This is a genomic window from Dolichospermum heterosporum TAC447, from assembly GCF_024584745.1.
GTDB lineage: Bacteria > Cyanobacteriota > Cyanobacteriia > Cyanobacteriales > Nostocaceae > Dolichospermum > Dolichospermum heterosporum.
The window spans coordinates 3,376,098-3,433,768 of sequence record NZ_CP099464.1 but is presented as its reverse complement, the minus strand read 5'-3'; the positions used below and the strand labels follow the sequence as shown (position 1 = coordinate 3,433,768).

Annotated in this window: 36 protein-coding genes, 3 rRNA genes and 2 pseudogenes (1 of these 41 only partly in view); 16 read left to right on the top strand and 25 right to left on the bottom strand. The window is 40.6% G+C overall.

Annotated features, from left to right (window positions below; all coding sequences use genetic code 11):
* The first annotated feature begins 38 nt into the window (after positions 1-38).
* The gene (locus NG743_RS15395) at positions 39-665 is read left to right on the top strand and encodes a 7-carboxy-7-deazaguanine synthase QueE (RefSeq protein WP_027403595.1); all 627 of its coding nucleotides are present in this window, start codon (positions 39-41) and stop codon (positions 663-665) included.
* Complete coding sequence (gene queD / locus NG743_RS15390) at positions 662-1,093, top strand: 6-carboxytetrahydropterin synthase QueD (RefSeq protein ID WP_257120378.1); 432 nt, start codon at positions 662-664, stop codon at positions 1,091-1,093. Before NG743_RS15395 ends, queD begins: the two co-directional genes overlap by 4 nt.
* Positions 1,094-1,157: 64 nt before the next feature.
* On the opposite strand, the gene NG743_RS15385 is transcribed toward queD, so the two are convergent.
* Positions 1,158-2,441 carry an ankyrin repeat domain-containing protein gene (locus tag NG743_RS15385; RefSeq protein WP_257120377.1) on the bottom strand — a complete coding sequence of 428 codons (1,284 nt, stop codon included), beginning with the start codon at positions 2,439-2,441 and terminating at the stop codon, positions 1,158-1,160.
* 135 nt (positions 2,442-2,576) lie between these two features.
* Between NG743_RS15385 and NG743_RS15380 the strand changes: the two genes are divergently transcribed.
* Positions 2,577-3,047 (top strand): DUF4079 domain-containing protein, encoded by a 471-nt coding sequence (locus NG743_RS15380; protein ID WP_027403592.1) that lies wholly within the window; start codon positions 2,577-2,579, stop codon positions 3,045-3,047.
* Positions 3,048-3,421: 374 nt separating this feature from the next.
* On the opposite strand, the gene NG743_RS15375 is transcribed toward NG743_RS15380, so the two are convergent.
* The 5 genes from NG743_RS15375 to NG743_RS15355 all read right to left on the bottom strand — a co-directional run bounded on the left by NG743_RS15375 (position 3,422) and on the right by NG743_RS15355 (position 22,315).
* Positions 3,422-4,279, bottom strand: a complete 858-nt coding sequence (locus NG743_RS15375; protein WP_035082620.1) for a Uma2 family endonuclease — start codon at positions 4,277-4,279, stop codon at positions 3,422-3,424.
* Between the two features lie 59 nt (positions 4,280-4,338).
* The gene (locus NG743_RS15370; protein ID WP_257120376.1) at positions 4,339-4,731 is read right to left on the bottom strand and encodes a hypothetical protein; all 393 of its coding nucleotides are present in this window, start codon (positions 4,729-4,731) and stop codon (positions 4,339-4,341) included.
* A 78-nt stretch (positions 4,732-4,809) separates the two neighbouring features.
* Complete coding sequence (locus NG743_RS15365) at positions 4,810-21,153, bottom strand: DUF4347 domain-containing protein (protein WP_257120375.1); 16,344 nt, start codon at positions 21,151-21,153, stop codon at positions 4,810-4,812.
* 243 nt (positions 21,154-21,396) lie between these two features.
* A complete protein-coding gene (locus NG743_RS15360; RefSeq protein WP_027403589.1) occupies positions 21,397-21,603 on the bottom strand; it encodes a hypothetical protein in 207 nt (68 codons plus the stop codon).
* Between the two features lie 97 nt (positions 21,604-21,700).
* Positions 21,701-22,315: a DUF1997 domain-containing protein gene (locus tag NG743_RS15355; RefSeq protein ID WP_027403588.1), complete on the bottom strand. Its 615-nt coding sequence runs from the start codon at positions 22,313-22,315 to the stop codon at positions 21,701-21,703.
* Positions 22,316-22,775: 460 nt separating this feature from the next.
* Here NG743_RS15355 and NG743_RS15350 point away from each other — a divergent pair, with 460 nt between their 5' ends.
* A complete protein-coding gene (locus NG743_RS15350) occupies positions 22,776-23,450 on the top strand; it encodes a glycoside hydrolase family 24 protein (protein WP_371316543.1) in 675 nt (224 codons plus the stop codon).
* Between the two features lie 193 nt (positions 23,451-23,643).
* Here NG743_RS15350 and NG743_RS15345 read toward each other — a convergent pair whose 3' ends face one another.
* Entirely contained in the window at positions 23,644-24,369 is a 726-nt protein-coding gene (locus NG743_RS15345) for a hypothetical protein (RefSeq protein ID WP_027403586.1), read from the bottom strand.
* A 92-nt stretch (positions 24,370-24,461) separates the two neighbouring features.
* Positions 24,462-24,995: a DUF4330 domain-containing protein gene (locus NG743_RS15340; protein WP_027403585.1), complete on the bottom strand. Its 534-nt coding sequence runs from the start codon at positions 24,993-24,995 to the stop codon at positions 24,462-24,464.
* Positions 24,996-25,257: 262 nt separating this feature from the next.
* Between NG743_RS15340 and NG743_RS15335 the strand changes: the two genes are divergently transcribed.
* The gene (locus NG743_RS15335; RefSeq protein ID WP_027403584.1) at positions 25,258-26,121 is read left to right on the top strand and encodes a M48 family metallopeptidase; all 864 of its coding nucleotides are present in this window, start codon (positions 25,258-25,260) and stop codon (positions 26,119-26,121) included.
* Here the strand turns inward: NG743_RS15335 and NG743_RS15330 are convergent, their stop codons facing one another.
* From NG743_RS15330 to NG743_RS15320, 3 genes are all read right to left on the bottom strand, one after another.
* Positions 26,122-26,883 (bottom strand): metallophosphoesterase family protein, encoded by a 762-nt coding sequence (locus NG743_RS15330; RefSeq protein ID WP_027403583.1) that lies wholly within the window; start codon positions 26,881-26,883, stop codon positions 26,122-26,124.
* A 241-nt stretch (positions 26,884-27,124) separates the two neighbouring features.
* The gene (locus NG743_RS15325; RefSeq protein WP_257120374.1) at positions 27,125-27,922 is read right to left on the bottom strand and encodes a Tab2/Atab2 family RNA-binding protein; all 798 of its coding nucleotides are present in this window, start codon (positions 27,920-27,922) and stop codon (positions 27,125-27,127) included.
* A 47-nt stretch (positions 27,923-27,969) separates the two neighbouring features.
* On the bottom strand, positions 27,970-29,250 hold the full coding sequence (locus tag NG743_RS15320) for a tRNA nucleotidyltransferase/poly(A) polymerase-related protein (protein WP_027403581.1): 1,281 nt from the start codon (positions 29,248-29,250) through the stop codon (positions 27,970-27,972).
* Between the two features lie 361 nt (positions 29,251-29,611).
* Here NG743_RS15320 and NG743_RS15315 point away from each other — a divergent pair, with 361 nt between their 5' ends.
* The 5 genes from NG743_RS15315 to rrf all read left to right on the top strand — a co-directional run bounded on the left by NG743_RS15315 (position 29,612) and on the right by rrf (position 36,041).
* Positions 29,612-29,860: a Ycf34 family protein gene (locus tag NG743_RS15315; protein ID WP_027403580.1), complete on the top strand. Its 249-nt coding sequence runs from the start codon at positions 29,612-29,614 to the stop codon at positions 29,858-29,860.
* 409 nt (positions 29,861-30,269) lie between these two features.
* Entirely contained in the window at positions 30,270-30,929 is a 660-nt protein-coding gene (gene tsaB, locus NG743_RS15310; protein ID WP_027403579.1) for a tRNA (adenosine(37)-N6)-threonylcarbamoyltransferase complex dimerization subunit type 1 TsaB, read from the top strand.
* A gap of 284 nt (positions 30,930-31,213) precedes the next feature.
* Positions 31,214-32,700 (top strand): 16S ribosomal RNA (locus NG743_RS15305).
* A 273-nt stretch (positions 32,701-32,973) separates the two neighbouring features.
* Positions 32,974-35,798: ribosomal RNA gene (locus NG743_RS15300) — 23S ribosomal RNA — on the top strand.
* Between the two features lie 125 nt (positions 35,799-35,923).
* Positions 35,924-36,041 (top strand): 5S ribosomal RNA (gene rrf / locus NG743_RS15295).
* The 16S, 23S and 5S rRNA genes sit together here, the layout of an rRNA operon.
* A gap of 76 nt (positions 36,042-36,117) precedes the next feature.
* Here the strand turns inward: rrf and NG743_RS15290 are convergent.
* The 8 genes and pseudogenes from NG743_RS15290 to NG743_RS15250 form a co-directional block, all read right to left on the bottom strand.
* Positions 36,118-36,625: pseudogene (locus NG743_RS15290) on the bottom strand (RNA-guided endonuclease InsQ/TnpB family protein); the annotation flags it as partial.
* Between the two features lie 7 nt (positions 36,626-36,632).
* Positions 36,633-36,938 (bottom strand): annotated as a pseudogene (locus NG743_RS15285) (zinc ribbon domain-containing protein); the annotation flags it as partial.
* Positions 36,939-37,563: 625 nt separating this feature from the next.
* Positions 37,564-38,601, bottom strand: coding sequence for a c-type cytochrome biogenesis protein CcsB (gene ccsB, locus NG743_RS15275; protein ID WP_027403575.1), 1,038 nt, complete (start codon positions 38,599-38,601; stop codon positions 37,564-37,566).
* A gap of 990 nt (positions 38,602-39,591) precedes the next feature.
* Entirely contained in the window at positions 39,592-41,271 is a 1,680-nt protein-coding gene (locus NG743_RS15270) for an iron uptake porin (RefSeq protein ID WP_193962903.1), read from the bottom strand.
* 216 nt (positions 41,272-41,487) lie between these two features.
* On the bottom strand, positions 41,488-42,156 hold the full coding sequence (gene phoU / locus NG743_RS15265) for a phosphate signaling complex protein PhoU (protein WP_027403573.1): 669 nt from the start codon (positions 42,154-42,156) through the stop codon (positions 41,488-41,490).
* 30 nt (positions 42,157-42,186) lie between these two features.
* Positions 42,187-43,503, bottom strand: coding sequence for a sensor histidine kinase (locus NG743_RS15260; protein WP_027403572.1), 1,317 nt, complete (start codon positions 43,501-43,503; stop codon positions 42,187-42,189).
* A gap of 50 nt (positions 43,504-43,553) precedes the next feature.
* On the bottom strand, positions 43,554-44,306 hold the full coding sequence (locus NG743_RS15255; RefSeq protein ID WP_027403571.1) for a winged helix-turn-helix domain-containing protein: 753 nt from the start codon (positions 44,304-44,306) through the stop codon (positions 43,554-43,556).
* Positions 44,307-44,683: 377 nt separating this feature from the next.
* A complete protein-coding gene (locus tag NG743_RS15250) occupies positions 44,684-45,253 on the bottom strand; it encodes a pentapeptide repeat-containing protein (RefSeq protein WP_027403570.1) in 570 nt (189 codons plus the stop codon).
* 256 nt (positions 45,254-45,509) lie between these two features.
* Here NG743_RS15250 and NG743_RS15245 point away from each other — a divergent pair, with 256 nt between their 5' ends.
* Positions 45,510-46,088, top strand: a complete 579-nt coding sequence (locus NG743_RS15245) for a hypothetical protein (RefSeq protein ID WP_257120370.1) — start codon at positions 45,510-45,512, stop codon at positions 46,086-46,088.
* 8 nt (positions 46,089-46,096) lie between these two features.
* Here NG743_RS15245 and NG743_RS15240 read toward each other — a convergent pair whose 3' ends face one another.
* Positions 46,097-48,154, bottom strand: coding sequence for a DNA phosphorothioation-associated putative methyltransferase (locus NG743_RS15240; protein WP_371316423.1), 2,058 nt, complete (start codon positions 48,152-48,154; stop codon positions 46,097-46,099).
* A 513-nt stretch (positions 48,155-48,667) separates the two neighbouring features.
* Between NG743_RS15240 and NG743_RS15235 the strand changes: the two genes are divergently transcribed.
* On the top strand, positions 48,668-48,886 hold the full coding sequence (locus NG743_RS15235) for a hypothetical protein (protein WP_027403567.1): 219 nt from the start codon (positions 48,668-48,670) through the stop codon (positions 48,884-48,886).
* 17 nt (positions 48,887-48,903) lie between these two features.
* On the opposite strand, the gene ribD is transcribed toward NG743_RS15235, so the two are convergent.
* Both ribD and mreD read right to left on the bottom strand, forming a co-directional pair.
* Positions 48,904-50,082 carry a bifunctional diaminohydroxyphosphoribosylaminopyrimidine deaminase/5-amino-6-(5-phosphoribosylamino)uracil reductase RibD gene (gene ribD, locus NG743_RS15230; RefSeq protein ID WP_257120369.1) on the bottom strand — a complete coding sequence of 393 codons (1,179 nt, stop codon included), beginning with the start codon at positions 50,080-50,082 and terminating at the stop codon, positions 48,904-48,906.
* Positions 50,083-50,087: 5 nt separating this feature from the next.
* Positions 50,088-50,705: a rod shape-determining protein MreD gene (gene mreD / locus NG743_RS15225; RefSeq protein ID WP_257120368.1), complete on the bottom strand. Its 618-nt coding sequence runs from the start codon at positions 50,703-50,705 to the stop codon at positions 50,088-50,090.
* Positions 50,706-51,039: 334 nt separating this feature from the next.
* On the opposite strand from mreD, the gene NG743_RS15220 reads away from it, so the two are divergent.
* Positions 51,040-51,765: a hypothetical protein gene (locus NG743_RS15220; RefSeq protein WP_257120367.1), complete on the top strand. Its 726-nt coding sequence runs from the start codon at positions 51,040-51,042 to the stop codon at positions 51,763-51,765.
* A gap of 443 nt (positions 51,766-52,208) precedes the next feature.
* On the opposite strand, the gene NG743_RS15215 is transcribed toward NG743_RS15220, so the two are convergent.
* Both NG743_RS15215 and NG743_RS15210 read right to left on the bottom strand, forming a co-directional pair.
* Positions 52,209-53,348 (bottom strand): quinone-dependent dihydroorotate dehydrogenase, encoded by a 1,140-nt coding sequence (locus tag NG743_RS15215; RefSeq protein ID WP_257120366.1) that lies wholly within the window; start codon positions 53,346-53,348, stop codon positions 52,209-52,211.
* A 344-nt stretch (positions 53,349-53,692) separates the two neighbouring features.
* Positions 53,693-55,129, bottom strand: a complete 1,437-nt coding sequence (locus NG743_RS15210; RefSeq protein ID WP_257120365.1) for an RNA-guided endonuclease InsQ/TnpB family protein — start codon at positions 55,127-55,129, stop codon at positions 53,693-53,695.
* 130 nt (positions 55,130-55,259) lie between these two features.
* On the opposite strand from NG743_RS15210, the gene tnpA reads away from it, so the two are divergent.
* Positions 55,260-55,664: an IS200/IS605 family transposase gene (tnpA, locus tag NG743_RS15205; protein ID WP_257120364.1), complete on the top strand. Its 405-nt coding sequence runs from the start codon at positions 55,260-55,262 to the stop codon at positions 55,662-55,664.
* On the opposite strand, the gene NG743_RS15200 is transcribed toward tnpA, so the two are convergent.
* Positions 55,642-56,409 (bottom strand): class I SAM-dependent methyltransferase, encoded by a 768-nt coding sequence (locus tag NG743_RS15200; protein ID WP_257120363.1) that lies wholly within the window; start codon positions 56,407-56,409, stop codon positions 55,642-55,644. The genes tnpA and NG743_RS15200 overlap by 23 nt on opposite strands.
* A gap of 434 nt (positions 56,410-56,843) precedes the next feature.
* Here NG743_RS15200 and NG743_RS15195 point away from each other — a divergent pair, with 434 nt between their 5' ends.
* Together NG743_RS15195 and NG743_RS15190 are read left to right on the top strand one after the other, a co-directional pair.
* Positions 56,844-57,005: a DUF2256 domain-containing protein gene (locus tag NG743_RS15195; RefSeq protein ID WP_071992819.1), complete on the top strand. Its 162-nt coding sequence runs from the start codon at positions 56,844-56,846 to the stop codon at positions 57,003-57,005.
* A gap of 52 nt (positions 57,006-57,057) precedes the next feature.
* A protein-coding gene (locus tag NG743_RS15190; protein ID WP_257120362.1) for an isoaspartyl peptidase/L-asparaginase crosses the window boundary here: on the top strand, positions 57,058-57,671 show its 5' portion. 334 nt of this gene lie beyond the right edge of the window; only the first 614 of its 948 coding nucleotides appear in the window; the start codon lies at positions 57,058-57,060; its stop codon lies off the right edge, out of view.

Here is a 57,671-nt window from a genome sequence, read left to right as displayed (position 1 = left end):
TGGCAAGCTGGTAGTCAAAGAGGTTATGGATTTAAAAAATGTCGTCTTTAGAAATCAAGCTACCAATTCATGAAACTTTTCAAAGTACAGTTCAGGGAGAAGGGTACTGGACTGGTTGCTTAGTAGACTTTATTCGCTTATCTGGTTGTCCAGTTGCTTGTCCTTGGTGTGATACAGGTTATGCTGACCCAAGAGCAAATTTACCCCGAATAGAACGTCCTATTGCTGAACTTCTAGGGGAAATAAAATCTCCCAGAGTGGTAATAACTGGTGGAGAACCATTTATTCATAAGTATTTACCGGAATTAGTACAAGCTTTGTTAGTTGCAGATAAGTTGGTTAGCATTGAAACATCAGGCTCTTTTTGGCAAGAAGTTTCCCCCGCAGCTTGGATTACTCTATCTCCCAAGGAACATCTTAATGCTAAATATCCCGTGCAAGGTCAGTTTTGGAGTCGAGCTAATGAAGTTAAGATAATCATAGAAACTGGTAGAGAACTTGATTTTTACGAAAAATATCTATCTACTCACCCTAATTTGCTTGTCTACTTACAACCTGAGTGGAACAGTTCCTCGAAATCACTACCGCTGATTTTCCAGATATTACAACAAAAACCTGACTATAGACTATCTTTACAAACACACAAGTATATCGGAGTACAATGACTAATCAGCAGTGGCTACTAGCTAAGGAATTCCGCTTTGAAGCAGCACATAAATTGCCTTATCATGATGGTAAATGTTCCCGGCTGCATGGACATAGTTGGCGTGGAGTTGTTTATGTAGCTGGTGATAGATTAGTAACAGAAGGTGCTAAACAGGGTATGGTCATGGACTATTCAGAAATCAAGAAATACCTCGAACCCTTGCTTGAGAATTATTTAGATCACTATTATTTAAATGAATCTATGGGTTTAGAATCACCAACTAGTGAGGCGATCGCTGCTTGGATTTATGAAAAATTAGAACAAGCAGGATTAGCAGGTTTAATAGCAGTCAGAATTGATGAAACTTGCACTTCTATTTGCTTGTATTCTAAAAATCGCATATCTGGCTGGTTGAATTCTGGTGAAAGCATAAATTTACTTCCCTGAATTTAATTTTGAAAACTCTTACCTTTGGGTGAAAATAATTCATATTTACATAATTCAACGTCTATCACTCCTGCGCTCCAGCTTGTCTTAACATATTACAAATACCACGATAATTATTGAATTCGGCAATCATTAAGGCTGTATAACCCCCTTGATTTTTTAAATTTACATCTGCCCCAGCTTGTAGTAGTATTGCTACTGCTTGACTATAACCTTCTGCTACAGCTAACATTAAAGCAGTTGCGCCAGCGGGGTTTTGCAGATTCACATTTGCTCCTGTTTCTAATAGTAATTGGAATATTTCGGGATAGTTGGCAGCTATGGCTTTGACTAAAGCGGTTTTACCATCATCTGCTAATTTATTAATATCTGCTCCATAATCAAGTAATAGTTTGACAGTTGGGAAATGTCTTTGGGATACTGCTAAGGTGAGCGCAACTTCGCCAAAGTTTTTCTTTTCCATATCTGCTCCTGCATTTAGTAAAACTGCTACTATGTCGCTATATCCCTGGAATGCGGCTATTAATAAGGGTGTATCTCCCAAATGGTTTCTAATTTGCACATCTGCCCCTCGTTGGATTAATATTTTGACTACATCTATATATTCTTCGACAACGGCAAGATGTAAGGCTGTTTCACCTTCTTTATCTTGATGATTAATTTCCGCACCTGCATCTAATAAAGCGGTGATAATAGCAGTGTTGCCCGTTGCTGTGGCTGCTAATAATGCTGTTCCATGATCAACGTTTTTGATGTTGACATCAGCACCAGATGATAACAATGCTTGGACTATTTCTAAATAGCCTAAATCTGCGGCAATTATTAATCCTGTATCACCCTCTGGATCTTGACTATTGACAATATGGTTATTTTGTGATAATGCTTTAACTACTGTTGGATGTTTGTGTTTTATGGCTAGTTTGAACGCGGTATCATCATCTTTGTCGGTAATGCTTATGTCAGCACCGGCGGCTAATAAAATTTGTACAATCTCAAGATGACCTTTCAGTGCTGCTATCATTAATGCGGTACTACCATCATCGTTGGTAGCATTGACATTTGCTCCTTGAGAGACTAACAACTTAACAACATCTATTTGATTAGCACTAGCAGCCAGCATTAGTGCTGTTAAATTATAGGTTTTTCTGGTTAAGTTAATGTTAGCACCAGCATCTAAGAGCGATCGCACAATTTCTGTATAACCTAAATTCGCCGCAAACATCAATGCTGTAGTTCCATTTATATCGCTAATATCCACATTAGCACCGTCGGACAGCAGCGTAAATACTCCCTGTATATCCCCAGTTTTCACAGCCTTTAACAACGAATTATCTTGATTTTCTATCATTGGTTAGATCCTGTTTCGGTAGATGTGACTGATTCCAACTCCAGATTACACTTTGGCAAGATTGAAAAATTTCTACGTAAGAAAAATAAATGTATGCTAAGTTTTATGAAGATTTAATAATCGGAAGTAAAAAATATGGCTTTTGAACTAACTCCAACAATCAGATTCTGGTTGAACTTTGCTCACCCAGTTACTATGTGGGTACTATTAGCACTTTCCTTGTATGCTGCATATTTAGGATTACAAGTACAGCGTACCAGAAATGCTCAGGGAGAAGAAAAGAAAGAACTAATTAAAGGGCGTTATACCATCAAACATCACCAAATTGGTTCTATTATGTTAGCTCTGATGGTGGCAGGTTCAATCGGTGGCATGGCTGTTACCTACATTAATAATGGTAAGTTATTTGTCGGACCGCATCTATTAGCCGGATTAGGGATGACAGGTTTAATAGCTTTTTCCGCATCTCTATCTCCCTTCATGCAAAAAGGCGCAAATTGGGCGCGGATAACTCATATATTGTTAAATTTTGCTATTCTGGGGCTTTTTGCATGGCAAGCCTTCTCTGGTGTCGAAATTATTCAAAGAATTCTCACTAAAGCGTAAATTGTCAGTTGTCAATTCTCAATTTGTAGGGTGCGTCAGACTCGATAACTTGGTAAAAAACAGATTTCCTCTATCTGACGCACCATACCACCCCTGATGCCTCCGGCTCCCGCAGGGATACGGCACACTATGTAAACGCTATCAGGAGGTAGGGGGGCTTGCGCCCATTCAGGAGTATAGCTAACGCCACGCTGCGCTATCAGGAGGATTTAGAAGTAATATTAAGTCTGGAAAATTGAGCGATTTTTGATGCTATGATCATATTTTTCTTGCACCTCATTTACCTTTTATACAGATAAAACTCTTCATGGGTCTGGGTTGTAGGTTTATATGGCTAATGCCACGCTACGCTATCAGCAAACCCTAAATAGGTTTTACAGAATTTCATCAGGATTAACACCGATAGATTTTAGATAAGCCGCTAATTTTTCTTTTTGTTGGCGTTCCTCATCTGCTCTTTGTTGCTGCTCATCTGCTCTTCGCTGTTCCTCGTCTGCTCTTTGTTGTTGTTCATCTGCTCTTCGCTGTTGCTCATCCGCTCGTTCATTGCCAGTCAACAACATCTCACCATCTCCAGTCCACCAACGTAACCAGGGTATTTCCGTATCTTGTTGAATCCCCAACTCCACTCCCATTGGTGGAATCGGATAATGCCCTCGTTCATTAGCTGGTATTTTCTCATACTTACCATCTACAAGATGATAGACCTCAACCGATGATTTTTCTACCTCGTAAATAGCATAAAAAGGAATGCGAATTGCTTGTTCATATACCCAAAATTTACCAGCTTTCTTTGGTTCTCCAGTTTGTTCATCAATATCATATAATGAGGTAGTATCTCTTTCTTCTGAACCATCACCAGAGACAAATTCAATAGCAATTAATGGAGCAACAATTTCTTTCCACATTACATAAGAACGACGATATACTCCTGCTAATAAAGGGGCAACATGGGGAACATAAAACCAATCCGGTGCTTCTGCTCCTCTCACTGGTGGTTCTGTAATTCGCCAATAAATACCACTATCTTGTCCAATACAATATCGTCCGTCAGGGTGTAGTTTTTGTAAAATTGGTTCTATAGAAGTTGTGAGAATTATACTTTGGGGTAGTTCCTGAAAATTTTTCACAAAAGTTCCATCTGAATCTGGCAGTTGTGTATGGTCGGGGAGTGTGATTTGATCGTGTTCAGATGTAGTTGGTGGTGCAATGATTGGTTTTGTTAATACCATAGCAACTTCATCACCTTAATTTATTTTTTATAGTTTAACACAGTCCTAACCGCAGATTTCTACGATGTGACAAAAAGCAATAAGTAGGTGAACACAATAAAACCAAACTGTGTAAATTTAATATCCTCGTCCATTGGAGAACCTGCTGTGTGTGTTTCTATTACCGTCAGGAATGCTTCATTGATTCCAGGTATCGTTAACAGTGCTTTTTTTCTTCCTCCTCCTGGACGGCGAATTCTTGGACTGCTGGTTTTACTCTGCTGTTCCAGATCCTCCATCCCTCTATTGATTGTTCTGTAGTTACATCCCAACAATTTACTTATGTATCCAATCCTCCCGTACCCAAGCTTTTTTGCTTCAATCGCTGCATACCGCCTACGGTCTTTCTCCGATAGAGATTCATAGTAATCTTGCATCTGCTTTTCTAGTATTGGAGAGTAGATTTCTATCACGATATTGTTCCCTAATACTTACTTCTTTAGTCTACTATACCCCTGTCACAACTTTTGCATTTTATTTAATCCACATTCCTAAACAACACCCAAGTTTACTTTAACAATAATGTCGTTGTAATCTTTATCTCCACCCCCTACTAAATCTTCAAAACCAAAGACGTTATTTCCTAATAGGCGAATGTGATCCACCTTATCAGCGTTAGCTCCTAAATAGGCAAAGTAAGCTTGGTCAACTTGTCCATTCAAAACTTGATCCACAGTGCGACCATTGGTAAGAATAAACGGTGCAAAAATGCTTCCTCCCTTCAATGTTTTATCTGTAAAAGTTGCAGTTCCTTGGTTATTAACTCCAAGGTCAATTCCGGCAACACGAACCTTTACAGCCGCTTGAGCATAACCTGAGTCACCAGGACGGAAATCAACAATACCATTGCCATCAATATCAATCCCACCATTTTCATCTGCTACTTGATAAAAGCCAACTAAATTGTTAAAAGCTGCTTCTCTATTACCAGTAAAATTAGCTTTTACATCTTGAGTTATCCCTCTTAAATCAAGGACTTCTCCTTGTTGCTGTCCTTGCAGATTTGTACCCAAGGGTAATAAGTCATTGGTTGATTTAATGTTGACTACCAAATCTTTGAAGTCAGTATTATTATTAGATCCATCTTTCCAAGCTAAGGAGAAACCACCAACACCCAAATCTGTAATTTTTTGGCTTGAGAGGTCAGAGAAAAGTATGTCTGTAGTTGGGGTGATTCCATTGTGGACGCTATCAATTGTGCCGTTTTTAACTAATAAGAATCTCAGGTTATCACCAGAGTTAAATTCCAATAAATGCGTCAAATTATCGGTATTAAACCCATTGGGGAGATTAGTAATAGCAGAGAAAATTACCTTAGAGCGATCTAAAGCCGCTTGGGCATAACCTGCCGTTCCTGGAGCGATCCCGTGGATGTTACCTTGAGCATCATCAACTGTGAATACTCCCAGTTCATTGACAAGATTAGAACTTCTTTCTGTTAGTGTTACTTTAATTTTTGATTTGCCACCGCTATTCGAGATTTTAAAGATATCATCCGCAATTTTTCCCAGATTGAAAGTAGGTGTGCTGTTATTCTGTTCGACAGCTAAGGCAAAGGTATCAGTGGCACTTACACCATGATTATCTTTAGCCTGTACCTCAACTATGAGAGTGCCAAAGTCTGCGTTAGTTGGTGTACCGATGAAGGTGCGCGTAGCTGCATTAAATTTCAGCCATTTAGGTAGATTACTGCCATCTTTTAATGTAGCTGAGTAAGTAAGATTATCGCCTGGATCTATATCAATGAAGGTATTTGCATCAAAAGTAAAGCTGAATGGTGTATCTTGTTTGGCTTTTTGATCAGCGATAGCTCCGCTCGCCGAAGGCATCGCATTTTCTAAGGTGGGTGCATCGTTGATGGAATTGACAGTAATTTCAAACTGACTTTCGCTCGTATCTTGGCCATCATTTACTGTCAATGTAATTGTGGCAGTTCCTGATAGATTCTCGGTAGGTGTAGCGACTAAAAGGCGATTGCTATCTGTACCACTCAATACTAAATTAGTATCAGGTAACAAAGTTTGATTTGAAGACGTTGCTGTAATTGTCAGCGCGGTGACAGAAGTTTCTACATCCCCGATCGTAAAGGCGATCGCTTTTGCCGTATCTTCATCTGTTGTCTGTGCCGAAATAGCACTAATTGTCGGCGGATTTTGGACTGTAAGCGCCACCGTAAATGGAGCAACCTTAACCCCTTCGGAATCAACAACTTCTAGGGATAAACTATCAGCAGCAACGCGTTCGCCATTTTGGACATAGATCACCTTTTCATTGTCTATATCACTTTGGGTGAATGTATCGCCAACTTTGAGATCCACGCCATTTAATTTGACTAAGCCAGCCTGGGGTAGCGCCTTGAGGGTAAACTCAAGATTCCCGTCGGGGCTTTCCGAGTCGGTAGCACGCAGGATATCGCGGCTAATGATTTTGGTAGTTCCAGCTTCTAGGGTGAATCCTGTATTTCTGCTGACTTCTGGCGCATCATTTACTCCTGTAACCTCAAAAGTAACGTTGTGAATTTCATCAGAGAAAAATTTGCCATCGGTGACGCGGAAGCCAAAAAGATCAAAAGGCGTACCAAATAAATTTCCACCTGGTGTATAAGTGAGCAAACCTGCGGCGATGTCTGCCACTGAAACTTCTGTATTTCCCGTAATTTCTTGATCGCCAAGTTTCAGCACACCTAATAGTGGTGTGGTTTCAATAACTATTGATTTTAGAGTGTCATCGGGATCACCTTTGGTAAAGGGGAAGTCAGCAACAGCAAAAGTATAGGAAGTATCTTCGGCAATGGTGCGGCTAAAGTCCTCAGTCTGAGGAGCAAAAACATTAATCCCTATACCTGTTGTGTTATTTAATTGAGTTTGCAAGTTCCTGGTACTAAAGTCATTGTTAAACTGGGTATAGGAAATATCAAGCTCGTTTCGGCTGATTTTTGCCAGTAGTTTTTCTAGATTTTCGCTAACGACTTGTATTTTGCTATTGATGCGGAAAATCTTGTCATAGATATTGTAAGTTTTGGTTACATCACCATAACCACCATCTCCAACGCCATCCCCATCATAATCAATTTGTTCATAAGCTGCTTTTGTTAGAGCAACACTGGCATTTTTGATCGCTGTATCCGCAGCAAATTTTTGAATATCAGTAAATTGAACAGGCAAAAATTGGCGATAGGAAGCCTTTGTTAGACTAAAGCCATTGGAGTTAACCTGATCAGCGAATAGGTCTAAAATTTCGTTAATAGGTCTGCCTGTTAACACTGCTAATTGTTCACTGACAAGTTGGATATTTGCTCCCAGTAAGTATTGGTACGAAGCTTGATCGATGTTTGGTTCATATCCAAGTGGTGTTTCGGGGATTTTTATTGACCATGTAACCTTTACTACTGCCTTTGAGAAGTCGCCTGTCTCGATTTGGGTAGGTGTAAACTGTGGTTCAACACTAAGATCAGTCCAGCCTTTCTCAGCAGCGATATCGGCAATATTAAAATCACTTAAAACCACCTCATCAGTCAGATACTCCCCAGATGCGATGATCTTCTCTGGTTGAACAAAGGGAGGATTACTTAGTTCTATAATTACATATTCCAGGTTATAACTAGACCATCCTTTTTGAGCGGCGATCGCATCAAGATTGTCACTTATTAGAACCTGATCCGTTACGTCAATGGGATTTTGAACACCTTCAATCGAACCATCCTCATTTTCAATAATTTGGGTTATGTAAGCAATAACTTTCAACTCAGGATAAAAGTAATTCTTAGAAGAGAAGGTTAATTTTTCGGACACTAAACTCTTAGCTTCTTCAACAGTTAAATCTACTGTACTGCGGCGGACTACCCGCTCGACTAAGCTCGTAAAAGGAGTAATTACTTCTGAACCCACAGGGGCAGTTAAAATGCCATTAAAGGGCAATTCTGAACCTGAATCAATGCCGCCAATCATCGCTAATCTTCCTTCATTCAGGCTGATTATGCCATCTTGGTTGGTGTCAAATTGCGCGAACATAGCATCAGGAATCACTAACTTATATTGTCCATTTCGATTCGTTAGTGTGGTCGGTTCGCCATTATCAATAATTCCATTCAGGTTGGCATCAAGGAAGACTGTACCGCCTTGGATAAAACCATCTATTGCTTTGCCATTTAACTCAGTATTGAAACTATTTCCAGATGCGCCAACCTTAAATTCTGCTATTTTAAATTTAGCAAAATTTGTCTCCCATACGGTTGATGATAAAGCTCCTATGCCAACCTCAACTTTTGCCCCTAAGAAAGCTTCAATTAAACCATTAAGATTAAATAATTCTAAAGGTGTATCGAGACGAGAAATAATTTCTGAACCGCGAATCTTGCCATCACTAGTCCCATTAAGTTCGCCTTCATCCACCAGATCAAGGGTAATTTTGCCACCAATTCCGCCTTCCACAGCCGCTTTAATAATCAACGCTGTGGCTGCTAATCCAGCCGTGATCTTGCCATTTACTAACAATTCAGGCTTGTCTTTCCCATCCGCACCTAAATCATCTACATAAAAACCATCCAGAACTTGATAAATTTCATCTAGGGCAAAGTCTTCATCTTGCCAAGCTTCCAATCCATGAGTATCATAGCCAACGGAAAGATCGGTTTTAGCAGAAAAATCTCCCGACAGCAGCACCGATAAAGGTAGTGGCGGAGCAATAGGAGTTTCTGATTTCATGGTGTAGGAAAACTCGAAATCAGGGATATCGTATTTGACTAAATCCACATCTTTTTCACCTAAAAGCAACCGCAGAATTGTCACAGGATTACTCAGAATCGGAAACTGTAAACCTTCTAGTTTTTGCAGCTTGGAAAGAATACTAGATTGGGTAGTGTTACCTGCTTGAGTTGTGGGATTAGTAGTAGGTTGTTTTGTAGCAACAGTAGTTCCAGTTCCAGTAGTAGTTCCAGTGCCAGTAGCAGGGACATTGATGGCTGCTGTCGCGTCTTTTTGTTGGCTACTCGCTCCCTTCAAATCGCTGAGAGAGTGGCTACCCATATCGAGGATAATAGATTCATCGGCTGGTAACTTATTTAATGAATCAACAATTTCGATAATTTGGGTGAGGGTATCCGCAAATTTAATTGCTTTATCAATTTTCTCTTTAGTTTTAGGATCAGAACTGAGCGGTGCTAAAGTTTTAGCAATATCAAGTAGGGAAACTCCGGGTTTACCATCAGCATTGAAAGTATTGTCTAGTTTGATGTAAGAGAGTAATTTTGTATCTGCATTCAATAGTTGAACTATGGGTTTAATCGGATCAAGAATCTTATCTGTTGCCGACATGATGGGTTTGATAAAATCGGTGAGGAAACTCCCAAAATCTAGTTTGACATTGTTGAAATCAATTGATAGTCCCTGTTTCTGTGCTTGTTCCTGATTACCATAATTGAATATAGGCAGATTGAGTGCTAGATCAAAAGCAAGAGATGGAAATGCCGGATTACCCTCAATACTGGTTTTAGTATTCAGTCCTAAATTGGCATTGCCGGCAAATTCGTATTTAACTAGATCATTAAATGTGAGATTAGGATCGTTTTTGAAGTTTTTTAGTTCTGTCATCGTCAGGCGATCGCCATCATCAAATAGTTTGACAATTGCCCCGGTTGCTGTTTGCCCTGTGGCAGGTTTAAGTGCATCTAATGAGAATTGATTACTAACATCTGCAAAAGGTTCAATGGCCACATCCTCTTTATTCAGCGTCAGTTCTCCATTAAAATCTAAATCAACAACGCGTTTACCATCTTGCACCCATAATTTTGGCTCAAATTGATAAATATTCGGGTTTCCTAGATTGCCAATATCGAGCTTTTTATCTCCATCTACATCTAAGAAAGTAATGCTTGTATCGCTGTCGGAAATGCGGAAAATATCTTTTAGAGTCATCCCAACTAAAGGATCACTTGCCTCAATTTCCGCTTGCTTGGCGATATCAGAGGGTAAACTCACCTTTGTGGCGATTAAGGTGTCATCTACAGCTTTATAAACTCCGTCCTTATTTTGATCAACATAACGACTTGTCCCAGTACCCAGAATTTTTAAGGTAATCAGAGCATTTTTGCCATCATCAGGTTTGAGGGGATCAACAATGGTGACAGTTTCATCACTATCAGGAATCTCTAAGGTGTCAAAACTAGAAATAGATTGAGGTTCATATTTATCTAGAGTTCCATTCCGATTCAAATCCAGAAAATAGGTTTGCTGACCATTATTTTGAGTTGTGAGGATTTTCACATCCCAAGTATCTGATCCATAATTACCATCTTGATCAAGATCAAGATATGAGCCATCTTCACTCTTGGCTTGATCATCCATTGCCAAGGGGTTAAACTCAGAATAGATAAACTTTTCACTGCTATTGTATTGTTTGTCATTATTGGTGTCTATGAATGCGATCGCCACATCATTAATAAACTTGCCTTCTCCTGGATCATTGATATCTGCATTCAGTTTCAGGTCATTGTTTTTATCCCATGCCTTATTGATTTTTTCCCCTACATCGAGGATGTTGTTATTATTAAAGTCAATGTAATATTCAGGAACTGCCACAGTTCCAGCCGCCGCCGTTGGTGTCTTCTTTTTCAGAACAAACTCGGTATTAAAAAGAGTTGCATTTGTAGTGAGTGGTTCGGTAGCTTTGCCTGTAGTATCCTTGTCTAACTTACCATTACGGTTAATATCAAAGTAATAGGTTTGTACCGCACTTGTTGCATCGGTGGCTGTGCGATATATTCCCTCTTGTTGCTGGTATTGGGCTTGATCAAATTTGCTATTTTTATTAATATCAAGAGGATCGTTAGCTACTGGTTTAAGTTCAGTGTAAGTTCCTGTGGCACTGATTTGGGTAAAAGGTTCTGTAGCATCAAGGATGCCATTGTCATTGACATCAAAGAATCTAATTCCTTGATGATTATCTAAATCTTTGAGTTTGGCATCTACAGTGAAAGAAAGTTTAGAAAGATTAGTTGGATCATTATTAAAGTCTAAACGGACAAATGAGAGGTTTCCTTGTCCACTAAAATTTTTAGATAAACCCACATCAATCCCGGCATTAAAGCCTGTTTTCTTAGTATCAATAAAGAAGCCAAAGTCTTTACTTAAACCAAAACCAAGAGATAAATTATAGTCAAAAGTCGAGACTAATTCCCCTTTGGTGGTGAGGTTAATACCTAAAGCGGGAAGTCCTAAATTATTGCCATCTAGAGAGAGTTTGAAGAGATCGTAGGTTTTCTTTAAGTCCAGATTTACTGTTACTTCCTCCTCATTTACCTCTACATCTACATCAAAAGATTTTGCGCCCAGAGTGCCAAGAATGCTTTCGATAATCTCTTTAAGTCGGATTGCTGAGAGGTTTTCTTCTTTGGCGATCGCACTGGTAAGTTGTCCTGAAAATTCACCTACTAAATCGGGAGCAATATCATCTAATCCGCCCAAAATTGGGACTGTGAGACTACCGAAACTATCTTCTAGCAAACCTAAGCCTTCTTTCAAGGTAGCAGAGGTTTCTTTCGGAGAGAGAACCCGATCAACAACAAAAACAGTTTGTTGGGGAACAAAGAAGTTATTATAACCGCTATCACTGCTAGTAACTTGATAATCAATATTACTGATGTGATAGAGATTTGGTTCTGAGAAAGTATCATCACTACCTTTAACAGCAATAGGTTGAAGCTTATACCAATCTTCAGGTTTAAATGTTATTTCTGTAGTTTGTTTGTCAATGTCAATCTGGCTATGGGTAATCCCCAAGTTGAGGGCGGGATTGGTGACAACATTTCCTGTAACATTAGCCTTAATTTGATAGTCATCACTGCTGTTTTTATCAAGGTTAGCTAGAGTGACATTTTGTGCAATATTCCAATTTGCATTCGTAAAAGTCAGGGTTTTTGTGGGGGTGACTTTTCCTGTGGTTTCAAAACTATCTGCTAAAACAACAGTGACGTTACCTAATGGTTTGTTATTGAGTTTAACCGCAAAATTATTATTGCCTTGATCTGTAGGAGTTGCTGTCAAAAGCTGAATATCTAAAACCTCACTGGCGGTAATTGCATATTTATCGCCACTATTATCAGTGATGTCAAATTCGACAGTTTGGGTAGGATCAAATTTTAATTGGGCATTAATTTGATAGTTGCCAATACCAACATTATTGCGATCCAAATAGGATACTACCACGCTCTGTTGTGGTTGATTCCAGTTATCTGGGGTAAAAGTTAGGGTAACAGGTGCAGTAACTTGGCTGGTGGTTTCCAAACCATCAGTTATAGTCACAGTGACAATTTCAAAAGGTTGTTTTTTCAGTTGTACTTCAAGGGTAAGGGCATCACCTTTATTCGTGGGGACTAAACCATTGAGTTTGACATCAAGAATATCACTGCTGAAACTATTGAGTGTGTAAATATCCTTTTTAACCTTAACTGTAGTCGGGTTAATAGGATTAACAAATTCAACTTCTGCACCAGGAGTTAAACGGATTTTGACATCTTGAGTAGGTTCACTTAATAAGGAAACTTCAAATTGGGCGGCTTCACTTTCTCCCGCAACGGTGGTATATCCTACTTCTACGACTCGCACACCAGGAACATCATCATCAGCGATCGCTAAGTTGGCAATTTTGTGATTATCATCTAGTTTATAGCCATCCCCAGCCAACAATTCCACCGTCACAGTTTCTTCGGCGACTTTAGCCAAAGAATTAACCTGTACAGAATTGACATCAAAGGTGTTGACATTAACAGAAATAGTAGCTTGAGGTTTATCCGCAAAGAGAGCTAAATCAGCTAATTGTAATTCTGCTGCGCCATTATTACCTGTAATATTTAGACGATAGTAACTGTAGTCAGTGGAATTGTTGACTGTAAAAGTGCGTGTTTCAAGTCGCTGACTAAAGATTTCATTACTGCGTTGATCAATCGGTGTAAAATTTATCCCATCTTTAGAGCCTTGTAATTGCCAATTTTTGGGATCGCGTCCACTTGCATCATTAGCAGAAGTTAGGGAATATTCGCGTAAAACAGAAGACTGATTATTTGGTAACTGATATTGAATCCAGCCCGTAGAGGCATACAATAACCACTTGCTATACGCATTACTATCAAAAACATTATCCTTGCTTTCCCCTGCGGGTGAGTTAGTATTTGAGACGGTAATATTTGCTAATATCGGTGATGATGTCAGATTGATCTTCTCAGTAGGAGCAAAGAGAGCTAAATCAGCTAATTGTAGTTCTGCTGCGCCATTATTACCTGTAATATTTAGACGATAGTAACTGTAGTCAGTGGAATTGTTGACTGTAAAAGTGCGTGTTTCAAGTCGCTGACTAAAGATTTCATTACTGCGTTGATCAATCGTTGTAAAATTTATCCCATCTTTAGAGCCTTGTAATTGCCAATTTTTGGGATCGCGCCCACTGGCATCATTGGCAGAAGTTAGAGAATATTCGCGTACAACAGAAGACTGATTATTTGGTAACTGATATTGAATCCAGCCCGTAGAGGCATACAATAACCACTTGCTATTCGCAATACTATCAAAAACATTATCCTTGCTTTCCCCTGCGGGTGAGCTAGTATTTGAGACAGTAATATTTCCTAATACTGGTGATGATGTCAAATTGATCTTCTGACTAGGAACAAGGGTAACGGAACTAACAACTTCCCCAATCACACCTTTAGCAAACTTTAATTTTGTCCCTTGATTGAGAGTTGCCGAAGCTGCTAAATTTGTCTCCACCGTCAAAGTCATCTGGGTATGGTTATTACTGGCTGCACCTACAGTTCTACCCGTAACTTTGAGATTAAGTCCTTCCGCTAACTTGTCATCTATCGGCACAATTAGCAGATTATTTTGAATATTTCCAGGGGCAATCAGTACAGTTCCAGTCGGAGAAATCAGTTGATAATCATTACCATTACTAGCAGTTCCTCCCACCAAACGATAGTTAACAGCAATCCCATTTTGACTGAGGGAATTGCGCGGCGCAGGATTACTTAAAGAAACACTAAAATAACTAGGTTGCCCGAATAATTCAGAAGCTGAGGGACCGGCAATAATTTTAGCAGTTGGTAAATCGTTATCTACGATATAAACATCTTTAGTTAGACCCGTAAAATTATTATATTTCGAGTCTTCATTGGTTAATGTGAGCGTGTAATTGGGATTAGTTATCCCACCATATCCATAAACTTGGATGTAATACTTTCCAGGTGCTAGACCATTAAAATCTAGTTTCTCACTATTATTTGTATAGGAAGATGATTTACTAATATGGTTGGTGAGATCAGAAGCTTTGAATAGCTTCATATCCAGATCGCCCAAGGCATTCTTAAAGTTTATCTGTACATAATCAGAAGCAGTTCCTGTATCGGGAAGAGTGAATTGATACCAGTCTTGATCTGCCGATGTGCCAATGGACAAATCGCGTAAGGTTAGGGTTTCCTTGAGAGTTCCTAAATCAGTCGCTTGACTAGCAATACCATTTGTAGCATCGTTGAGTTCTCCATACAGAACCTTGCCACTTTCTGTAGTTACTTTAATCTGACTGGTGTGGAAATATTCAACTACCGCATCATCTATCGCCAAAACTTGCACCGATTGTTCAAGATTCCAAGTTTTGGCATTAAAGACGAGGGTAATAGGCTTACTAGCACTTTTTTGATTAATTTGAATTTGATCATCACTGGGGGTTAATGTTACCCGTACTTCTCCTGTGGGTTGACTCTTGAGACGGACACCATAAATATTGCTACGTCCTTCAGTAGTTTGCCCTGGTTCATTAATTACCAATCCAAAATCATCATTATCTGTATTCGTTAAAAACAGCGATTCAACGTTTAAGCCATCATATTTGCCATCTTGACTGTTAACGGTCGTGATGATTTTATAATCAATATTGTCATCATCAATAGCATCATCTTGCCCCGCCACTACAAACGATTGCGGTTGATTCCAATTATCAGGAGTAAATTCTAAATTGAGAACACCAACTGATGATAAATCATTAATCCGATTCTTTAATTGTCCTTCACTGCTATCAGTTGTACCAAGGGAAACTTTAACTGTTTTTGTGGGTTTACTATTCAGCTTGATCGAATAGTTGAGATATGTACCAGTTTCAGAAGTAATTGAACTACTAGGCTTAGTAATTGTGACTCCGACAGTATCACTATCGTCTTGTAATGTAACAATCGCAGTGGATTTGGTGGTATCAATGCGATAACCATCTCCCCCCCGCAAGTTAACTTGAATTGTTTCATCATCTTCGTCTATATTGTCTGGCAGAGTTTGGAGGGTAACAGTTGCTTTGGTCTCTCCAGCAGCAATTTTGACGGCTTGCACCTGTTGATAATATTTGAGAGTGCCATCATTACCACCAAGAACTAGATCCTGATCAACATCTCCATCTAAATTCACTAAAACTGGGGCAGGAATACTACCACTCGCAAAAGTAATATCTTTGAAGGGGTTAGTATTACCTAAAAGTGTTTGATATGTGCGATTACCATCGTTACGAGAGGTTTGGATCTTGCCATCAAAACTGGCATTGTTAGTAAAAGATCCAGAAACCAGATCAAGATCCCCATCCAAGTCAATATCAGAAACCGTCGTCATTCCACTCGTTGACAACTGTAAAGAATAACTATTGAAAGTAAAATTAGGAAAGGTTTTTGAACCGTTATTGGTGAATAGTTCAGTCCAATTTTGGGCGGCTTGTGAGCCAAAATTATAGGTAATACCAAGAATTGCAGCTTGAGTTCCATCGCCATAAATATCCCCAAAAGTGGGATAAACGGAGTAATAACTATATTTGCTAAATTGATCAAGCGGATTATTGACACCTGTTTGTTGTTGAAACAGGGGAATGGTGGATGTACCGAAGTTTTTGTAGTAGAGGAGTTTACCATCACCCGTACCCACAAAAACATCTAAGTCGCCATCGCCATCAATATCCACAAAGGCTGGCGCAGCATTAGTAACAGTATTAACACTATTTAAGGGATTATTAACTCCCGTTTGTTTGACGTAGAGGGGACTACTTGTACTTCCTTGATTTTTGTAGAATTTGATCAGCCCATTGCCAGTACCAACGAATAAATCTAAATCTCCATCTTTATCAATGTCTGCAAAAGTAGGGCGGCTATTATTGCCGACATTAATACCATTAAAGGGATTATTAGCTCCCGTTTTCTCAAAGAAAATATTTTGTAAGGTGTTAACATCCTGACCATAAATTGCAGTGCCTCCAGCTAAATCAAAGCTGACTAAAGCCCCGTTAGTTCCGGCGGGTTTATCGAGGTTAATTTCAATTTGTGGCGCAATTGTGTTACCTATTAACTTATCTACTTCAATCGCGGTGGCATTGAGAACTTTAATCGTAGCTAAGGGGAGATTTGTATTAACTTGAGCAGGATCTCCACCTAATGCGGTGTTAATTTCTTGAGCAGTTTTGAGAATTTGTTTTTCATTATCAAGATTGGTAATTTGAATGGGAATTCTTTTGTTTTGATATTGTGGATCACTGCTGCTAGTCGTCCCCATTACAGAATAAGTAATATCGCCATCTGTTTCTAGATCATCTACGCCTTTTATCGTGACACTTTGATACTGATTCCAATTGTCAGCAGTGAAGATAAGAGAGGATTTAGATAATGTCCCTTCAGTAGTGTCAATTCCAGAAAAAGTAACCGTAACGTTAGCCGATGGCTTACTAGATAAACGCAACCCAAAAGCTGATTCAGTGGGGATTCCCAGCCGATTTTCTTCAGTAATTAAGGGGCTAAAAGTTCCCGCAAAAGTTGTATCTTGAGATTGGGTGGTGCTATTAGTGACAACTTGAACATTGGACAGTTGCAGCCCAGCTATATCACTATCAACTAAAGTCAATGTGGCATTACCAACGCCAGTTTTTATGTTGTAAGCTGCGTTACTTTGCAGGTTAATACTAACAGTTTCATTGCCTTCAACTTGGGAATCAATAATTGGAGCGATCGCAATGGTAGCTTCTGTTTCTCCTGCGGCAATGGTAATTGAACCAATCCCTTGAGCATTAATATTAGCTCCAGCTATCGCATAGTCAGTATTGAGAATCGCAGTTCCTGAAATTTGATAATTTACAGTTAACCCTGTTGCTGGTGCGGGATTTTTGAGGCGAATTGTAAATTGTCCACCTTCAGCATCAGTTTCATTAGCATCACCACCACTAACAATACTAACTTCGGGTTTAATCGCTACAGCATCAGTTAAACTGCCTTCTGTTACCCGAACTTTGTCTGAAGGGTTGGTAGTTAGGGGGATAGTTAGGGGAGCTACATTTTGATAGTTCTGGGCTGTGAAACGAAGTTCTGCTTGGGCAGTGGTAATATTTTGTAAAGTTACAGTTTTTGGAATATTCCAATTTTGAGAATTGAATCGTACATCAGCATCATAATCTACTCCTGAATTAGGATCAACTTTCTTGATCAAAATTTGTGGAGAGTAGGGATCAGGTTGACTTGCCAGCTTAACCTTAAAGCTAGTGCTACCATTCTTCACAGAAAGAGGATTATTGGCATTAACAACCTCATTAAATTCATTGAGGACAATAATACCAGGTTGGAATGCTTGGTTATCTTGAATGGTTAAAGTTCGGGAACTATTATTAGGATCAATTCCATAGTTAGAAGCATTTTGATTATAAGTTCTGGTTTCGCGGTCGAAATCATAACCAATTAGGTTGACTTGAATAGTTTCATTAGATTCAGCGATACCATCAGGTATAGCCGTGAAGTAAATTCTACCAGTTCTTTCACCTTGAGGAATGACAATACCATTAAATTGGCTATTAGGATTAGTGGATACTTTGCGAATTTGAGAACTCCAATAATCTTGCGCCTGAGTGAACTGAGTGGCCGTTCCACCTAAAGTATATTGAATCCACAAACCTTGAGGAGTCGTAACATCTTTATCCAAAGTTACATCTACATAACCAATCTGAGTGGCAGGATTTTTGATGTAGTTAACTGTGCCATTGGCAGTGCCATTATTTTGGTTAGCAGTTTTATCTTGAGTATTATTATTAAACTGCCAATAACCAATTAATCCCTCTTCATTACCTTGCAAATCAGTAATCAAGTTTTGATTAATTTGAGCAGCAGTACGGGCAACATTCCAGAGACGAACTTCATCAATTGCCCCAGGAAAGAAGGTAGTTGAGCCTTTGCCAATATCAAAACTAGAAGTATTGGTGGGAATTTTCCCTTGAAATTCAGTAGTTGCATAAGCCTTTAAACCATTCACATAAAGAGTGTATTCAGTGCCATCAAAGGTAGTGGCAACATGATTCCAATTATTTTTGGTGAGGATGTTATCAACCTTAAAAGAATTCCATTTTGTGCCATCACCAAAACCGACTTCAATTCCAGTTTGATTGATTACACCAATGCCCGCATAACTATTAGCCGTGGTGCTAGTGCCTAAAATTCTATGGCGGTTATTGTCAGTAAAGTTAGTAAAAATCCAAGCCTCTTGAGTAAATTGTCCGGTTTTGCTGAGGTCTAAACTGGGTTTACTGGCAACATTAACCCAATTTGTGCCATTTAATTCTAAAGCTTGTTCTAGCCCAATAATTGTACTACCATAACCAAATCCCTCTTGAGGATTAACAACATTACCTAAAGAAACAATTGGTTCATTGTCCCTGATAGTTATTGTCTGTTTATTTGCATTAGGAGCAATACCATAATATTGATTTTGACCCATTGCGTGATCCTTCAGAAAGAGCGTCACAGTTTCATCAGGATCAAAGATATCATCATCAATGGGTTCTACTCCAATGATAATTCCGCTTTTATTACCATTAGGAACAGGAACATCAATTTTGAGATTTGCAAGAGAAGAATTAGAATCTTGAATTAGATACTTTCTGTCTTGATAACCCTGATTCTGAAAGTAATAATATATTTTGTAATCCGCCCCTTTGGTTGTGGCGACAAAAGCACCTGGAGTTGCTGATTTGCTTGAGGTTTCTAGCCCTAATTCCAGAAAAAACTGTTGAGGAGTAGCAACGCTAAAATCAACCAGAAATAATCCATCTTGAGAGCCGTTAAATGCTGCGCCTTCTTGGGGAACTGAAGAATAGGATTGTAAACTAATCAGTGGTTCATTATCAGATAATGAATAGTCCTGATTATCATTAGTTGCTGTATATTCAGAGCTAGAAATTGGGATAATCCGAAAACGTTCTATTTGCCCTTCATAAAGCTTATCATCATTTATAATTGGCAGCGTAAATATCTGCGAGGATGCACCACTAGGAAAAACAACACTTCTGGATAAGTATATAGTTGTAAAATCCTGCAAAATTGCTTTAGGATTAGAGGCAGTATTTAAGTCTATTTGATAATAAAAAGTAATATCTCTATTGGTGCGAACATTATTGTTATTAACAAGTTGAAATTGCGGATTGGCTCCTCCCTCAGTGGCATCGGCAATTCTTGTTATCGTAAAATTTGGTTCATTATCTGTGACATCAATAATTGCTGAAGATGTCCCTCTTAAATAAGAACCACGAGTAATATGGACAGTTATGGTTCTGCCCGGATTATATGAAGTGTCATCAATGTTGATAGATAAATCTTTAGAATAGGAGTCAACTAGAATCTTTTGTTCCTGTCCTCCATCTATCTGGTAATAGACAGTTACACCTTTTCTCCCATCTGTATACTCTGTAAGTGTATCAGTTTTAATCGTGAATTTAGCTTCTTTTGAATTCTCAGATGCAGGTGTACCAACAATGCTAACCGTAGGAACTCTTACAGAGATATTATCAGTTGTATCTGTATCAGGGATAAAGTTTCGTGAAGGAATAATTTCTTTCAATGTACCACTATCAGGTTTTTTCCAAGATAATTGCATTGTTGCATTTCCACCAGTATCCCTCAGTTGAAGTTTAAGAGAATAAGTTGTCTCTGCTTCTAGAAAAATACTTCCAACTACATCACGGTTAATTTGTCCCCACTGATCAATAACTAGTTCCCACACCCCATTTTTTTGGATATATAATCTAGCACCATCATCAGAGGTTATATAAAATTCGTACAAGCCTGGCGTATAAGAAGAAATAATTTTCCCAGTCCACTCAACACTGAAATCAGTTTGAGTAAGTTGAGAATCAGCTTTTTCTCTCTGCCAATCATAATTTATAGTAGGATCAATCCTATTTACTTTTGCTACTTTCGACTTATCCAACGAATTATTATCAAAATAAGCACCTAATAACCCTTCCCCAATATTCCCCTGATACCAGTCTTTGATTGCCAAAACATGATCATAGGCATCTAAAGTTGCATCAGAAATTGCTAAACTCGATTCAATAGTCCCCGTCTGAATTTCTAAATCCCAGTTTCCTCCTAATTTGGCGTTTCCCGTAACATCGTCAGAAGCCGCAACATCAGCCCCCGTAATTTCACTTAATTTCGCTATAAAATCCTTTCCTATTTCGCCCGCGGACACATTACAACCCAACAGCAAAATATCAGCTTCTGCCGTTAAAGCCTTGCGCCATTCCTGCAATTGCTGACTATACTTCTGTAAAGTGGCGCTGTTGAGCAAAGTTGTCCCTAATTGAATTTCTCCCTCACCCCCATGAGAGATAATTTGGACGCTAGTAATCCCTTCTCGTTGTGCTAAAGCCTGGGTGATTTGCTCAATGCCGTCTTTTTGGGCATCAATAATGATCACTTCAGTACCAGGTTTAGCTTGCTGGATCAGGCTTTGATAGTCAGCAACGTTGGAGTCTAGAAAAACGAGGGTGTTGGGAATGTTGTTAATCATGGTTTTTTAAAAGAAAATTTTTACACCGGAGAAAAAATTTGAACTGTCGAACGGACGGTGATATTAACCCACCTTCCGCACCCCCTGGTGTCACAATCGGTAATTTCGGATTTTTGAATACCTTATTGCCAAAGATGGAAAGTCGTGGTCTAATACCTTGATTGGAGCATCAGTATAAATACTTCCTTCTCTATATAAATTGGCAATTAACTCTTTTTTTTACTGTCCATACTAATCACTGGGTTACCCTTCCAATACCACAATTGGTAATACTTTTTCTTCCCATAATAAATAACTTAATCTACCCCCTTCATTTTTGAGTCTCTCCACTCCTAAAGCTAAAAATCCATCGGGAACAATTGATTTAGATTTTGCTGGTTCTTCTGTGTTTGGTTCATAGTAAACACACATATCTACTCCCCAGGACCAATACCAATCTTGGCGATTCATCTCATCACCTCCCTATCGGGTAGGTGAGAGGCTTCTACTGTTTAAGCTAAATCTTTTTTGGAAATTAACCCACTGATAACAATATCTTAGACTGTTATTACCTGTGTTTCTTTTGCGGAAAAGGTATATTCAGAGATTGATGAAAATCTTTTTGTACCTTGTGTGTGAGACGATGGGAAACTTGACGGACGATTTGATTAAGAATGCGATCGCCAGTAGACTGAATTAACGAATAGGGTAATCGCTGAATAAATCTAGGAAACTGCAACTCAACAACCAAGTCCAACTCCCATTCCACCCGCGTAACCCCATCTAAATCACCTATCAATCGTGTTGATGATTTATAATCTACCTCATAACCAGGTGACTGATAATCAGGTACAGGAATAGTTCGGATTTGGAATTCATTATCTTCAGGTTTTAACAACTCCAAGCCAATCTTCGGTTCTACATCGTAACCAAAAGCACCAAATTTACCTACCGCCAAAGCATAACTATTTTCACCTATCCGGCTTACCTTCATCGGTTCTGCACAACGACCAAACCAGGAAGAGTGAGTATTAAAATACTTCTCTACCTGCTCCACAGGAGCATACATTTCCATCCCATCTTGATAATTACCATAAAATTTAGTTGCGCTTAGATGAGCCTCCTGTAATACAGTCTCATCTGCTACTTCCCATGATTGATATTTACTATTGTTTGTAACCATAAATTTGTTTTTTCTATATCTGGAAAGTTGTCTATATTCATCATTCCCACTTCAGGGAAGTTTTTTCGCTTCAAAATCCAATTTTCACGAAAATTTCAAAAAATTGTCATGAACTTTACACAAACGGCATGAACTAATTATGTAGAGTCAGTCAACAACGAGAAAAATGGTAAATTTAGGTGTAAGCAATTCACAGTCATAAGAATGCCCAGTAAGTGGGAAACTCAGCGGCTTTAACCCTGAGAGGGATGGTTCGACGCAGCCCACCAACGAGCAGTTCGACAAGCTCACTGACGACGGTTTTAACCGCCTTGAATATTTTTTTATTCAATAATTGATATTGTAGCTAAATACCAAAATGCAATCATCATAGCAATATTACCGAGCCGAGTAATCTTCGGAAATAAAAAAAAAGTTAATTTTTGCTTATTAGTCCAAAGAAATAACTAAAAGGAGTTAAATTCTGAAAAACTTTGAACTCAAAGGTGTAGAAAAACTCATCGCTCCCATTGCCTCACTCTTGGGCTTTGTTTACCTGTTTCAGTGGTATATTTTTGGGGATATACAATTATCCCCCGAACCTATATCTATATTTACCAGAAAACAGCCCCCTCTAGTCATGAAAGGTGGAGATCCTTATATTCGGGCATTAATGAGAACTATATCCGCCAGCGAAGCCAGTGGTGATCGTCCCTACTCTCTCTTGTATGGTGGTGAACAAGTTCATGATCTCAGTCATCATCCTCAAAAATGTGTCACCATCATTACCGGACCGAATACAGGTAATTGTTCTACAGCCGCAGGTAGATATCAAATTATTAATACTACGTGGGATCAAGTTGCCCCTCGTTATCATCCAAAACCCACCAAAATCATGCTTTGGACTAATTATAGCTTTGAAGCAGAGTATCAAGATGTAGTAGTTTACCGTTGGTTAAATGATTCAAAAGTTTGGGGTGTAGATATCCCTAAACTATTGCAGCAACAAAAATTAAATGACGTTCTCCGAAAACTCTCCCCCACATGGACAAGTTTAGGATACGGGATAGAAAATAATTCTGTTAGTAGTTCCTTACCCAAGATTTACCAGCAAATCCTCAGAGAAGAATTAAAACAAAATACCCCAACTAAGTAGGTGGGTGTTGAAAATTGTCGTTATGGCAAGGCAAGAGGCAAGAGTGAAAAGGGTTTGGGCGATTTTACGTTTCTTTACACAGTTTGGTTTTATTGTGTTCACCTACTTAAGTAGGGCTTGCTGATAGGGTAGCGTGGCGTTAGCCATACTCCCGAATGGGCGCAGGCCCCGCGCCCCTACCCTCTGATAGCGTTCAGGTAGTGTGCCGTATCCCTGCGGAAATAAATACCTTTGTCTGAATAGGCTTTAGCACTTGCAACCCAGTTAAATTTTGCAAACAATCCAAAGCGGCTTCCCGAATCATGACTTCTTGTTCCTGACTCAGTAATAGTTGTAAACATTCCCCGATATCTTGTTGTATTACCGTATCAACTCGCTGACGGGTAATCAGTTTATTGAGTTGACGTATGCAAAGTAAACGTTTTAAAGAATCCTTTTCCGTTAAATTGTTTAACAATTGATCAATATAATCTTCTTCTCGATTTCCTTGAAAACTGAATATTTGCCACACCAGCAAAATTAAAGTTAATAGCGTTCCCATGCCTTGCACAATCGCACCAGCAGCCAACCAATGACTAGGAGCATCAACCCAAATTGCCGAAGCCATGTAAGTTATCACAGTCGCAATACCACCACTGGCGATCGCATAAGCTAACTTACTATTAGTGCTACTCATCAACTTACGTATTTCTAACCAGCGCAATTGCCAATTCCATTTTTGCACTGAGTAAGTAAATACCATCATCCCAATACCCACCACCAGAGCTAACAGCAATTGCCAACTCCAAAGCAGCATAGCTACAATAATTGTCAGTAATCCCAGCAAAATACCAGGTTCAGAAAAATGTTTGGGAATCTTGATCTGAATTTCTGAAACTTGATTCATCAATTGTCGCCAAGAAGACGAAGCCTGTGCCACAGTATTTACCTACTTGATTACAAAATTATAAATAGATGGTTTTTACTAACTTTAAGGATGAAACCAGGAGAATTTCATCCTTAAATAAAATGCTATTTATCCTGTAATCGAATATCAACTACAGACGCATTAAAGTTATAGTTAAAACCTTCTAATTCAAAAGGCATTCCAATTTTCACCTTGCTATTACCAAGAACAGGCCCATCCTTAGTCACTGTAGCTTGTCCTTCTAAAGTCAAGAGAAAATCTGTACTAAAGTTAATTTTTCTAGGATCTGGTAATTCTTTCACAGAACCATCTGGTTGACCAATTGTCAGTGTTCTCTCTAACTGCTCAACAGATTTAATCCCAATCTGACCATAAGGTTGATTACGGATAATTACATTAGTTTTACCACCTTTTGTAAATCCTTCTTTAATTAACTGTTGAGGATTACGAACATTGAGTCCACGTACCAGTAAATCTACCTCAATGGGTACTGTTTTCGCACCCACTTGAGCCACAGAACCAGAAGTACCAGGGAAAATAAAGATACCCACTATCACTAGCAAAATTACTAATGCAGCCCCTAAATCTAATAGGTTAATTTTACCGAATAAGCGACCTTTAGAATCTAAAATAGCCATAATCAGGTTTGGATAAGTTGCAGTTAAGTTTTCAGCTAAGTAATTGATTGTACCGACAGTTTCTTTAAAGTGATCCACAATCTTGATCACTGAATCAGAATTGACAGAAACTAGACTTTATGGTTATGCGACAGTTTATCATAGTAGCAGTAAGTTATTTGAATTGACTATTTGCACTATCTGGAGTTGAAAATGCAACTTAGTAACCTGAAAATTCGTCCTCTGATTTTAAGTTCTTACACCAATCTCATATAACCGGATTATGATTAACTCTCAAGGAATTTGGACAAATTATCGTTTGTGGCAGCGTCGCTGTTTGTATCCGTTCATTTCTGTAAGCGTGGCTTTGACTGTGTGCCTGAGTACACCATTATCAAGTAAAGCTATAGGTTTTAGCGATCTGATCCGTATACTCCCACAAGTAACCCAAATATTTAACCTATCTAATATATCCGATCGCCAGGAAGTTGATCTTGGGCAGCAAATGAATCAAGAAATACAGCAAGAAGTCAGAATTTCTCCTAACTCACAACTAAACAACTATGTTGAACAAATAGGTAGACGTTTAGCAGCTAATAGCACTCGCCCAAATATTGCTTATACTTTTCAAGTAGTCGAAGATCCTGCTGTTAATGCCTTTGCAACCGCTGGTGGTTTTATTTATGTGAATACAGGTTTGTTAAAAACAGCAGATAATGAAGCCGAAGTTGCCAGTGTATTAGCTCATGAAATGGGACATATCGAAGGCAAACATTTAATTAAACAAATGCGACAACAAGCTATAACCAGTGGTGTAGCTACCGTATCCGGTTTAGATAAAAGTAAAGCTGTAGGAATTGGTGTGCAACTCGCCCTTAATCTTCCCCGCAGTCGCCAAGACGAATTTGATGCTGATAAAAGAGGATTAGCAAACATAACCCGCACTGGTTATGCTCAGTCAGCAATGGTTTCTTTCATGAAAAAGCTACAAGGAAGTAGTTCCGTACCTGCATTTTTAAGTACACATCCAGGAGCCAGCGATCGCGTCATCTCCCTGCAAAATCAGATTAAAAATCAACCAAGTCGTCAAAATTATGGTTTAGATAATCCCGTGTATCAAAGCAAAATGAGAGCATTTTTGCCATAATTATTCTCGTTTTCTATGACGGCGGCTACCTGCGAACTCTTGTGGCTGAACAATTGTCATCACCTCTTCCCAAGCCACAGTCCGCACAGACCTACTGAACACATTAGCCTGATAAACCAATTTATTCGTAATATCTAGCCCCGTCAACCAACCACTACGGGGATGATAAGCACCAGTATCAATATCTAACCATCCCTGCCCCCGCGCCAAATTACCAGGAGCCACACCAGGTAAAGTAAAAGTTATAGTATGACCAACTATAATCAACTTATCTGCAAAATATGGTTGCTCTATCCGATGGAACTCATCCCTAATCCAGCATAGTTCTTCCGCCGTCTGTTCTTGCACACTCTTTTTTGGATCAACACCTGCATGAGTTAACCAAAAATCTCCCAAATCTAAATATGTGGGCAAACTCTCAAACCAATCTAGATGTTGTTTAGGAATTGTTGCAGATTGGTAACTAGCAATGGTAGCCTGTCCTCCACTATATAACCACGTTTGCATATTTGTGGACGCAGCATTATTACCAGTCATGATATTTAATAACATCTGCTCATGATTACCTAGCAAACAATGGTAATCATTTTCTTTAACAAACTCAACAACATCGGCACTTTTTGGACCACGATCAATTAAGTCTCCCAAAAAATATACTTGATCCTCTGATGTGGGGGCTATTTTCTCCAACAGCAACATCAAACATTCATAGTGTCCATGCACATCACCAATAACAACCCTGCGTTGACTAATTTCGCTCATTTGCTTCTAGCTTACATGAATTAGCTGAATATCTCGATTAAACTTTGATTGGTCTAATTTTCGTTTAAAAGGTCAAGAAATCTTGACTAAGTTATGATTTCTTTAATCATTATGTAGACATTTGGTTAACTTGCCAAGTTCCCATATGAATAATTACTAATACCCAAGACTCCTATTATACATGAATTTTCATGTTTAAGTAGGCTTGTCCTCGGTAGCAAAATATAACAAGCATTAGTTTTTAATCTTCATCTTGCAATAACCATAAACCACTATAAGTCATTCCCGAATCATCTGGTTGCACCAACAAAAAATGCAGTCCCCGACTTAGTTGTTTTCTCTCTTGGTACAATTTACCCGCAACAGTAACCTCCTCATCAGTAAAAGTCACCAACACCCACTTATCTACTAAACCAGCTTCTAATACTAACCCATCAGGCGCACCAGCGATGTAGTTTAATGAAACGGGCTGACTTTCCTTTAACCACTGCGCCAACCGCATAGATTTCCTCCCACCGTAAATCACCACACCAGGTATAGGTACTGTTGAAGCCAAACCCAGATTAATCGGTTTGAGAAATTCTGGTATTTGCAAAAAAGGAATTAGCCGTTCTGCAAACTCATCCACAATATCACCCGATGGAATCGTCGCAAACCGCCATTCTTCCCCCCATAGATTTTCCGGTAATGGTAATGGAGGTAGTTTATCCATAGTTAGAGAATATTGCTTTGCTGCTAACCACTGTTTTAAAGCCAAAGTTCTCCGAGTAGCTTCAACCCGAATCCCTAAATTATTGGCCGCAATTGTCATTAAACTTAAAGACTGAGGACGAAATACTTGAATTACATCTGGTAACTTGTCCTTACCCGCTAATTGTAATTGTTGGACAAGCCAAGTAGAATTAGCCTGGGATTGGAGACAACTTGCTGTAAACTCAAAACTGCGAGTTTCATCACAAACTAATAACTCCCATAGCACTTGCCCTTCAACATTTTGTAGCGGACTACGATAAAAATCAGCCTGCCAAATCAGACTCATTCCCTACTCCATAAAAATTAAACAACTCAAAAGTGAATATAACAAATTTAGTTTTTGACTAAATTTTTGGCAAATTCTATCGCTGCTTCTACTGTAGAAATTTTTCCCTCAGCTTGAGCAACACCAACTTCCATTAATAATTCACCTATCAGTGGTGAAGCAGGAATGTTTAACGCCCTCATCATGTCCTTACCATTGAGTAAAGGAATAGGGTGTGCAACCACATCGTTTTTGTCAAGATAACGCTTAATTAAGGGTTCATAACTAACTAACATACTTTTTTCAAACATCCCCTTCGCCACAATATCATTTGCTAAAGCTAATACCAACACAGCCGGAAATAAAATTCCCATTTCCCGAAACAGAAAATACTGTTTTCGCAAAGGCTTATGTATCGCTTTTATTTCCGAAAACAGTCTTAATCCCGTTGTCACAGCCCGAATTTCTGCCCGACTATAGGTAAGTTCCTGTAATTCGACTTCGGCAATTTCCGGGTTTAAGTCCACAAGACAAGCTAGTTTAGCAGTAGCTAACCAAGAAGTTTTCACAGTTTCTCGCACATAATTTCCTAATTCTTCTCCTAATTGTTGCCAATTGTTGCTAATTAGAGCATAAGCTTGATCAACAGCAGCTAACTTAATAAAACTTTTATCGGTTGCGTTTTTAAACAAACTAGTCAAAACACCATCTTTCCAAGCAGTATTTAGCCAAAATGTTCCTTGAGAACTTGCTAATAAATAACTAATCTCTACCCGTATCCGTTCCGCTGCTACCTGGATAATACTGGTCACTAAACTGCGAATTGTCTCTTGAGTACCTGGTTCAATAGTAAACCCAAGTTGGGCGGCTTGACGATAAGCCCGCATTAACCGCAAAGGATCATTTTGTAGATTTATAGGTGATATCATCCGTAACAGTCCAGATTCTATATCCTTACAGCCTTGCAAAGGATCAATAATTTCTTGAGTATGGGGATTATAGGCGATCGCATTAATAGTAAAATCCCTTCTATGCAAATCCGTAATTAAACTTTCCCCCTCCTGTTGAGCAAAATCAGCCGTAGCATGAGGAAACACCACACGGGCAATTCTTCTTTCAGCATCAAGTAACACAAAACCAGCTTGATAACGTTGAGCAATCTTCCTCGCCACCTTCACCGCATCCCCTGGAATAATAAAATCTAAATCCACATATTCCCGAACCCTACCCAAAATCGCATCACGCACCGCACCACCCACCATATAAACAGGTTGCGGCAAATAGTCCAGACTAAAAGGCCAACTTTTGGCAGCTAGACGAGAAACAACTAATTCAGATAATTCATCCATTTTAATAAAAATCAACCTAGTAACTAATGCTGATTATTTTTGCTTAACGATTTGCGGAAGTCCCCATCTTCAATGTACTCATAAGGTGGGGATGATGAATCCCCAGTCCCCAGGTTTTCTGGTAAGATATTCATAATCTTGACCACCAATGCCGTAAGCGAAAACCAAGCTGATAGGTAAGTGTCCCAAGGAAAAAATTTGGGTCTTGGGAACCAGGACTCCTGCCCTTGGAGGGAATGTCAGACCAATAGAACTACGAAGTCCTTGAGGCTATTCCCGATGAATTGGGAAGCTCCGTCCGTTTTACGGCGGAGTAGTTCACGCTACATTAACTATAAAGCTTCTGAGAGTTGGTTCTATTATGTGTATTTGCGTGAATTGCCACTATGTAGACCGCTGCGTCACCTACAACGCCGTAGAAACCCAGCACCAACAGCCACACCTGACAGAAACACCAGATTTTGACCCCAACGAACCCTCCATCAACGTCAATATTCGCACACAAGGCGAAATAATTGAAATGGAATGGGACGTTGTTGGTTGTCTCAGCTTCAAACAAGAAACAGGTAAATGGTCTAAATTGCGTCCAGGTGAATTAGTCCCCACCTAATTTAGGCTAGATTTTGGGATGTTGCTGAGTATTCACAGCCAAAATCAGCAACACCAATTCTCACAAACTCCATTAACTTCCAATTATAGAGACATCCGGTAAGCGTAAAACTCAGCGTCTTTAGACCTGAGATATAAGCGACACGAGCGGTTTTAACCGCAGTGGTATTTTATTCACATTTAGTATTTTCTAGCAGAAAAAGAGCAAAAGCCCAAAATCAAGGTTAAGTAGGTGAACACAATAAAACCAACCTGTGTAAAGAAACGTAACATCGCTGAAAACTTTTTTACTATTGCCTATTGCCTCTTGCCTTGCCATAACGACAATTTTCAACGCCAACCTACTTATTTCACCTCTAACTTCTGAATTATGCTGTAATGTTTATCATAAAAATATATTTGCATTTACCTTGACAACCATAATTAAACATCTCTCATCGGATAAATACGCTTTAGCATTACACACAACCACACCAGAACTCGGTTTAGCAATTAGCAACTTTGCAGACTATCCCCAATCTCAAGTTTGGAACTTAGGGCGTGACGTATCCAGTCATATTCATCAATACTTAATTGAAGTGATTAAACCACGAACCTGGGCAGACCTAGAATTTATCGCCGTTGCCAAAGGTCCTGGTGGTTTTACAGGAACTCGTATTGGTGTTGTCACCGCTCGGACACTAGCACAACAGCTAAAAATTCCCGCATTTACAGTTTCCACCCTAGCCGCAGTAGCTTGGCAAGAATATAAATTACAAAGAAATTACCAACATCCAATAATTGCCGTAGAAATGCCAGCTCAGAGGGGACAAGTTTTTGGTGCTATTTATCAACCCAACCCTGATAATTCTGGCATTACTGCTCTATTACCAGATGCAGTGTTCACCCCAGCCGCATGGCAAAAAACCCTAACTAATTGGCATAACAATCAGTTAATATTAGCCACATCTCACTTAGCCGCCACCGTCAACAGCATTTTAGAATTAGCCTATTTAGATTGGCAGCAAGGAAAAAATCCCCATTGGTCAGAAGCCCTACCTTATTATGGTCAACACCCAGTAGATATTTAAAATTATAAGGAAGAACGCCGAAAAACCTTGCTATATAAAGCCCTTGACCGGAAATAGCCTCTGATTTTACCCACCCCTAAAAAAATATTTCTCAAACCCCTTGACAGAAAAAGGAAGGATTGCTATGTTAGATAAGTGCCGAGAGAAAGAAACGACTCCCGGACAACTGAACCGAGAAAAAATAATACTTTGAAAGAATAGATTAAACCAATCCTCGTCGTAAAGATAATTGAAAGAGGATTCGAGATTTTAACTAATTTCGGAGCCAACAAACTCGAAAACACAAAATGGAGAGTTTGATCCTGGCTCAGGATGAACGCTGGCGGTATGCTTAACACATGCAAGTCGAACGGTCTTTTCGGAGATAGTGGCGGACGGGTGAGTAACGCGTAAGAATCTACCTTCAGGTTGGGGACAACCACTGGAAACGGTGGCTAATACCCAATGTGCCGAGAGGTGAAAGGCTTGCTGCCTGAAGAAGAGCTTGCGTCTGATTAGCTAGTTGGTGGGGTAAGAGCCTACCAAGGCGACGATCAGTAGCTGGTCTGAGAGGATGATCAGCCACACTGGGACTGAGACACGGCCCAGACTCCTACGGGAGGCAGCAGTGGGGAATTTTCCGCAATGGGCGAAAGCCTGACGGAGCAATACCGCGTGAGGGAGGAAGGCTCTTGGGTTGTAAACCTCTTTTCTCAGGGAAGAACAAAATGACGGTACCTGAGGAATAAGCATCGGCTAACTCCGTGCCAGCAGCCGCGGTAATACGGAGGATGCAAGCGTTATCCGGAATGATTGGGCGTAAAGGGTCCGCAGGTGGCATTGTAAGTCTGCTGTTAAAGAGTTTGGCTCAACCAAATAAAAGCAGTGGAAACTACAAAGCTAGAGTGTGGTCGGGGCAGAGGGAATTCCTGGTGTAGCGGTGAAATGCGTAGATATCAGGAAGAACACCGGTGGCGAAGGCGCTCTGCTAGGCCAAGACTGACACTGAGGGACGAAAGCTAGGGGAGCGAATGGGATTAGATACCCCAGTAGTCCTAGCCGTAAACGATGGATACTAGGCGTAGCTCGTATCGACCCGAGCTGTGCCGTAGCTAACGCGTTAAGTATCCCGCCTGGGGAGTACGCAGGCAACTGTGAAACTCAAAGGAATTGACGGGGGCCCGCACAAGCGGTGGAGTATGTGGTTTAATTCGATGCAACGCGAAGAACCTTACCAAGGCTTGACATGTCACGAATTCCGTTGAAAGATGGAAGTGCCTTCGGGAGCGTGAACACAGGTGGTGCATGGCTGTCGTCAGCTCGTGTCGTGAGATGTTGGGTTAAGTCCCGCAACGAGCGCAACCCTCGTTTTTAGTTGCCAGCATTAAGTTGGGCACTCTAGAGAGACTGCCGGTGACAAACCGGAGGAAGGTGGGGATGACGTCAAGTCAGCATGCCCCTTACGTCTTGGGCTACACACGTACTACAATGCTACGGACAAAGGGCAGCTACACAGCGATGTGATGCGAATCTCATAAACCGTAGCTCAGTTCAGATCGAAGGCTGCAACTCGCCTTCGTGAAGGAGGAATCGCTAGTAATTGCAGGTCAGCATACTGCAGTGAATTCGTTCCCGGGCCTTGTACACACCGCCCGTCACACCATGGAAGTTGGTCACGCCCGAAGTCGTTACCCCAACCGCAAGGAGGGGGATGCCTAAGGTAGGACTGATGACTGGGGTGAAGTCGTAACAAGGTAGCCGTACCGGAAGGTGTGGCTGGATCACCTCCTTTTAGGGAGACCTAATCCATTTAGAACTCGAAAGCAATGCAAATTGTGAATAGAAACTAAATTGGTCTAACCTAGGTCGGTCGAGATTGGTAGATATCTTTCAAAGTATTATTCGGCTTAGTTCAAAAATTGAATCAAAGTCAGCACCTAACAAACATAGTTAGACTGCTGGGTTAAATTCCAGCCAGAACCTTGAAAACTGCATAAGAGAAAGAGAAAAAGCACCGCAGACACAGACATTGAGATGGATGTGAAAGCAAACAAGAAGAAATTGTGGTCAAGCTAATAAGGGCTAATGGTGGATACCTAGGCACACAGAGGCGAAGAAGGACGTGGTTACCGACGAAATGTTCCGGGGAGTTGGAAGCAAACTAAGAGCCGGAAATGTCCGAATGGGGCAACCCTATGTACTACCTGTTGAATATATAGACAGGAAAGAGCCAACCCAGCGAACTGAAACATCTTAGTAGCTGGAGGAAGAGAAATCAAACTAGAGATTCCCTAAGTAGTGGTGAGCGAAAGGGGAAGAGCCTAAACCAAGGGATTTATTCTTTGGGGTCGTGGGACAGCAATATCGAATCTAGAGGCTAGACGAAACAGCTAAATACTGTACCAGAGGGGGTGAAAGTCCCGTAGTTGAAAGTCAAAGGATAGTAGCTGAATCCCGAGTAGCATGGAGCACGAGGAATTCCATGTGAATCAGCGAGGACCACCTCGTAAGGCTAAATACTACTGTGTGACCGATAGTGAACAAGTACCGCGAGGGAAAGGTGAAAAGAACCCCGGAAGGGGAGTGAAATAGAACATGAAACCATAAGCTTACAAGCAGTGGGAGTCCGATTTAACGGATGACCGCGTGCCTGTTGAAGAATGAGCCGGCGACTTATAGGCACTGGTAGGTTAAAGCGAGAATGCTGGAGCCAAAGGGAAACCGAGTCTGAAGAGGGCGAGATATCAGTGTTTATAGACCCGAACCCTGGTGATCTAACCATGTCCAGGATGAAGCTTGGGTAACACCAAGTGGAGGTCCGAACCGACCGATGTTGAAAAATCGGCGGATGAGGTGTGGTTAGGGGTGAAATACCAATCGAACCAGGAGCTAGCTGGTTCTCCCCGAAATGTGTTGAGGCGCAGCGGTTGTGATTAAATCTGGGGGGTAAAGCACTGTTTCGGTGCGGGCTGGGAGACCGGTACCAAATCGAGACAAACTCAGAATACCCAGAGAACACACAGCCAGTGAGACAGTGGGGGATAAGCTTCATTGTCAAGAGGGAAACAGCCCAGACCACCAGCTAAGGTCCCCAAATCATCACTAAGTGATAAAGGAGGTGAGATTGCCTAGACAACTAGGAGGTTTGCCTAGAAGCAGCCACCCTTGAAAGAGTGCGTAATAGCTCACTAGTCAAGCGATCTTGCGCCGAAAATGAACGGGGCTAAGTGATGTACCGAAGCTGTGGGATTAATTTATTAATCGGTAGGGGAGCGTTCCGTCGTAGGTAGAAGCAGTAGCGGCGAGCAGCTGTGGACGAAACGGAAGTGAGAATGTCGGCTTGAGTAGCGCAAATGTATGTGAGAATCATACACCCCGAAACCCTAAGGGTTCCAGAGCCAGGTTCGTCCACTCTGGGTTAGTCGGGACCTAAGGCGAGGCCGAACGGCGTAGTCGATGGACAAAGTGTCAATAGTCACTTACTGTTCTGTGGGAGCATAGATAGGGACGCATAAAAGGTAGCCATACCCTGATTGGTTTGGGAGGAGTTTACGAACTCCGCGTGGTGAAGGATAGTGCCAAGAAAAGCTATTTATGTGATGAAGATAGAACACCCGTACCCGAAACCGACACAGGTAGGGAGGTTGAGAATACCAAGGGGCGCGAGATAACTCTCTCTAAGGAACTCGGCAAAATGGCCCCGTAACTTCGGAAGAAGGGGTGCCCACCTAAGCAGTGGGTCGCAGTGAAGAGATCCAAGCGACTGTTTACCAAAAACACAGGTCTCCGCCAACTCGCAAGAGGACGTATGGGGGCTGACGCCTGCCCAGTGCCGGAAGGTTAAGGAAGTTGGTCAGCGAAAGTGAAGCTGACGACCGAAGCCCCGGTGAACGGCGGCCGTAACTATAACGGTCCTAAGGTAGCGAAATTCCTTGTCGGGTAAGTTCCGACCCGCACGAAAGGCGTAACGATTTGGATGGTGTCTCAGAGAGAGACTCGGCGAAATAGGAATGTCTGTGAAGATACGGACTGCCTGCACCTGGACAGAAAGACCCTATGAAGCTTTACTGTAGCCTGGAATTGTGTTCGGGCTTCGCTTGCGCAGGATAGGTGGGAAGCGGTGAACTATTCCTTTTGGGGAATAGGGAGCTAACGGTGAGATACCACTCTGGCGAAGCTAGAATTCTAACCCATCTCCGTCAGCCGGAGAGGGAACAGTTTCAGGTGGGCAGTTTGACTGGGGCGGTCGCCTCCTAAAAGGTAACGGAGGCGCGCAAAGGTTCCCTCAGCACGCTTGGAAACCGTGCGAAGAGTGTAAAGGCAGAAGGGAGCTTGACTGCAAGACCGACAAGTCGAGCAGGTACGAAAGTAGGCCTTAGTGATCCGACGGCGCAGAGTGGAATGGCCGTCGCTCAACGGATAAAAGTTACTCTAGGGATAACAGGCTGATCTCCCCCAAGAGTCCACATCGACGGGGAGGTTTGGCACCTCGATGTCGGCTCATCGCAACCTGGGGCGGAAGTACGTCCCAAGGGTTGGGCTGTTCGCCCATTAAAGCGGTACGTGAGCTGGGTTCAGAACGTCGTGAGACAGTTCGGTCCATATCCGGTGCAGGCGCAAGAGTATTGAGAGGAGTCCTCCTTAGTACGAGAGGACCGGGAGGAACGCACCGCTGGTGTACCAGTTATTGTACCAACAGTAAACGCTGGGTAGCCAAGTGCGGAGAGGATAACCGCTGAAAGCATCTAAGTGGGAAGCCCACCTCAAGATGAGTACTCTCACTACGATAAGTAGGTAAGGTCACGGGCAGAACACCCGTTAATAGGCTCTAAGTGGAAGTACAGCAATGTATGAAGCTGAGGGGTACTAATAGACCGAGGGCTTGACCTCTATTCAATTTGTTATTGTGATTTCTCTTTCTCAAATGCAGTCTTCAGGGTTTTGTGAATTTTAGATTTTAGATTTTGGATTGATAAGTCCAATCTAAAATCCAAAATCCAAAATCATCAGGCTTTCCTGGTGTCTATGGCGCGGTGGAACCACACTGATCCCTTCCCGAACTCAGAGGTGAAACGCTGCTGCGGCGACGATAGTTTGGGGGTAGCCCCACGTGAAAATAGCTCGATGCCAGGTCTATTATTCCATACAGTAAAACCTCCTCTGTTCTTTTAGAGGGGGTTTTGTTTTAGTTATTAAGTACCTGAGTGAACTACCCACACTGACTTGGAGTACCAAGTACAGCGTCGGCTTCTGTACTCACAGGGGAGTGCCGCAACTTAGACTTTCGCCCAAGTTTTGGTCTGATCTCCCCTCCTACAGCAGAGACGGCTGATAGCCTGCGTGGCGAAGCCATACCTTCCGCCTTGATAATTTCGGCTGCGCTACCTCGACTGCGCTCGGCACAAGTCAATGCAAGCATTCTGATACCTTCTGCTCTAATATTTATCGCTGCATTACCATCACGATCATGATGAGTGCCACAATGAGGACAAGTCCATACGGACATCCAATGGCATATCACTTACTTGATAGAAACAATTAGAGCAAAGCTTAGAACTGGGAAACCATCTATCAATCTCAACCAACTTTCCGCCTTTGTGTTCTAGCTTATAGGCTAGAAAATTGGTGAATGTTTCCCGTCCTGCATCAGATATTTATTTTGCCAAATTGTGATTACGTACCATGCCCAAGACATGAAGATTCTCTACTTTGACACTCCCCGGTCTAAAGACGCGGGGATTCTAGATTCACAGACTCACCGTTAGACGACAGGTTAACACCAATCGCCCAAGAGGGCAAATCTCCTGTAGCGTAAGTTCCCGTATGCCCTACGGTACTTAATCCTAATGTTAGGATGTTAATACTGGCGTTAATATCCCTATCTTCAACAAACCCACAATGATGACAAACATGAGTTCTAGTCGCTAGAGATTTTTGGACTTTTTGACCACAATTAGCGCAATTTTGGCTTGTATTATGAGGAGGAACAGCAACCTTCACCTTCCCATATTTATGTCCAAAATATTCTAACCCACCTTCCGCACCCTAAACTGTCACACAACGAAAATTGGTCGTTTGGAGATTTGGGACTGGCGAACTGCTTGCAGCAGTGCTTCGCTATCGCTATCTGAAATTTCCCAATTTTTGTATAAAAATTATCCTTTAAGGTATTCAAAAATCCGAAATTACCGATTGTGACACCAGGGGGTGCGGAAGGTGGGTTAAAGACCTACCGGGGGACTCTCGGAAAGTTACGCTTGTCAGAGATGATTCTGCCAGTAATGGCAAACAGGATCAGGGCAAGAACCGTACATCTAAGGTAATACCTGAAAAGCGGATATTATTCGAGCAGTTGTCTTGACAATTATTCGATTAAGAATCCCCGCGTCTTTAGACCGGGGAGTGTCAACAAATCGTTAGATTAGATTGGATCGCGGAATATGCTAATCTCTTGCAATATTCTTTTCGCTGCCTACTTACCCTTAAATGTTTACGGGCATACCTATTTTTAGCTTTTAAATAGTTTTTTGATTGTGGTTGTTTTATGCCTCGGATTGATTGAGAACGATTTCGGTTTTTCCCGCCTTATATCCCGCCACTGATTTGGAGTACCAAATTCAGTGGGGGAGTTACGGCGTAATAGTTAAAGATGAACTTACAAAAACCAACCGTAAGAATGTAAACCCTTACCTAAAAGATTCACACCCAGATAACAAATCCAAACTACAACAAACCCAGCAGCGGCCAAAATTGCCGGTTTTCGACCTTGCCAACCGCGAGTTATTCTAGAATGCAGATAAGCCGCGAAAACTAACCAGGTAATTAACGCCCAAGTTTCCTTCGGGTCCCAACTCCAGTAAGAACCCCAGGCTTCATTAGCCCAAACCCCACCAGCAATAATCCCAATTGTGAGGAGAGGAAAGCCTAAACCAATAATGCGATAGCTGATATTATCGAGGGTTTCAGCTAGATTAAGACGTTGAGGTGAAAGGATTTCAGCAGTTTGAATGGGGGTACTTGTGATTAAATCTAAAACCGCAGTCCCATTTCCGTTGTTGTTACTTTCTACAAGGGAAAAACCATTAGTTTCCGCAGCGAGTGTAGATGTAACTAACTCACCAGCTTTTAGTAATTTATAACCATTACTTCGATAACCGCCATTACCAACGGAACTACCTTGTAATTGGATATTTTGACCGCGAGTAACAATTAAAAAAGCGATCGCTAACAATGCACCCACCATCAAAGCTGAATAACTCAACATCATTACACTAACGTGCATCATCAGCCAATTAGATTTTAAAGCTGGAACTAAAGGCTCTGATACCTGCATATTTGATGGTAAAGTCAGAGTCGCAAAAGCAGCAATTCCCATGGCTACAGGTGCAGTTACAACCCCCACTAAACGGCTACGACTGCTATTTTCGGCAATTAAATGGACAGCGGTAATTCCCCAAGTCAGGAAAAATAAAGATTCGTAGAGATTACTCAGGGGAAAATAACCCGCTTCGATCCATCTTGCTGCTAATAGAGTCGCCATACACAAATTAGCGATCGCCATTCCAGCCGTCCCCAAAGCCGCTGTCACCGATAAACTCGGAAAGGCTGCCCCCACCCAATACACCAACATCGTACAGAATAAGACAGCAAATGAGGCATTATCTAGCCAGTTCTGGAGTACAACCAGATCCATAAACACTTCTCTCCAGTGGATGCTTGAAAATATCAATTCCGATTTCCTTGATCCTAACTGGTTTTGGGTATTAGTAATTGGCAAGATTAATCTTCATAGTTCATAGCGCCCAGATATTTAGTTAAAAACCCAGGTGTGTAGGAGTAAAGCAAGAGCTTAATTGGTGTCAACTTAACGTAAAACCTCTATCCCGCAAAGAACTCAAGTCATCTCGTTATCTCGTTCCCAGTCTCTGACTGGGAATGAATCCTAGAAGGCTCTGCCTTCAATGATATTAGAGGCAGAGCCTCATAGCGCCCAGATATTTAGTTAAAAACCCAGGTGTGTAGGAGTAAAGCAAGAGCTTCATCGGTGTCAACTTAACGTAAAACCTCTATCCCGCAAAGAACTCAAGTCATCTCATTATCTCGTTCCCAGTCTCTGACTGGGAATGAATTCTAGAAGGCTCTGCCTTCAATGATATTAGAGGCAGAGCCTCATCAACTGCATTCCTAGTCAGAGACTAGGAACGAGATGCGGTAGTCTTGAGAATATAGTTATTATTTTATAACCGATTTACCATAAATTAGAATATCTTTGACAGTCTCCGGTCTAAAAACGCGGAGATTCTATAGAGAGTTTTAGCTTAAACAGTAGAAGCCCCTCACCTACCCGATAGGGAGGTGATGAGATGAATACGCTCAAATTTTCAAATTAACGTCAATGCAGGATAAAGCAAAGCAACTAGCTTTCATCCCTTGTCTGAAGCCCAGATGCGTTCGACTTAGGAGAACGCATCTTCAAGGGTTTTCGGCATCTACTTTATAATACCCGGCTGCTTTTTCAGTGACAGACACAGTTTTAATATCAATAGGTTGTTTGAAAGGTGGTATCCCGTAATTTTCACCACATTTTTACCTCCCTTTCCCCTTTAGAAGGGGGGAAACAAGAAAAATCTGGTTCCCTCCCCTTCACAAGAGGAGAGTTAGGGAGGGCTAACCTAACTTAATTCTAGAAAGTGAAGGTAGTCCGTAAAGTACCAACATATTCAGCGCTGTTCTTATCGTTATGCTCAGGATTCAAGATTACCAACACACCAGGAGTTACAAGAATGTTGTCGGAAAGCTTAATCTTGTACAGACCTTCTAGATGATAAGAAGTGTTTGCATCTCTGGTAATATTTGTGGCACCAGCTTTACCACCAGTCAATTTAGGTGATTGACCGAAGATGAAACCCAAGGTATTACCTTCTTTGCCGAAGTCCTTGATACCCAAAGTACCAGCCCAGTACCAGATTTCTCCACTGGTACTAGCACCTGCTAAAGTGCTGGCAGCGGTATAACCACCCCAACCGCCGACTGTGATGTTCTTAGCAGGTTGGAGGGTAGCTTGCACACCGTAGTTGCTTGATTCAATCTTAGTAGCACCAAGACCAAGATTATTAGCTCTCGCACTACCTGTTCCTAAGAATAGGTTAGGAGTACCAGATTGATAAGAATGGGCGTAAGTTAGACCAATGTTGATGGCTTTGTTAGGTTTGAAAGCCAACTGACCAAACATGGTGTTATTACCATCGAACAGTCCAGTTCCAGGTGCAGGGTTAGCTGCATTATCTCTACCTGTAGCAAAATAAGCCCCACTTAAGGCGATTTTATCATTAGGAGTGACATTAACAGTGATACCTGCACCGTCATTCGCCTGACGATAAATAGGGCTAAAACGTCCGTAGCGAGATAGAGAACCTGAACCACTGCTTCTAAAGTCGGGGTTGAAAACATTGACGTTCTCGTTCAACTCAGCACCAGTAGCATCAATCTTGACACGAATTTTGTCGCTCAAGTTGAAAGCGTAGTTGAGTTTGTCTATAGAAACAGCGTTGCTAGTATTTCCGTCATAACCCAAACGGGTCATGTTAGTACCGGTACCAAATGTTGCAGGTGTAGTGGCGGTAGCGGCAGCATTTGGGTTGTTAGCTAAAATATTACCCGCATTTAATCGAGTCTGTAATTGGTCTGTTCCTGTGAAACTGCTGTTCAAGGTCAACCGCACCCGGTCAGAGAAAGTAGCTTTGGAATCTACGTCTCGTGTTGATGCTGTTGGTGTACCAGTTGTTGTACCAGGAGCAGAAGATGGAAGTGCCACTTTATCCCCAAAAGCTTGGGATACGCTAAAAATTGCTTCACCAGATAGTTTGGTGGTGGTGGAGAATTGATTAGCTTCTAATTCGCCAGTCCGAGCTTCTAACGCATCTACTTGACCGCGAAGGGTTGCTAATTCTGTAGAATATTCTTCTTGCAAGCGCTGTAAAGTAGCTAAATCTTGCTTGCTTACCATGTCAGCAGTAGCAGTAGCAATGAGTTCATTAACGCGGTCTAAGCAGGAATTTAAACCAGCCGCAAATTCATAACGACTCAAGGCGCGATTACCACGGAAAGTACCGTTAGGATAACCAGCAACGCAACCATAACGTTCAACTAAAGATTGTAAAGCTTGAAACGCCCAATCAGTAGGTTGTACGTCGGAAAACTGAGAAACGGATGTTACTTGACCCAAACTGTTGGACTCTTGGGATAACTGAGCAACACTTGTTACTTGTTCGTTAACTTCACCAGCAAAGGCACTATTACCAGTTAGCAAGCTCAAAGCTATAACAGGGCTAACTTTGAGTATGTTCCAAAAAGCTTTCTTCATAAATTTTAGTCTCTCACACACCTAAATGAATCCAGTTTATGGTAAAGTCCCAAGGGAACTTATACATAAATGTTCTATAGTGATTCTACATTATTAATGACAATTAAAACAACTAAATATCAAAATTTTTATACAAAGTTATGATTTATTTATGATCTGGTAAATTTGAGTTTATACTCTGTTTATGGTACGTATTGATAAAGATCAATATCAAATTTACGATCGCTGACCTGTGACAATATATGTAACTCGTTGGGCAATATTAGTTGCGTGATCTGCCATGCGTTCTAAGCAACGAATTGCTAAGGTTAACAGTAAAATTGGTTCAATGACTCCGGGAAAATTTTCTTGTTGGGCAAAGGTTTGATAAAGATGCTCATAAGCATTATCTACAGCATCATCTAGCTGCTTCATTCTTTGTCCGCTGGTTTCATCCAAATCCGCTAGGGCGACCAAACAAGTTGCTAACATTGCTTGGGCGTGCTGAGACATAATGGCAATTTCTGGCAAGGAACTATGTTGAGGATAAGGGAAGAGTTTAATGGCAATTTTTGCTAAATCTTTGGCATAATCCCCAATCCGTTCTAGGTCACGAACTAACTGCATAAAAGCACTCAAACATCGTAAATCTTTTTCTGTAGGTGCTTGACGAATGATAATAGTTGTGCAGTCAGATTCTATTTGCCGATAAAAGCGATCAATTTTTTTATCTAGTTTGGGTATTTGTTCCGCTGCTATTAAGTCACCGGCAAATAAGGCTTGATGACTAAGACGAAATGATTGTTCTACTAAAGCACCCATGCGTAATAAATCCCGTTCTAAACGCCTAATAGAGCGTTCTATCTGCGGTATTTCATGATTTTGTGGATCAAATACAGTTTTCACGCTGGTTATATAAAAAGTGTATATATTTCATTAACTATAGCCTTGGCTAGGTGCATTTGTCATGATCTGAGAGAATTGAAGTTGAAGCCATGCTCCACCTGTTTCGGGATGGTTCATGGCTTTGATTACACCATTATGGGCAATAATTATTTGCTGGACAATGGCTAAACCTAATCCACTACCGGCAATTCCCGTTGTCGAATTGACTTCAACGGGTGAACGATATCGAGCTTTGTCTCCCCGATAAAAGCGTTCAAATACGTGGGGTAAATCGGCAATAGCAAAGCCAATACCAGAGTCAATAATGTTGATTTCTAACATTTGACCGTTATCAGTAGAAATTATGTTAGTTTCAATGTCAATAGTGGCTTGAGCAGGACTATATTTAATGCTATTATCTAGTAAGTTGACAAATACTCGATAAAGTTGGGATTTATCTGCTTGAATGTAGATGTTTTCTAGTCCAGTATAGTTAATACTCAAAGACTGACGTTGGGCGATGGGTTCTAGAGTTTCCCATGCTGAGATAATGAGCGATCGCATTTCCACCGATTCTAAATTTAACTGCATGGTAGGATTATTTTCCATTTGCGTCAGTTCCAACCAACTTTGCACCAAATTAATCAGTCGGTCAACTTCTTGCATTAACCTATTAACCCAACGGTCTAAAGGTGTTTCTAGACGGGTTTGCAGAGTTTCCACTACCAGACGAATTGCCGTGAGGGGTGTTCTCAGTTCATGGGCTAAATCAGAAAAAGAGCGATCGCGTTCTTGCTTCATATCTAGCACAGATTGGCAATTTTCCAAAAATACCCCCACTTGTCCCGTTGGTAGAGGTAAACTAGAAGCCCGCAAAAACATAGATTTTACCGCTGTCATCTCCCTAGCATCTTCACAAGCAGGATGAAAAACCCATTCCTGCACCTGTGGCTTTTGCCAATCACGAGTTTGTTCAATTAACTGATCTAATTCATAAGACCGCACTAATTCTAACAATAAACGCACCTGTCCTGGCTGCCACCTTTGAAGATATAAAATTTCTCGCGCTTGCTGATTGCACCATAGCAGTTGACTTTCCTCATCTACCTGCAAATATCCCACAGGTGCAAAATCTAGCAATTCCTGATACATAGACAATGATTGCTGCAAATCCTGTCGTTGTTTATTCACCATAGACATATCATGCCGTAAGCGAGGTCTTAGCAGCAACTTAATGTTATTGGTTTCATGGGAACGAGAATTTAACGGTTGCAACAATCGCTCTAAATACCAGTTTAGGTGAACCTGTTGCCAAACCCAAAAACCAAGGCCGACAACTAAACCCAGAAAAAATCCCAGCAAGAACATGGAAGTCGTTAGTTGGTGTACTATTCAAAACTAACAACTATCTTCACAAATCACCCAAATCTGTAACCAAAACCCCTCACAGTCACAATATGTTCTGGATGACTAGGATCTTCCTCCAGCTTTTCCCGTAACCAGCGAATATGAACATCCACAGTTTTGCTATCCCCCACAAAATCTGGACCCCATATCTGATCCAACAACTGCTCCCGTGACCATACTCGTCGAGTATAACTCATAAATAATTCTAACAGCCGGAACTCCTTCGGAGACAAATTCGCCTCTTCTCCACGTACCGTTACCCGACACTCTTGAGCATTTAAAGTTATATCTTTGTGCTTGAGAACCGGAACTTGTGGCAATGTACTTAAACGTTGACGACGAAGTAACGCCCGACACCGCGCCACCAATTCTCGCATACTAAACGGTTTTGTCAAATAGTCATCAGCACCTACCTCCAAGCCCAGCACTCGGTCAGTTTCACTACCTTTAGCACTCAACATCAAGATTGGCACTGAGTTACCCTGGTGACGCAAAAAACGGCAAATATCTAGACCATTAATTTGCGGCAACATCAAATCTAACAGCACTAAATCTAAAGGCAGTTTTTCAGAATTATCTTCACAATTTTTCAGATATTCTATCGCTGTTCTGCCGTCACTAGCAACAATTACATCATAACCTTCCCCTTCCAAGGCTACAACTAACATTTCCCGAATTAGTTCTTCGTCTTCGACTACGAGAATACGGCTTGTTTGGCCAATATCTGCCCTGGCGGAATATTTAGCTAATTCACTGGTATACATTAACTTTTTCAGTGTATAACAAAGTCTAGTATATTATAAATCATACCAATCATATATTTATTTTTATTTTCTTTGTACTTAAGTTAATTGCAAATTTTTATGTCAGTAATCCAGTTATCACCCTTGACAACCTCCGAGTTGTCAATTACATTGTTAGTACAAAAATACTATAATGAGGAGCTTACAAAGGGGGGTTGGGGGGATCTCGATTAATTCTGAGACTTTTCAAACATCCTCTTAGGAATATGAATTAAATAAAGTGCAAAAGCAATACTGTTCGGTTAGGGAAATGTAGGTTGGGTTGAGCGACTCTTAACCCAACAGGATTAATGATTTGCTTGGGTTTCCTTGCGTCAACCCAACCTAAGATGTAAAAATCAACTATGAATGCTACCATCAGGCATAATTGCCCCAGTTAAGAAAGTTTCACTCATATCTGTATCATCTAAATTAGCGCCTGTTAAATTCGCTTCGCATAAATTAGCCTCGCTTAAATCTGCACCACTCAAATCTGCACCTTGTAAGTCTGCTTTCCACATTCTCACACCTCCCATTTTTGCGCCACTGAGGTTTGCACCCTGCAAATTTGCGGCGGAAATTGATGCCATGTGTAAGTTAGCATCACATAAATTAGCGCCACTCAATAATGCACCGCTAAGGTCTGATTCATTTAGATGAGCAGTTTTTAATGTAGCTTGAGTCAAATCAGCACCACAGAGAATAATTTCGGATAAATGCGCTCTTGCTAATGTTGCTCCTTTGAGATTTGCCTTACTCAAATTAGCACCACTTAAAGAAGCTTCTGTTAGATTTGCTCCTCTCAAATCTGCTCCACCGAAGTCTACACCACCCAAATTGACTCCTTGTAGATTTGCTCCTGGTAAAGCAATACAGTTAAAGCTTCTTTCTCCTGTGGCATATCTATCTAAAAGTTCTTGAACATTCATAGTTTTTTAGAACTTGGTAAGTCCAATTATAAGAAAATAGGCTAAAAACCTCAGCAATTAATAAAACGGAAGTTTAGCAAATGCTAAGTAGTGAGACAGAATTAATTACACAATGTCATTGCGTTAGCCACATGGAACGAAGTGAAATGAAGCAATCGCAAGGGTTGTGATTGCTTCCCTTCGCTCGCAATGACTGTAAATATTTTTGTCCAATTACTTACAATGAAATCACCAGTCTCATAGCCATCCAGTATTTATGAATAATCATAATTTAAAACTAGGAAAATATCTAACCTTAGAAGAATTTTGTACCTGCACACAAACCTATCATAAATACGCCCAAAATATCAACCCCTATCCACAAAATCTACCAGAAGTAATTCCCGCATTACAGGATTTAAATAAATTTATCATTGACCCAGTGATAGATTATTTTGGTAGAGAAAAATTTCGACTTACCTACGGTTTTTGTTCTCCAGACTTAAAAAAGTATCTAGAGAAAAAAGATCCAATTACAGGGCAAAAAAATGGGCGTGTAGCTCCGCATCTTGACCAACATATTAGCCATGAAATCAACAAAAACGGTAAATACTACTGTGAAAGATTAGGTGCTGCTTGTGATTTTCTAATTACAGATTTACCGAGTACAGAATTAGTAGAATGGATATTACAAACAAAAATACCCTTTGATTCCCTCTACTTTTACAGTTATAACCAACCAATCCATATTAGTTATGGACAACAACATAAACGAGATATTTGGACATTCAATAACTCAGGAATCCCCACAAAAAAAGGAATTACAGATTGGGTCAAACTAGCAAAAAAAACATAAATAACCATCTATTCCTCCTCTCTGCGCCTCTGCGTCTCTGCGTGAGCAAAATTCTTCCTTCTTTGTCGAGTTCTCAAAGCTGCTTTAAGTGCTTTCAACTTATAAGCATCTGCATCTTTAGCCCAAGCTAACCTATAACCATTGATAACAGTACAATTTTCCTTTAGACATTTTTCCCAACCAGAAACATGACTAATACTGTGCCAATTATCTAAAAGACCCCTATCTTCTTCTTGACAAGTTAGTTTAACTAATTTCTCATATTGGGGATAATCGGGAGTAACTAAAGCTTCTATTTGGTGTAAGATTGGTGGGTCATCTTCTTGATCATAGTCTTGATAAGTAACGTGCAAATCTCGCAAATCAATTGTCATGACTTTTGATAAAATGGGATGAGGGTTAATATCAAAATCAGGATAAAATAAATAAGATATCTTAGGCGTTTTTAGATGAAATTTAATCACATTAGCTGCTTCTAACCGTCCAATAGTGCGACTAGCACAACCTTCATAAAGACGTAATAAGGGGTCAACTGCTTGTAATGCAGAAATGTGAACCCAAAGGGAATTAGGTAATTTTTTCCCGACCTTGCTTTCCTGACAACGTTTAATAATTAGTTCTGTATTTCCCAGACTGTGTAACATTTGGTCAGCATCTAAACAGGCTTGTTTATAACTACTATATAAACCCAGGATGTCCTCTTGTACTGCTGGTGCTAATTGTCCTAATCGGGGACGACGGCTAAAATTACACAGTGCTAAATAAACCATTAAATCTTGACGGCGTTTGTCAGCGATCGCTTGCCATTCTTCCGAGTCAGTTGCCTGTATAATGATATTAAACGCCCGGCGTAAACTCCCAAATTCCTGAACAATTGCTGATTCTTGAGGTAATTCTCCCTTAATAGGCATTCTTCCCCGTTCCGTCAGAAAAGTCATCAGCGGTGTCAATAATTCCTGATGTTCCTCAAACCTTTTTACACAAAGACGGATTCTGGGAGTAGTCGCGCGGGAACGGAAGCGAGAAGCACGGAATAACTCAGCTTCAGCTTCATCTCGAAACACAAAATAAACCCCCAAAGCCACAGGAATTGCGTCAACGCCTAATACTTGGTCAATGTAAATTTTTAATTCTTCTTGTTCATAATATTTCTGAAATGTGTTGCGATTAGTGATGATGCCATCGCCATAAGCAATTACACCCCGCTTAATATCAGATATCAACACTTGGGCGGCTACCAGCAGGACTTTTTGAGTCAGTTCCCAAGCTTGGATTAGGGCTTCCCGGCGCTCGCTTTGGTGTTCAATGACATTAATCACAAAACCAATATTCACAATGTCCGCAGCTACTCTAGGCGTATGCGTAGAGTAATAGGGGTCCCAGCCACAACTTGTATAACCCTGTTCAGCAATACGGGTAACATCGCCACCATGTCCACAACCATAATCAAAAAAGGTGGTTTCTGGACTAAATAAGCTCAATTCCAAAGCTAACCGCACAGGACGAGATAAATCAGGGCGAATAATTGCGGCTTTGTGACGCTCTATTTTGGGAACTATATTTGTACTTATGGAACTGCTTTCCCGTTTAATTAAGCAATGTCCTTGCACTTCCACCCCAAAAACTTGTAACCGTTGTTCCCAACCCAACTTAGTGCCAATTCCTTTAGGATGATTAAGTAAACCTAAAGCAACTTGAGCGCGAGTTAAAGCTGCAAACTCTTCATAGAGGGGATATTCTGGAGTCACAAAAGTTTCTTTGCGGTGTAGAATGGGGGGATTTTCCGAATCGCTGTAATCCCGATAACCAACTTCTAGAGTTTCTAAGTCAACCTGAATACTAGCTTGTAAAGCCGGATGAGGATCAGTATCAAAATCAGGATAGAATAAATAGGAAATCTTGGGTTTGTTTGTACTAAACTTGACCAGAGTTGCCGACTGGACTTTAGGTAAGACACTAGTTCGACTTCGCTCACTACAAGTACGGGCGCGGCTTTCATATTCCTGAAGCCAAGGGTCAAGAGTATGTAAAGCTAAAATATGAATGTAAAAGGCATCAGGTAACATTTTGCCAACAGGATTGTTTTGGCAATATTGATTTATGCTATTTAGATCAATAGAGTGAAACGTTGAGAGGTTTTCCTCAACCGCATTCCTTATGTTATCAGGTTGAACCATTACTTTGTCATCTTGTAAAAATATAGATAACCTGGTTACATTCACTTTAGTACAAAAAATCTGAAATTGGAAGTTAATAAACTTTAAACCTGAAGTAACCCCCATTCAAACCCTTGTTTATCAAGGTATTGGAGAGTTCTAGAGTGCTTTGTTACCATTTTGATCAAAATTAGTAAAAAGAGGAAAACACAACAAAAAATAACTTTCACTCATCACAAATTGTAGTCCTAGTTAAGTTAAATTAAGTTAAGTTATATAACTTGACATTTCTTAATTTTCAGCAAAATATTTGGTCATTTATTGAATTTTTAATAATAGTTATATCTAGTTGTACATTTATGCAGTCAGTTAATATCATAATTGTGTAATCTAAAAAGAACTAATGATTAATATAGAGGTCTAATGACTCCAACTATCATGCGTCAATTTTGGTCTATCGTTGAAGCCACCCACACAGTAACACTCTTACAGCTTGATGATGCTAGTTTGGTGCAGTGGTTGGTTAAACAAATAACTAATCAAGCTTTTTTAGATCCTCATGAAATTGATTTTTTGTGTGATTACATCCAATCTCGGCTGAGTCTGATTCGTGATTTAGCTTATGAACGCCAACAGTCATAGTCAAGTGGCTGTGCTGTTTATTTAAGTTTCGATGGTAAATAACCTTCTACTAAGCAATCATTACCGACAATCCGCCAACTTACCCGCTCCAACGGTAATGCCTCAGTCATACTAGTTAAACCCAAGTCTCCCACAGGTGTAGGAGCATGATCTCCACCAATAATTTTGGGGGCGATAAATGCCATGATTTTTTGAACAGCGCCTTGAGCGATCGCACTAGCTGCTAAAATACCACCACATTCCCATAGCACGCTACAAAAACCGCGCTCATATAAATAACCCATGACTATTTCTGGAGTGAGGGAGCTAAATTCCACCACCTCCACGCCTTTTAACCGCAGCATTTTTTGAAAAGCTTGTGAACTGCCAACTTCCGTTACAACCAAAGTTGGAGCTTCCTGAGTATCCCATAGGCAAGCCTGTTCTGGTAAATTCAGACTACGACTCATCACAACTCGTAGAGGATTATGAGCAGCAACTTGATGGCTAGTCAAGTAAGGATTATCTTTTCTCACTGTATTCCCACCAACAATCACCGCGTCACAAGCCCCTCGCAATTGATACACCTCAGTGCGAGCATCTTGATTTGTTACCCAAGAACTATGACCAGCAGTAGTGGCAATTTTACCATCTAAAGTCATAGCATATTTCAAAATACCTAAAGGTCGTTGATAGAGAATGCGATGAATAAAACCTTCATTTAAACGCCGACAAGCCGCTTCCTCTACTCCAACTACAACTTCAATCCCCGCAGCCCTTAACCGTGCAATCCCGCTACCTGCTACCAAGGGATTAGGATCAACCATTCCTACCACCACCTTAGACACACCAGCATTGATTAATCCTTCTGAACAGGGAGGAGTCCGTCCATAGTGATTACAAGGCTCAAGACTCACATAAATAGTGCTTAAGTGCGCCCGTTCTCCCGCTGCTCTAAGGGCAAAAACCTCGGCGTGTGGTTCACCAGCACGAGGATGAAACCCTTCCCCCACAATCTCCCCATTTTGGACAACCACTGCCCCCACCAAGGGATTTGGTGAAGTGTGTCCCAACGCAATGCGAGCTAATTCTACGCACCGTAGCATCATCCGCGAATCAAAGTCATTACCTACTAATTCCGGGACTACAGGCTGTGCAAATTGATGGTTTTCAGGTAAGGATGTAGATGCTGGAGAGACTCCTGGAAAGTTATCCATTTGACTTAAGAATTACGAATTAATTTCATCTGCTGCCACCAGCGATTAAGAGGATAATAAACCACAGGCGCCCACAAACTACTAAGAATTGCCGAAGCTAAGGTTGCACGCTGGTAATATGTCCAAATACTGGCGGCATGACGATTTCCCTCCCAAGATAACTGGAAAGCAAAAATAGTGTCTGCCACCACAGCCATCACAAATACAATTAAAGCAATAGAAATAAAGTCTTCTTGAATAAACCGCTGTTTTTGCATTAGGGCTGTTAACATTCCCACGATTCCCAAACCCAAAGCATGAGTGGGATTTGGTGATGTCATTGCATCTTGCAATAGTCCTAAAATGATTCCTGACAGCAGACCAGAAAATACTGAGCGATTAACACTCCAAGCCACTACCCAAATCAGTAGCCAGTTAGGACCAATGCCTAATAATTCCATTCCAGGAAGACGAGTTGGCAACATTATTAAGCATAACATTACAGTTAAAAATATTACCATCCAATCCATAAATTGATGCCACCAAGGATGCCAAAGCGCTAATGGGGGAATCAAAAAATAGGATTTTCGTCTAGTTGAAGTTGATTTTTTATCTCTGTTACTTGTAAATCCAGGTATCTTCATCTTTTTATGATTAGTGATTGATTATTATATAGCAGGGAACAGGGAACAGAGTGGAAAGTCCGTTGGTATATGGTTTTTTAGGTAAATTCTGTATCTTATTCAAGTGCATACCGCTATGTCATCGCTTAATTTTAATCTTTCTCAACCTAATCTGACTACAGATTAATTTCTCAAAAGCTGGAAAAATATACTTATATAATTAGTTACTTTTTTATATATCAGTAGCTTTTGCCGAATAATTAGCGACAATTTTGCCAAAAGATACAAACAAATGTCCAAATTTTTGCCAAGATAGAGATATTATTTTGTAAAAATTCACTTGGCAAAAATCAGTATGAGTGAAAAAACCATAGAAAGCCCTGGCAAAAGTTTTCTCGTTCTAATTTTGCCGATATCGTTTTTGATTATTTTCTTGGTCAATACCTGGAAAGTTTTACTGGTAATTTTGGGGCTGTTAATGGTTTTCAACCTTTGGCAGCAATCTAGATGGGAAAAGTGGTGCAACCAAGTTAACCCACTCTTTTATGAATTGGTTGAGGAAAATCATGGCAAAATTACACCCACGGACTTGGCAATCAAGGGTAATTTTTCGGCAGAGGCGGCAAAACGCTATTTAGATGGCAAAGCTAAGGAATTTGGTGCTAGTGTACTAGATTCAGAAAATGAGGAGGATCAATCGTACTACTTTATTAATGCCAGTATTCTTGGTGATATTCTTGATAGTAGTGAATTGGTAGAAAAACTCCCCGATCAACCAGTTACTAAAATTGCCCGTTCGTTTTTAGCTCCACCTCCATCTATTTCCCTGGAGGGGGAAGCGCAATCTGAATCCTTATCTGTTCCTACCCATGAGGAAGTGAGAAAACCACTAGAAGAACAGTTAGTTTTTGGTTCGCTGATTCAATCTGAATTAGCTAAACGGCTAAATGTCTATTCCAGTACGGTTTACAAGCGACGCAATGACCCAGATTTTGCTGAGTGGTGTCGTAGCCGTGATCCTGATGGTATTGCTTGGTCTTATTCTCGTAGGTCTAAGGAGTTTTTCCCAATTCAGGAATAGGCAACAGGAAAAAGAATTTTTTTTAGCTTGGAGGGTGCTTGAAAATTCATGGTTGCTGGATTTTTACCCCACCCTAACCCTCCCCTTAGAGGTTATCGAATCACCATTATTCCTCAAATTACCCCTCCCTAACCCTCCCCTTGTAAAGGGGAGGGAACTAATTTCTTCGGTTTTCCCCCAAAGCATGGGAACTAATTTTTCCGGTTTCTCCCCAAAGCATCGGGGGGACTAGGGGGGTAAGTAATTGGACAAAAATATTTACAGTCATTGCGAGCGAAGGGAAGCAATCGCCAGGGTTGTGATTGCTTTATTTCACTTCGTTCCCTATGGCTAACGCCACGCTGCGCTAACGCAATGACATTGTATAATTAATTCTGTCTCACTACTTAACAATGTGATGAAAATTATGGGATACCACTTTTAAAACATCCTCTAAAATAGCATTACCTATTACCCATTCCTATCGCTTGACTGATGGATGTTAAGCCGTTTTCTTCTAGCTTGGTTAATAAACCTGCGAGGGTGCGGCGTACCATTATTGGTCCTTCATAAATCCAGCCTGTATAGGTTTGAATAAGACAAGCACCGGCTGTGATTTTTTCCCAAGCATCCTCGGCGGTAAATATGCCACCTACGCCAATGATGGGCATTTGTCCCTGGGTTTGTTGGTAAATAAAGCGAATTACTTCTGTGGAGCGATCGCTCACTGGTTTTCCACTAATTCCTCCCGCTTCTTCTTGGGGAGATTTGCCAGTTTTTTCAATGATTTGGGTTTTGAGTCCTTCCCGGCTAATCGTGGTGTTAGTGGCGATTAAACCAGCGATTTGGTAAGCTTGAGCCAGATTAATAATATCAACTATGGCATCCCATTCTAAATCGGGGGCTATCTTCACAAATATGGGTTTTTTCGCGGTGTTTTCCTGTTGTAATCCGTCCAATATTTGACTGAGCATGGCAGCATCCTGGAGCGATCGCAATCCCGGAGTATTAGGAGAGGAAACATTAACTACAAAATAATCACCCAAATCCTTGAGTAACCGAAAACTCTCTAGATAATCCTGGGCTGCTAATTCCAAAGGTGTGATCTTGGATTTACCTAAATTTATACCTATAGGTATGGGTATTGGATAATTCAAGTTCTCTTTCCCCTCCTTCAGTCTTGCAGCCATAGCGACAGCACCAGCATTATTAAAACCCATCCGGTTAAGTGCTGCTTGATCTAAAGGTAAACGAAACAACCGAGGGGGCGGATTTCCCGGTTGGGGGTGATAAGTAACAGTACCCAATTCAGCAAAACCAAAACCAAAATTATGCCAGATATTAGCGCCAACGCCGTCTTTGTCAAATCCAGCCGCCAAACCCAAAGGATTGGGAAATTTCATTCCCAGTACGGTTTGTTCTAATCGTGGATCATTGAGACACAGATATTGCTGAAGGAGGTTGTTCAACCAATTGGTATAAGGATAATAACTGGCTTTCGACAGCCAATTTAGACTACCGATGGTTTGTTTGTGCAACCACTCCGGTTCGGTTTTCACCAGAGTAAATAGGAAATGACCAACTAATGATTTATAAAGATCCAATTTATGTTACAAGTCAGTTAACGTAGAATTATATTCATATTATAGCTTTACGTGAATCTGAGAATTTTAAAAAATGTTTTGCTTCTTTCAATTCTGATTTCGTAGATGTAATTTATAAAACTGGTAATTTGCAAAAATCCCAACTGAGAAGATTTTTTTAAGTCTAAATTTTCCAGTTTAATTTCACTTTTTATAGCCGATTACTGCAAGATTACCAGCGGGAATAGAAACGGGTAAGTAGCCGATTTTTGTCTTCTTCAGAAAAGAAAGACAGAAGCGCTTGAGTTTTAAAGGAATTGACACTCCCCGGTCTAAAGAGGCGGGGATTCTTAATCGAATAATTGTCAAGACAACTGCTCGAATAATATCCGCTTTTCAGGTATTACCTTAGATGTACGGTTCTTGCCCTGATCCTGTTTGCCATTACTGGCAGAATCATCTCTGACAAGCGTAACTTTCCGAGAGTCCCCCGGTAGGTTTTTAATGTCTTTGCTGACAAATTTTAAATTAGCTCTTCGTAAAATTGTCCGAGAAGCTTGAGTATCAGCATGGTCAATATGACCACAATGTTCACAAATGAACTTTTCGCCATCTCTATTAGCTTTACTAATATGATGACAAGCCGAACATTCTTGAGAAGTAAATTTAGGATGAACGGATAATACTGGCTTACCAGACTTCAATGCCAGCCAAGCAATCTTAGAAAATAATTCGCCCCAACTGGCATCAGAAATAGAGCGATTTAATCCACGTTTTGCAGATTGACCATTAGCCATAAATCGTCCTTGCTGCCTTTTGGGTTTGCACCGGGACTTCATAGCCTTAACATTTAGATGCTCTTGGACAATTGCCTCAGCGGTGTTAACAACTTTATTAGCTGCTTTCCATTGATGATCATTTCGCTTATCTGCAATTTTTTTATGTAGCTTGGCAACTATTTTCCCAGCTTTTTTGCGATTGTTAGAACCCTTGACTTTACGATTAACTCGGCGCTGTCTAATTCTTAATTGACGGCGAATTTTCTTATTAGTTGCCAGATGAGGATTTTCAATAAACGAACCATCAGACAAAGAAATTAATTTATTAATTCCTACATCAATACCTACTGCCGACTTAACGGTTTCAATTCCTGTAACTTCAGGTAAAGATTCAGGCAAGTTGAGCAATACACTCATGTACCAGCCATCAGCTTCTTGAATTACTGTTACCGTTCTAATGTCAGCATCTACTGGAATAGTACGACTATCAAAATAGCGCATAGTCCCCAGTCCAGGAAAGTAGGCATGGGAATAGCATCTTGGCTGATTAGATTCACGATTAACGGTTAATTTTACTTGTCCTGGCTTGAATTGAAAAGTTTTAAAGTTAGCTGCTTTACGAAACGCAGGGAAACCCCTTTTGTGTTGAAAAAATCCGTTATAAGCAATATCTAATTTAGCTAAATTGCCTTGTAAAACATCTGAATTAATTCGGCTATACCATTCAGACTCAGAACGTAATTCAGTTGTTCTTTTACTTTGAATATCAGTCGCGTTACCCCAGATTAAACCATGCTTTTTGCTATTTTTTGTTAACTCAGCATACATGATGCCATGTTTAACAATAGGGCAGGTCAAAGGGCAATAAGAACCATATTCAATTCGACTATCTAAGTCTGAGAATGCACCATAATAGTACATCACGGACTCATCTGATTTCTGGTTATTAGTCTCAAAACCGCGCTGACGTTCTGCCAAGCAATAATTTCTGTGTTTCCGCAAAGTAACAAGCCACTCAGACATTAAGGCTTGTTGCCCAATATTCGGTTGTAGCTTGAATCTCCAGCGTATTTGCACAGGTTTATTTTGTTGATGTGATTGATGATATAACTATGTTAATCTCCAATTAAAAGGAAGTCAATAGCTAAAATCTATGAAAAAAAGTTCTTATGAATATCGGCATTATAATTACGCTGTCGGGTTGAGCGTGATTCATCTAGTCTGGATACCTAAACGCCGAAAGAAGGTACTTGTTGGGAAAATCAGAGATAGGATTTTTGAGATATTTTCGGCATTAGCTATTGAAAAAGACTGGAATATTCGTGCGTTAGAAGTTGCGCCAGATCATATTCATTTATTTGTAGAGATTCATCCAACCGATGCAATATTTCAGGTAGTTAAAGCATTTAAAGGACGCTCATCTAATTATCTAAGAAAAGAGTTTCCAGAATTAAAAAAGCTACCGTCACTTTGGACTAGTAGCTATTTCTTTTCAACTGCGGGGAGTGTTGCCGCCGACACAATAGAAAGATATATTAATGACCCGCATCATGGTTGAGAATATTGGCAGCGGTTAAAACCGCACGGGTAGGCTTTCCCCCGCGATCTAAAGAGACGCGGCTCCCAGCCTTCCCGCAATCCCCTTGTGGGAATAATTTTACCCAGTAATGTAAAGGATAACGATTAAAGATAACTTTAGTTGTTATCGTTGTAAAACCATTCGTTTTTAAAAGATATCTAGCACTTTTTTCCGAGAACAATTGTAAATGTTCAATATCAAAAATGGGAGATCTCATTCTCAAAATTTTAGCTGAGAGAGCGCGATGATTATGACAAATGAAAAAAACAGCCCCACCTTTTTTGACAAGAGTATAAGCATCTTGACACATTTGTTTAGGGTCATACAAATGTTCTAAAGTTTGAAAACAAGTAATAAGACTAAAAGTTCCCGCTTGGAAATCCTCAACCCTGAAAAGACCATTAATTAATGGTTGTATTTCCTCCTTAGCCGCTAGAATAGGTGCTTGGGAAGGTTCTACTCCAATAACAGAAGTAAACCCTGTACGCAGCAATTCCTCTAAAAATGCTCCATCCCCTGTGCCAATATCAATCGCACCATCTAAATTAGGAATATGTTGCATAATTTCGGGTAAAAAACTGGCATAAGTACGACTCGCATAATGGGCTTCTTCTGAACTATCAAAAGCAGCTTCATGATAGGCAGTTGCTAATTCACTTAATTCAGGAATTGGACTGGCATACAGTACATCACAAGTTGGACAAGATATCAGTCTGTAGTGCATATATTCGAGCAGTTTACGACAAGCAAAGGCAAAACTGTCTAATTGATTAAGATCAAAGTCAGCCTCAGCAAAGACTTTAGACTGATCCTTTAAACCGCAAACTGGACAAAGTCCAGAGAGGACAAGTTACCGCCAATATGCTTAACACCACTTTTAAAGTGCATTTTGAGCAATCGTTTTTTGGCTTTATTAATAAGCTCTTTTAGTGTTTTCATAATCAGCCGTTAAGGTAGTCCAGAAACCATACAAATTGGAAAGCTTCCATTACATCTGTTTTCCGCAAATTATCGGAGAATTTGGGAAAACCTATGTAATTAATTTTGCTTGGTTAATTGTAGACAGTACAAGGATTAAAAAATCCTTGTCATCCGTCTTTAGATGTATTTTTTGATAGATGATGTTTTTCGTGTTTATTGTTACGTTATTGTTACGTTATGCGTCCTACTTGTTCTAAATCTGATTTACCGGAAAAAATCTGTGTAGTATGTCAACGTCCCTTTACTTGGCGGAAAAAATGGCAAGATTGTTGGGATGAAGTGAAATATTGTTCAGAACGTTGCCGTCGTCGTCGTTCTCAGGCTAAAAATGAGAGCTAGACCAACCAATAAATATATGGGCGCAGGCCCTGCGCCCCTACGAAGAAAATAAATGATTTTACAAATGCAACCTAAATTAATTATTCATGGTGGTGCTGGTAGTTCTCTCCAAGGTAAGGGGGGATTAATAGCAGTCCGCAACTCTCTGTCTCAGATTGTTGCGGAAGTTTATGCTCTTTTGCTAACGGGTGCAAGTGCGACTGAGGCTGTAGTTCGGGGTTGTCAGATGTTGGAAGATGAACCCCGCTTTAATGCTGGTACTGGTTCTGTCCTCCAATCTGATGGACAAATCCGCATGAGTGCTTCCATTATGGATGGGACAGCGGGGCGGTTTAGTGGTGTAATTAATGTGTCACGAGTCAAGAATCCGATTGAAATGGCGGTGTTTTTACAAGATGCTGATGATCGGGTTTTGTCTGATTATGGTGCGGCTGAGTTGGCACGGGAGTTGCAAGTTCCTATTTACAATGGTCTAACTGATTTGCGGTTGAAAGAGTGGACTCTAGAACGCCAGGATAACTTTAAAAGAACCATGGCTGGGGTAGTGGCAGAACCAGAAATGGCAGAAAGTTCTGGTAGGGGGACTATTGGTGTTGTGGCTTTAGATGGCTATGGTAAATTAGCTGCTGGTACTTCTACTGGGGGCAAAGGCTTTGAACGCATTGG

Excerpts from the sequence above, each read along its gene's own strand:
- NG743_RS15395 (WP_027403595.1), top strand. The coding sequence starts at position 39 with ATGTCGTCTTTAGAAATCAAGCTACCAATTCATGAAACTTTTCAAAGT.
- queD (WP_257120378.1), top strand. The coding sequence starts at position 662 with ATGACTAATCAGCAGTGGCTACTAGCTAAGGAATTCCGCTTTGAAGCA.
- NG743_RS15385 (WP_257120377.1), bottom strand. The coding sequence starts at position 2,441 with ATGATAGAAAATCAAGATAATTCGTTGTTAAAGGCTGTGAAAACTGGG.
- NG743_RS15380 (WP_027403592.1), top strand. The coding sequence starts at position 2,577 with ATGGCTTTTGAACTAACTCCAACAATCAGATTCTGGTTGAACTTTGCT.
- NG743_RS15375 (WP_035082620.1), bottom strand. The coding sequence starts at position 4,279 with ATGGTATTAACAAAACCAATCATTGCACCACCAACTACATCTGAACAC.
- NG743_RS15365 (WP_257120375.1), bottom strand. The coding sequence starts at position 21,153 with ATGATTAACAACATTCCCAACACCCTCGTTTTTCTAGACTCCAACGTT.
- NG743_RS15360 (WP_027403589.1), bottom strand. The coding sequence starts at position 21,603 with ATGAATCGCCAAGATTGGTATTGGTCCTGGGGAGTAGATATGTGTGTT.
- NG743_RS15355 (WP_027403588.1), bottom strand. The coding sequence starts at position 22,315 with ATGGTTACAAACAATAGTAAATATCAATCATGGGAAGTAGCAGATGAG.
- NG743_RS15340 (WP_027403585.1), bottom strand. The coding sequence starts at position 24,995 with ATGGCTATTTTAGATTCTAAAGGTCGCTTATTCGGTAAAATTAACCTA.
- NG743_RS15335 (WP_027403584.1), top strand. The coding sequence starts at position 25,258 with ATGATTAACTCTCAAGGAATTTGGACAAATTATCGTTTGTGGCAGCGT.
- NG743_RS15330 (WP_027403583.1), bottom strand. The coding sequence starts at position 26,883 with ATGAGCGAAATTAGTCAACGCAGGGTTGTTATTGGTGATGTGCATGGA.
- NG743_RS15325 (WP_257120374.1), bottom strand. The coding sequence starts at position 27,922 with ATGAGTCTGATTTGGCAGGCTGATTTTTATCGTAGTCCGCTACAAAAT.
- NG743_RS15320 (WP_027403581.1), bottom strand. The coding sequence starts at position 29,250 with ATGGATGAATTATCTGAATTAGTTGTTTCTCGTCTAGCTGCCAAAAGT.
- NG743_RS15315 (WP_027403580.1), top strand. The coding sequence starts at position 29,612 with ATGTGTATTTGCGTGAATTGCCACTATGTAGACCGCTGCGTCACCTAC.
- ccsB (WP_027403575.1), bottom strand. The coding sequence starts at position 38,601 with ATGGATCTGGTTGTACTCCAGAACTGGCTAGATAATGCCTCATTTGCT.
- NG743_RS15270 (WP_193962903.1), bottom strand. The coding sequence starts at position 41,271 with ATGAAGAAAGCTTTTTGGAACATACTCAAAGTTAGCCCTGTTATAGCT.
- NG743_RS15260 (WP_027403572.1), bottom strand. The coding sequence starts at position 43,503 with ATGTTCTTGCTGGGATTTTTTCTGGGTTTAGTTGTCGGCCTTGGTTTT.
- NG743_RS15255 (WP_027403571.1), bottom strand. The coding sequence starts at position 44,306 with ATGTATACCAGTGAATTAGCTAAATATTCCGCCAGGGCAGATATTGGC.
- NG743_RS15250 (WP_027403570.1), bottom strand. The coding sequence starts at position 45,253 with ATGAATGTTCAAGAACTTTTAGATAGATATGCCACAGGAGAAAGAAGC.
- NG743_RS15245 (WP_257120370.1), top strand. The coding sequence starts at position 45,510 with ATGAATAATCATAATTTAAAACTAGGAAAATATCTAACCTTAGAAGAA.
- NG743_RS15240 (WP_371316423.1), bottom strand. The coding sequence starts at position 48,154 with ATGTTACCTGATGCCTTTTACATTCATATTTTAGCTTTACATACTCTT.
- NG743_RS15235 (WP_027403567.1), top strand. The coding sequence starts at position 48,668 with ATGACTCCAACTATCATGCGTCAATTTTGGTCTATCGTTGAAGCCACC.
- ribD (WP_257120369.1), bottom strand. The coding sequence starts at position 50,082 with ATGGATAACTTTCCAGGAGTCTCTCCAGCATCTACATCCTTACCTGAA.
- mreD (WP_257120368.1), bottom strand. The coding sequence starts at position 50,705 with ATGAAGATACCTGGATTTACAAGTAACAGAGATAAAAAATCAACTTCA.
- NG743_RS15220 (WP_257120367.1), top strand. The coding sequence starts at position 51,040 with ATGAGTGAAAAAACCATAGAAAGCCCTGGCAAAAGTTTTCTCGTTCTA.
- NG743_RS15210 (WP_257120365.1), bottom strand. The coding sequence starts at position 55,129 with ATGTCTGAGTGGCTTGTTACTTTGCGGAAACACAGAAATTATTGCTTG.
- tnpA (WP_257120364.1), top strand. The coding sequence starts at position 55,260 with ATGAAAAAAAGTTCTTATGAATATCGGCATTATAATTACGCTGTCGGG.
- NG743_RS15200 (WP_257120363.1), bottom strand. The coding sequence starts at position 56,409 with ATGCACTACAGACTGATATCTTGTCCAACTTGTGATGTACTGTATGCC.
- NG743_RS15195 (WP_071992819.1), top strand. The coding sequence starts at position 56,844 with ATGCGTCCTACTTGTTCTAAATCTGATTTACCGGAAAAAATCTGTGTA.